General features: G+C 39.6%; 39 protein-coding genes and 1 tRNA gene (2 of these 40 running past the window's edge). 13 read left to right on the top strand and 27 right to left on the bottom strand.

Going from position 1 to position 57671, the window contains the following annotated elements; genetic code table 11:
• From ACTJKC_RS07450 to ACTJKC_RS07465, 4 genes are all read right to left on the bottom strand, one after another.
• On the bottom strand, window positions 1-2061 hold the 5' portion of the coding sequence (locus ACTJKC_RS07450; protein ID WP_440790911.1) for a glycosyltransferase. The gene continues 138 nt to the left of window position 1, outside the view; 2061 of the gene's 2199 nt are visible here — the first part of the coding sequence; the start codon lies at window positions 2059-2061; its stop codon lies off the left edge, out of view.
• A gap of 6 nt (window positions 2062-2067) precedes the next feature.
• Window positions 2068-2958 (bottom strand): glycosyltransferase family 2 protein, encoded by an 891-nt coding sequence (locus tag ACTJKC_RS07455; RefSeq protein ID WP_440790912.1) that lies wholly within the window; start codon window positions 2956-2958, stop codon window positions 2068-2070.
• 439 nt (window positions 2959-3397) lie between these two features.
• Window positions 3398-3907 carry a hypothetical protein gene (locus ACTJKC_RS07460; RefSeq protein WP_440790913.1) on the bottom strand — a complete coding sequence of 170 codons (510 nt, stop codon included), beginning with the start codon at window positions 3905-3907 and terminating at the stop codon, window positions 3398-3400.
• Window positions 3907-4899: a hypothetical protein gene (locus ACTJKC_RS07465; RefSeq protein ID WP_440790914.1), complete on the bottom strand. Its 993-nt coding sequence runs from the start codon at window positions 4897-4899 to the stop codon at window positions 3907-3909. The genes ACTJKC_RS07460 and ACTJKC_RS07465 overlap by 1 nt, the downstream gene beginning before the upstream one ends.
• Before the next feature lie 287 nt (window positions 4900-5186).
• Between ACTJKC_RS07465 and ACTJKC_RS07470 the strand changes: the two genes are divergently transcribed.
• Together ACTJKC_RS07470 and ACTJKC_RS07475 are read left to right on the top strand one after the other, a co-directional pair.
• A complete protein-coding gene (locus ACTJKC_RS07470) occupies window positions 5187-7451 on the top strand; it encodes a peptidase domain-containing ABC transporter (protein WP_440790915.1) in 2265 nt (754 codons plus the stop codon).
• A 94-nt stretch (window positions 7452-7545) separates the two neighbouring features.
• Entirely contained in the window at window positions 7546-8883 is a 1338-nt protein-coding gene (locus ACTJKC_RS07475; RefSeq protein WP_440790916.1) for an HlyD family secretion protein, read from the top strand.
• Between the two features lie 474 nt (window positions 8884-9357).
• Here the strand turns inward: ACTJKC_RS07475 and ACTJKC_RS07480 are convergent.
• The 3 genes from ACTJKC_RS07480 to ACTJKC_RS07490 form a co-directional block, all read right to left on the bottom strand.
• Window positions 9358-9431 (bottom strand) — tRNA-Asp (locus tag ACTJKC_RS07480).
• Window positions 9432-9534: 103 nt separating this feature from the next.
• Window positions 9535-10608 (bottom strand): peptide chain release factor 1, encoded by a 1074-nt coding sequence (gene prfA / locus ACTJKC_RS07485; protein ID WP_090501656.1) that lies wholly within the window; start codon window positions 10606-10608, stop codon window positions 9535-9537.
• Window positions 10609-11393: 785 nt separating this feature from the next.
• A complete protein-coding gene (locus ACTJKC_RS07490; RefSeq protein WP_440790917.1) occupies window positions 11394-12143 on the bottom strand; it encodes a UDP-2,3-diacylglucosamine diphosphatase in 750 nt (249 codons plus the stop codon).
• Between the two features lie 136 nt (window positions 12144-12279).
• Here ACTJKC_RS07490 and ACTJKC_RS07495 point away from each other — a divergent pair, with 136 nt between their 5' ends.
• On the top strand, window positions 12280-14406 hold the full coding sequence (locus tag ACTJKC_RS07495) for a prolyl oligopeptidase family serine peptidase (protein WP_440790918.1): 2127 nt from the start codon (window positions 12280-12282) through the stop codon (window positions 14404-14406).
• A gap of 70 nt (window positions 14407-14476) precedes the next feature.
• On the opposite strand, the gene ACTJKC_RS07500 is transcribed toward ACTJKC_RS07495, so the two are convergent.
• Window positions 14477-15130 carry a hypothetical protein gene (locus ACTJKC_RS07500; RefSeq protein WP_440790919.1) on the bottom strand — a complete coding sequence of 218 codons (654 nt, stop codon included), beginning with the start codon at window positions 15128-15130 and terminating at the stop codon, window positions 14477-14479.
• A 291-nt stretch (window positions 15131-15421) separates the two neighbouring features.
• Between ACTJKC_RS07500 and ACTJKC_RS07505 the strand changes: the two genes are divergently transcribed.
• Together ACTJKC_RS07505 and ACTJKC_RS07510 are read left to right on the top strand one after the other, a co-directional pair.
• On the top strand, window positions 15422-16432 hold the full coding sequence (locus tag ACTJKC_RS07505; RefSeq protein ID WP_113951684.1) for an NAD(P)/FAD-dependent oxidoreductase: 1011 nt from the start codon (window positions 15422-15424) through the stop codon (window positions 16430-16432).
• Between the two features lie 43 nt (window positions 16433-16475).
• Entirely contained in the window at window positions 16476-16802 is a 327-nt protein-coding gene (locus ACTJKC_RS07510; RefSeq protein WP_025141835.1) for a 2Fe-2S iron-sulfur cluster-binding protein, read from the top strand.
• Window positions 16803-17008: 206 nt separating this feature from the next.
• On the opposite strand, the gene ACTJKC_RS07515 is transcribed toward ACTJKC_RS07510, so the two are convergent.
• From ACTJKC_RS07515 to ACTJKC_RS07540, 6 genes are all read right to left on the bottom strand, one after another.
• Entirely contained in the window at window positions 17009-19615 is a 2607-nt protein-coding gene (locus tag ACTJKC_RS07515; RefSeq protein WP_440790920.1) for a glycoside hydrolase family 2 protein, read from the bottom strand.
• A gap of 200 nt (window positions 19616-19815) precedes the next feature.
• Window positions 19816-22071: a GH92 family glycosyl hydrolase gene (locus ACTJKC_RS07520; protein ID WP_440790921.1), complete on the bottom strand. Its 2256-nt coding sequence runs from the start codon at window positions 22069-22071 to the stop codon at window positions 19816-19818.
• Between the two features lie 307 nt (window positions 22072-22378).
• Complete coding sequence (locus ACTJKC_RS07525; RefSeq protein ID WP_440790922.1) at window positions 22379-23704, bottom strand: alpha-L-fucosidase; 1326 nt, start codon at window positions 23702-23704, stop codon at window positions 22379-22381.
• A 29-nt stretch (window positions 23705-23733) separates the two neighbouring features.
• Window positions 23734-25425: a S41 family peptidase gene (locus tag ACTJKC_RS07530; protein WP_344853264.1), complete on the bottom strand. Its 1692-nt coding sequence runs from the start codon at window positions 25423-25425 to the stop codon at window positions 23734-23736.
• Between the two features lie 217 nt (window positions 25426-25642).
• The gene (locus ACTJKC_RS07535; RefSeq protein WP_440790923.1) at window positions 25643-26476 is read right to left on the bottom strand and encodes a phospholipase; all 834 of its coding nucleotides are present in this window, start codon (window positions 26474-26476) and stop codon (window positions 25643-25645) included.
• 53 nt (window positions 26477-26529) lie between these two features.
• Entirely contained in the window at window positions 26530-26745 is a 216-nt protein-coding gene (locus tag ACTJKC_RS07540; protein ID WP_440790924.1) for a hypothetical protein, read from the bottom strand.
• A gap of 247 nt (window positions 26746-26992) precedes the next feature.
• Between ACTJKC_RS07540 and ACTJKC_RS07545 the strand changes: the two genes are divergently transcribed.
• Entirely contained in the window at window positions 26993-27595 is a 603-nt protein-coding gene (locus ACTJKC_RS07545; RefSeq protein WP_440790925.1) for a porin family protein, read from the top strand.
• 83 nt (window positions 27596-27678) lie between these two features.
• On the opposite strand, the gene ACTJKC_RS07550 is transcribed toward ACTJKC_RS07545, so the two are convergent.
• Genes ACTJKC_RS07550 through ACTJKC_RS07560 form a run of 3 tightly spaced genes read right to left on the bottom strand, consistent with a single transcriptional unit; the run spans window position 27679 to window position 33146 of the window.
• Window positions 27679-28473, bottom strand: coding sequence for a DUF4397 domain-containing protein (locus ACTJKC_RS07550; RefSeq protein WP_440790926.1), 795 nt, complete (start codon window positions 28471-28473; stop codon window positions 27679-27681).
• Between the two features lie 24 nt (window positions 28474-28497).
• Window positions 28498-30054: a SusD/RagB family nutrient-binding outer membrane lipoprotein gene (locus tag ACTJKC_RS07555; RefSeq protein WP_440790927.1), complete on the bottom strand. Its 1557-nt coding sequence runs from the start codon at window positions 30052-30054 to the stop codon at window positions 28498-28500.
• An 11-nt stretch (window positions 30055-30065) separates the two neighbouring features.
• Window positions 30066-33146: a SusC/RagA family TonB-linked outer membrane protein gene (locus ACTJKC_RS07560; RefSeq protein WP_440790928.1), complete on the bottom strand. Its 3081-nt coding sequence runs from the start codon at window positions 33144-33146 to the stop codon at window positions 30066-30068.
• Window positions 33147-33379: 233 nt separating this feature from the next.
• Here ACTJKC_RS07560 and ACTJKC_RS07565 point away from each other — a divergent pair, with 233 nt between their 5' ends.
• A complete protein-coding gene (locus ACTJKC_RS07565; RefSeq protein ID WP_440790929.1) occupies window positions 33380-34126 on the top strand; it encodes a DeoR/GlpR family DNA-binding transcription regulator in 747 nt (248 codons plus the stop codon).
• Window positions 34127-34417: 291 nt separating this feature from the next.
• Here the strand turns inward: ACTJKC_RS07565 and ACTJKC_RS07570 are convergent, their stop codons facing one another.
• The 3 genes from ACTJKC_RS07570 to ACTJKC_RS07580 form a co-directional block, all read right to left on the bottom strand.
• Complete coding sequence (locus tag ACTJKC_RS07570) at window positions 34418-35713, bottom strand: RagB/SusD family nutrient uptake outer membrane protein (protein WP_440790930.1); 1296 nt, start codon at window positions 35711-35713, stop codon at window positions 34418-34420.
• 17 nt (window positions 35714-35730) lie between these two features.
• The gene (locus tag ACTJKC_RS07575) at window positions 35731-38868 is read right to left on the bottom strand and encodes a SusC/RagA family TonB-linked outer membrane protein (RefSeq protein WP_440790931.1); all 3138 of its coding nucleotides are present in this window, start codon (window positions 38866-38868) and stop codon (window positions 35731-35733) included.
• Between the two features lie 160 nt (window positions 38869-39028).
• Window positions 39029-40225, bottom strand: a complete 1197-nt coding sequence (locus ACTJKC_RS07580; RefSeq protein WP_440790932.1) for an anhydro-N-acetylmuramic acid kinase — start codon at window positions 40223-40225, stop codon at window positions 39029-39031.
• Window positions 40226-40376: 151 nt separating this feature from the next.
• Between ACTJKC_RS07580 and nagB the strand changes: the two genes are divergently transcribed.
• The 3 genes from nagB (at window position 40377) to ACTJKC_RS07595 (ending at window position 45199) form a co-directional block, all read left to right on the top strand.
• Window positions 40377-42302 (top strand): glucosamine-6-phosphate deaminase, encoded by a 1926-nt coding sequence (nagB, locus tag ACTJKC_RS07585; RefSeq protein WP_344853275.1) that lies wholly within the window; start codon window positions 40377-40379, stop codon window positions 42300-42302.
• Window positions 42303-42969: 667 nt separating this feature from the next.
• The gene (locus ACTJKC_RS07590) at window positions 42970-44130 is read left to right on the top strand and encodes an acyltransferase family protein (RefSeq protein WP_440790933.1); all 1161 of its coding nucleotides are present in this window, start codon (window positions 42970-42972) and stop codon (window positions 44128-44130) included.
• A 37-nt stretch (window positions 44131-44167) separates the two neighbouring features.
• On the top strand, window positions 44168-45199 hold the full coding sequence (locus tag ACTJKC_RS07595) for a LacI family DNA-binding transcriptional regulator (protein WP_440790934.1): 1032 nt from the start codon (window positions 44168-44170) through the stop codon (window positions 45197-45199).
• Between the two features lie 372 nt (window positions 45200-45571).
• Here the strand turns inward: ACTJKC_RS07595 and ACTJKC_RS07600 are convergent, their stop codons facing one another.
• Window positions 45572-47116, bottom strand: coding sequence for a glycoside hydrolase family 10 protein (locus ACTJKC_RS07600; RefSeq protein ID WP_344853278.1), 1545 nt, complete (start codon window positions 47114-47116; stop codon window positions 45572-45574).
• 205 nt (window positions 47117-47321) lie between these two features.
• On the opposite strand from ACTJKC_RS07600, the gene ACTJKC_RS07605 reads away from it, so the two are divergent.
• Window positions 47322-48224: a hypothetical protein gene (locus ACTJKC_RS07605; protein WP_440790935.1), complete on the top strand. Its 903-nt coding sequence runs from the start codon at window positions 47322-47324 to the stop codon at window positions 48222-48224.
• Window positions 48225-48265: 41 nt separating this feature from the next.
• On the opposite strand, the gene ACTJKC_RS07610 is transcribed toward ACTJKC_RS07605, so the two are convergent.
• The 4 genes from ACTJKC_RS07610 to ACTJKC_RS07625 form a co-directional block, all read right to left on the bottom strand.
• Entirely contained in the window at window positions 48266-51937 is a 3672-nt protein-coding gene (locus ACTJKC_RS07610) for an ATP-binding protein (protein WP_440790936.1), read from the bottom strand.
• A gap of 150 nt (window positions 51938-52087) precedes the next feature.
• The gene (fabD, locus tag ACTJKC_RS07615; protein ID WP_344853281.1) at window positions 52088-52969 is read right to left on the bottom strand and encodes an ACP S-malonyltransferase; all 882 of its coding nucleotides are present in this window, start codon (window positions 52967-52969) and stop codon (window positions 52088-52090) included.
• 84 nt (window positions 52970-53053) lie between these two features.
• Complete coding sequence (folE, locus tag ACTJKC_RS07620; protein WP_440790937.1) at window positions 53054-53689, bottom strand: GTP cyclohydrolase I FolE; 636 nt, start codon at window positions 53687-53689, stop codon at window positions 53054-53056.
• Between the two features lie 12 nt (window positions 53690-53701).
• The gene (locus ACTJKC_RS07625) at window positions 53702-54112 is read right to left on the bottom strand and encodes a 6-pyruvoyl trahydropterin synthase family protein (RefSeq protein WP_344853283.1); all 411 of its coding nucleotides are present in this window, start codon (window positions 54110-54112) and stop codon (window positions 53702-53704) included.
• A gap of 102 nt (window positions 54113-54214) precedes the next feature.
• Between ACTJKC_RS07625 and mqnB the strand changes: the two genes are divergently transcribed.
• Window positions 54215-54838, top strand: coding sequence for a futalosine hydrolase (gene mqnB, locus ACTJKC_RS07630; RefSeq protein WP_440790938.1), 624 nt, complete (start codon window positions 54215-54217; stop codon window positions 54836-54838).
• 116 nt (window positions 54839-54954) lie between these two features.
• Window positions 54955-55794, top strand: coding sequence for a menaquinone biosynthesis family protein (locus ACTJKC_RS07635; RefSeq protein WP_440790939.1), 840 nt, complete (start codon window positions 54955-54957; stop codon window positions 55792-55794).
• Window positions 55795-56293: 499 nt separating this feature from the next.
• Here the strand turns inward: ACTJKC_RS07635 and ACTJKC_RS07640 are convergent, their stop codons facing one another.
• Entirely contained in the window at window positions 56294-56989 is a 696-nt protein-coding gene (locus ACTJKC_RS07640) for a response regulator transcription factor (protein WP_344853287.1), read from the bottom strand.
• Window positions 56990-57157: 168 nt separating this feature from the next.
• Window positions 57158-57671, bottom strand: the final stretch of a protein-coding gene (locus ACTJKC_RS07645) for a sensor histidine kinase (RefSeq protein ID WP_440790940.1). Its footprint extends 1316 nt past the window's final position; the window shows 514 of its 1830 coding nt (coding positions 1317-1830); its start codon lies off the right edge, out of view — the gene reads right to left on this strand; it ends in the stop codon at window positions 57158-57160.

Here is a 57671-nt window from a genome sequence, read left to right on the forward strand (position 1 = left end):
ACGCTCTGAGGTATTAAAAAATCTTTTGCCTACGCCAAATCCAATTGCAAAATGTAATAATAATTCTTCTGGTGTATGATCTATTCCAATTTTTTCCAATTCGGCACTGAGTAACTCCATTACCATGTGTTGCATTTCTTTTTGGTGTTGACCTAGTGTATTATTTTGATGTACACGGTAATTGACCAAAGCTGTAGGCAAATTTTTTATTTTAGTTTTTTCCGCAAGTCTGAACCATAGTTCGTAGTCCTCACATCTGTTATACTCTTCATTATAAGGATTTGACTGTGCAAGTTCTTTTCTCATCATCACTGTAGGGTGAGAAATTGGATTATAAAACAACATTGTTAAATGTATTTCGTCGTGTTCTATTGGCATCTCTATTCTTCTGAAGGGAAAACCATTTGGGTCGGTTATATTATGCCAACTTCCTACCAAACCATAGTCTTCATTTGCTTCAAGAAAATCTATCTGTACTTTTAATCTTTCGCAATTCATGACATCATCTGCATCCATTCTTGCAATATATTTACCTTTTGCGATTGCAATGCCTTTATTTAGTGAATAGGCAATGCCTAAGTTGCAATCGTTTTTAAGGTAGACTATCCGAAGATCAGTTTGGTTCTTAACCAATTGTTCTGTAGAATCTACAGAACCGTCATTGATCAAAATAATTTCGAAATCGGCAAACGATTGTTGAACAACACTATCCAGGCATTCTTTTAAATATTTTTCAGCATTGTAACAGGGAATCACAATACTAATCAAGGGTCCGGAAGATTTATTTCCCTCTTCCTTCGTTCGATTTCTCAAGCATTTACCATTAAGCTTTTTATCCTCCCTAAGGACTTCCTTGTAAATCGCAAGGGTTTCGCTGGCCATCCTTTCTGCCGTAAAATAAGTACTAGCATATTGTTTTGCATTTTTAGCCAATAGCTTTGCTTTTTTAGGATTATCCAACAATAAAGAAATTTTTTCAAGTAAATCCTTTTGGCTTACTGAGGCTTTGTCTTTTTCAAAGTCTACTTTTATCCTTAAACCGCAATCCTCATTTACCATTTCCTTTAATCCATCAACATTGCTAACAATTAATGGTAAGCTGTTATGCATCATTTCTATACAGGTATAGCTACACTGCTCTATATAGCTGGGTACAATACCAATATCGGCCATTTGGTAAAAATCAAATAATGTCTTCGTATCCAAGCTGCCCAATAACACGATGTGGTTCGAATAATCTTTTACCAATTTAATAATGCCCTCGTAATCGCCTTGTCCGGCTATAAGCAGACGCAAGTTTTGATACTTTTCAACCAGTTTATTAAAAGCTTTAGCCACATCAAAAATGCCTTTGCGTACGTGCACATTACCAGCATAGACAATCAATTGCTCCTCTTTTTTGAAACCGTACTTTTGCCTTAATTTATTTTTGTTAGATATTGACTTTGAAAAAGCAGCAGGAGTATCCAGACCATTGGATATTATGCTTATTTTTTCTCTCTCGACCTCAAAAAAGAGGGCGAGAGATTCTTTGGCGCAATTTGTTACCGTTATAATATGGTCGATATACTTGTAAGAAGCCATCTCGTAGATCAATCGTTTTTCTGTTATCTTTATTCGCTTTTTTGCTTCAAAAGATTTGTGTAGACTATAAAATAAACCGTAATTTGAGGAATTGTATTCTTTCCATGAAATACAATGCTGTAAAAGAATAATCTTACACGAAAGATACTTTTTTATGATATATGCGAGGTTGCAGAGGTTAATCCAATTGAAATGAAAAACTATTTTTTCGCAGTTCTTGATATCATTGACCAAAAACAATATTGATTTTAAATCTGTTTCATCAGAAAATAACTTTGAAAAGCTGGTTACTGGCAAATAGTAAGTTTTTAACAAATGTTTTTCAATTTTCGCCTCAATGCATTTATCACTGAAAACAACATTATGTAACTGTATATCTTTATTCTCTTTAAAATAGGGAATGATATTCTCCCTATAGGTGGCCACTCCGCTTACGGAATTTCTCAGATCAATATCAACATAAAAAAGATTTATCATATCTTCTTAGTTAAGGCCCGCATTTTGCATAGTGTCTGCTTTAAACTTATCTAGGATTTCTTTCGTGAAATTTTTTCTAATGTACGGTGATGCGAAAATTTTTTCCAGCCATTTTTTTAGATCCCCTGCTTTTTTACATTCTTGTGCCAGCTTTTTGCTTGAACCAAAACAGATTGATGCATGCAACATCAATTCTTCGGGAGTATGCTTTATGCCCTTTTTATTAAGTTCCCTGGAAAGCAGTTTTATAACCGAAATTTTCAGGTCCTTTTGGTTCAGGTTACATGTACCTTTCGCATGAGAGCGTACATGCAAAAAGAAAAAAGGCAAATTGGTCACTTTTTTTACTTCTGCAAATCGTGTCCAAAGTTCGTGATCTTCACAATGCTTAAAATCCTTATCATACAATAACTTTTTAGCTAACTTTGTACGCATCATTACCGCCGGATGGGCAAAATGGTTTGTGAAAACCAATCCTAATTTCAAAAAATCAGGATTGGTATAATTTCTCACCTCAAACATCACTTTTTCACTTTCGTCCATTACCCTGTACCATGAGCCGACCATGCCGAACTCCGGGTTTCTCTCTAGAAAGTCAACCTGCGTTTGTAATCTGTTACCTGTTATCAGATCATCAGCATCCATCCGAGCAATATATTTACCTTTCGCAAGTTGTACCCCTTTGTTAAGTGTTGCAATTACTCCTAAATTCTTTGCATTTTTTAGATAAGTAATCCTTTTGTCTGAAATAGCTTTAACAATTTTTTCCGTATCATCGGTGCTTCCGTCGTCTATAATCAAAAGTTCATAATCTATATAAGATTGAGATAGAACGCTTTTGATACACTTATAAATATATTTTCCACAGTTATAAGTCGGAACGAGAATTGTTATCAAAATAAAGAGAATGAAAATTGTATAACATTATTTGTTAACAAAAGGTTGCAAGTGGTTTGTCTTAGTCATGAGTTGAATATATTGGTAGGCTTATGAATTAAAAACAATAATATTAACGAAATGACTAATACTATGAATTGTAAAATGTATGCTGTTCCATAAGCCGGTGTTATTGCAATATTTTTAATTATGTACTGTAGGGGTAATGAGAGATAGATGATTAATAAAAGTATAAACCATTTAATCCATATTTTACCCTTTCTGGTAAATATCGACAGCATGATAAAGACAATTACAAAAGTCCCAATATTTACTATGTTTTTAGTGTTTAAATTTTGAATATTGCTTAGGAAACTAACTAACCAAATAGCTAGTGATACAAGTATTAGATTAGCAGAAACTTTATAATAATTATGTCTTTCATTTATCATTTTGAGTACTATTTGATACTTGCAAACTTTCTTTCGACCATTATAAAATAATTATAAAGAGCACCTTTTTCAACTATCATAGGTTTTGGTGACAATAAACTCGTAAGATAATACTTGCTATTATCTTGAAATTCTAACTTGAAAAAATATAGATGTTCGCAAAGTTTTAACATAAGAGACAAATAAACTGTTGGTACCGCAGGTTTGTGATACTGTACGTTTTTCAAATCACTAAATTTCTTTTGAATGCTGCCATCTTTTGTTGCTATAATGAATGTGCTGTTTTCATAATCTATTTGAAAACTTTCGTAATTACTAACTTTTTCATATTGATTTAATAAATATATTTGTGGAATATTTAATATCAAAAATATAATAAAGACTCCTAGCATTAATATCAATGTTTTATTTTCATCTAATGTTGGCGCAAAAAGTATTATTATAACTGCCAGTAGAAATGATAAAATGATCCATTTACAGTTTTTTAAAGTCGCAATCAGTGTTCGCTTATAAGTCATTAAGGAGTATTTTTAGCAGCTTCCCATTCATCTCTAACTTCTTGTGGTACAGGCGAAAAGAATGAGTCTGGGTCAGTTGGATGCATTTTATCATGCAGCCATTTAGAAGTAAAGCTCTCGGCTTGTTGACCGGCTTTTCCTATAATCTCTGCAAATTCAACGAAACTAACAATTCCTAGCGCTGCCCAAGCACTGGCTACACCAACGCCAATAACCGATATTTTATATGCAAATTCTGCTGTTGTCATATTGTCAGCATCAGCTACAACTTGGTAAACTTCTAATGCAGCAGTTAAATATCCTCCAACTTTTATCACAGGAGATTCTATTAGCTTTTCGAAATATTCTTGAGCTAATGTTGTTAACTGATCCGGAACGGTTACACCAGCAAAGTTAAGAAAAATGGGATTAAAACCACTTGCATTGTAGCCTGCCGAATTATATCCAGCTGAGTTATACCCAGCTGAGTTATAGCCATCAGAGGTGTATCCAGAAGAATTATAGCCATCAGAGGTGTATCCAGAAGAGTTGTATCCAGAAGAGTTATAACCAGAGGAGTTGTAACCAGAGGAGTTGTAACCGGAGGAATTAAGTAAATGGGCGTAATAACTATCCCAGTCAAAATTTGCAAATGGATTATATGACTGATCATCCCCTCCTACAACCCCACTTGGCGTAGGCGCGTTAGGATTGTGTATACCATACCAAGGTCTGTCGCTATCCAATGATGGTTCATGGTAGATTGTTGAAGTATCAATCATATCCTGATTGGGCTTTGGAGGACCATCTGGTGTTACCTCAACACCAAGCGGTTTAAAAGCTGTCCATGTATCATCGCCCTGCTGCCTATAATAGGTATTTCCCTGTGGATCAATACCATACTCCCAGCCCTTACCATCCCCTCCACCCTTAAATCCTGCTTGTTCTTCTTTTCTGATCAGTTCCATCTCTTTCTCCAACATTTCGAACGCTAATTTAGCTTTAGTTTTCATAACTTTTTAAATTTAGATTTTAGTCTAAGGTATCCCCAAAATATCCATCTTGTATATGAAAAGATAGCACAAACGTTTGCGTTTGTTTTAATACTATCTAAAACGCTATAGTATCTTTGAATCGAGCATTTATATCTTATTATTTAACTAATTAATTAGTTAATCCGTGCCGTAAACCCTCTCATTGTATACACAATACAGACAAACGTTTGCGTTAAAATAGTAATTTATTAACAACCAATTACCCTTCTGCACTACTATATTAGCACACAATAATATCTACTTATATGCTCAATAAATTTCCGCTCGACAGGCAAATGGATATGATGGACTGTGGTCCGGCCTGCCTTAAGATGATTGCCAAACATTATGGTAAATTCTACAGTTTGCAATATATGCGTGATAAATGCGGCATTACCAAAGAAGGCGTTTCGTTTGCAGATCTTAGCCATGCATCAGAGGGTATCGGATTGCGGTCTCTGGCCTTAAGATGTACTATAGCAGATTTAATTGATAAAATTCCCTTACCGGCCATTGTACATTGGGATAATAGCCATTTTGTAGTGGCGTATAAGGTCAAAGCTAAAAGTGCGGAGAATAAAGTGGAAAATCATAGCCCTCATGGTATAATCTACATTGCAGACCCAGCAAAAGGTTATGTTACCTATAGTGCAGAAGAATTCGCAGCTAAAACCATTAAAAAGGATGGTGGCAACCAGGATAAACTGGTGTTGATGGCCATTGAGCCTCAGGCCGATTTTTACGAACGTCAGGCCAACGAAAAGATAGAACGCTTAAAGACCTTCGAGAATTTTTTGGGGTATTTTAAGCCTTATAAAAAAAGTTTTGTCAACCTGTTTTTTGTAATGCTGTTGGTAACTATATTGCAGGGACTGATGCCTTTTATTAGCAAGGCAATTATCGATGTTGGTATCCAGACACATGATCTGGATTTTATCAATATCATTCTCATCGCCAATGTAGCCATCATTATCAGTGTACTGCTCAGCAATATGGTTAGGGACTGGATCTTGCTGCACATCACTTCCAGGATCAACATTGCATTGATTTCTGATTATCTGATCAAGCTGATGCGCCTGCCGATCACTTTTTTCGAGAACAAAAAATCCGGAGATATTCTGCAAAGGGCGCAGGATCATGAGCGCATCAGGTCTTTTTTATTAAACAACTCTATAGGGATGATTTTTTCGGTGCTTACTTTTGTAGTATTCGGTGTGATCCTGTTTATTTACAATCCGATTATTTGTTATATTTTTTTGGCAGGAAGTACGCTATATGTTAGCTGGGTCATGGCCTTTTTAAAACTACGAAAAAAACTGGACTGGGAGTACTTCGATCTGGTGAGCAAAAACCAAAGCTACTGGGTAGAAACCATAGCCAGTATCCAAGATATAAAAATAAACAACTACGAAAAACAGAAACGCTGGAAATGGGAAGGCATACAGGCCAGGCTGTATAAAGTTAACCTAAGGGTGATGAGTGTAACCAATAGCCAAAACCTTGGTGCACAATTTATCGACCAGTTAAAAAACCTCTTTATCACTTTTTATTGCGCAAAAGCAGTTATTGCAGGTGATATTACCTTTGGTGTAATGATTTCGACACAGTTTATTATCGGAATGCTGAATGCGCCCGTGAGCCAGTTTATACAGTTTATTATTGGCTTTCAGTTTGCCCAGCTTAGTTTTCTGAGGCTTAACGAAATACACCAACTGCCTGATGAGCATGACAATGTCGGGCAGAACAATATGGAACTGCCTGAACAAAAAAGTTTAATTGTCAACAATGTAGTCTTTCAATATAGCCCTGCAGGTAAGCCCATTCTACAGGGCATCCGTTTAATAATTCCAGAGGGAAAGGTAACGGCGATAGTTGGCGATAGTGGTAGTGGTAAATCAACCTTATTGAAATTGTTGCTGCGCTTGTACAAACCTACCTATGGCGACATCAGGATTGGCGATATGAATATCAACAACATCAGTTTGCGGCAATGGCGAGATAAATGCGGGGCGGTAATGCAGGATGGCAAAATATTTAACGATACTATTTTAAACAATATTATTCTGGATGATGAAAAGGTAGACTATGAAAGATTGAAGAAAGCCATTCAGACGGCCAATATTTCTCAGGAAATAGAAGCTTTGCCAATGGGATATGAAACCATAATGGGCGAACAGGGCCGTGGATTGAGTGGGGGACAAAAACAACGTGTTCTAATTGCACGCGCATTGTATAAAAATCCAGACTACCTGTTTTTTGACGAGGCAACCAATTCGCTCGATACCATTAATGAGCAAAAGATAACGGCTGCGCTGGACGATGTTTTTAAAGGCAAAACAGTGATTGTTGTAGCCCATCGTCTGAGCACGATCCGTAAAGCCGATCAGATTGTAGTGATGCAAGGTGGCATGGTGGTGGAAATAGGCAATCATGATCTGCTGATGGAAAAAAAAGGCAGATATCATCAATTAGTACAATCGCAGATGGATCTAACAAACACGGTTTTACCAGCAACAGTTTTAGAAAACTAACTTAAAATATTCTTCATCGGCTAACACGATTTCTTTTGGAAATATGAAATCAATTCTGGTTAAGACAAGTTATCCATAACCAAAATAATTAAATATGCAAACGCCCCCAACTAAAAATACAAAACTCGAAATTGCACTTCAATCACAGCGCTCTGAAGAGGTCACAGCCATCATCGAAAGGATGCCAACACGCTTTGGCTTAGCCGTTAGCCTGGTGGTGTTATTCCTTTTTATCTTAATGGCCATTTTTGGCTGGATTGGCCGTTATCCGGATATTTCATCTGGGCAAATTGTGGTGAATGCCAGCAATGCACCGATTAAACTGGTGGCCAATGGCAATGGAAAACTGAAACTTAATGGTGCACTTTCTTTAGATGAGGTAAAAGAGGGGCAGATAATTGCTTATCTTGAAAATTCGACCACCCCTTTTGCTGTTGATTCGATCAGTAGGCTACTTAAAAAGTATAACCCATCATCGGATGATATTAATCTTTTGCGTAACCACTTTCCTAAAAATGTTTCTTTTGGCGAACTGAATATTAAATATTATGGATTCATTAATGCTATCCAACAGTTTTTGAATTATAGGGAGGATAAATTCTATGACAGCCAAAAGGTGAGTTTCAATAACATTTTAGCTGAGCAGCGCAAGGCCATCATCAATACTCAAAACCAGTTGGTTATGGCTAAAAGTTCATTGGGTTATGTTTATAAATTCTATAAAAGAGACTCTTCTTTATTCAAGAAAAAGGTAATCAGCGAATCAGAGCTTGATCAAACTGAAATGAGCTATCTTTCTGCTAAGGATAAAGTTCAGTCATCAACAAATGCTGTTATTATGACACGTCAAGCCATACAGGAAACCCAGAATAAAATACAACAATTGCATATAGCAGATCCCGAAAAAGAAAAAGAACTGCATCTTAACCTCATTTCTTCTTACAATGATCTTATTGACAATATTAAAATATGGGAGCAAAAATATGTTTTTAAGGCCCCATTTAGCGGCAAGCTACAGTACCTTAAATTTTATAACGAAAACCAGTTTGTACAGGCAGGAGATCCGATCTTTACCATTGTGCCCATTAATGATAAGCCATATGGGCAGGTATTGCTTCCCGCCAATGGTGCCGGAAAGGTAAAAATCGGGCAAGAGGTTATTGTTAAATTAGATAATTTTCCATATATGGAGTATGGTTCTGTGGAGGGGCGGGTGAAAACAATCTCTTTAACCACCAATACCGAAAAAACACAAAACGGAAGTATCGAGACATATTTGGTTACAATTGATTTTCCAAAGGGACTACAAACCAATTACGGTGGTAAGCTCGATTTTAAATATGAAAGCAAGGGCATTGCAGAAATTATTACGCATGATAGAAGATTGATAGAAAGATTGTTCGACAATTTAAAATATGCTACTAAGAAATAGAACTTTAACTCTGGATGATAATGGGAATCATTGGCCGCAAAAGCTTTGTTTAAATTTATATTGTCCTTTAGATACCTTTAAATCAAGAAATTCTAAGGGCTTATATTTGAGGCGTATTTAAGCATTATTGAATAATTCACAGACATATCATCTAGACACTAATGAGTCAGATCTTACTATCAATAAATATGACCAAGATATCCAAAGGTCTTTTGAAACCATAAAAAATATTATCCACTACTAAAGACTTTTTCTTAAAATCGATCCACGATGAAAATACCCAAAAACTTTCAAATGCCAGCTTATAAACAACTGTTTAAGCTATAATTGGTGAGCATTGATACCGTTTAATGTGCTCACCGAATTGCTCACCTTTTCCTTGCGAAAAAATGAATAATTTGGTGCCACCAGAAAACGAAAAAGCCTGTAAACATTTAATTTACAGGCTTTTAGTTAAATTTAAAACTATTTTCGCGGAATGGACGGGACTCGAACCCGCGACCTCCTGCGTGACAGGCAGGCATTCTAACCAGCTGAACTACCACTCCTTTTGTTCTCCTTTAAAGTCAGAACCTCTTGTCTCTTTCGAGGTTGCAAATATAGAGACTATATCTTAATTCGCAAACTTTTTTTTAAAAAATATTTAACCCCTTAACCTACAGCGCCTTCCTGCATCTTTTCTGCATTTTCAGCAAACTGAAGTGCATCAATAATCTCCTGAATATCGCCATCCATAATGCTTGGCAGGTTATACATCGTTAATCCGATGCGGTGTTCGGTAACACGCCCCTGAGGGTAGTTATAGGTTCTGATTTTTGCTGAACGGTCGCCGGTTGATACCATTGTTTTACGTTTAGCAGCAATATCACCATTCTTTTTCTGCAATTCGATATCGTAAAGTTTACTACGCAACATCTCCATTGCAATTACGCGGTTACCCAGTTGCGAACGTTCCTGCTGGCAAACCACCACAATACCCGAAGGTTTGTGCGTTAACTGCACCTTGGTTTCTACCTTGTTTACGTTCTGTCCACCGGCACCACCAGAGCGTGAAGTCTGTAGTTCAATATCAGCCGGGTTAATATACAAATCAATCTCTTCTGCTTCAGGCAAAACCGCTACAGACGCTGCCGAGGTATGCACACGTCCCTGAGTTTCGGTATCAGGTACACGTTGCACACGGTGCACACCACTTTCGTATTTTAACTGACCATAAACATCATCACCACTCACTTTTAAGATCACCTCTTTATAACCACCGGCCGTACCCTCGGTTACATCTACAGTTTCCACTTTCCAGCCCTTGGTTTCGAAATAACGGGTGTACATGCGGTATAAATCGCCGGCAAATAAAGCAGCTTCATCACCACCAGTACCACCACGGATCTCAAATACGGCATTTTTAGCATCTTCAGGATCTTTAGGAATCAGCATCAAACGAATATTGCTTTCCATTTCTTCCTGTTGTTTCAACAGCAGATCAAGCTCCTCTTTTGCCATTTCGCGCATTTCAGGATCTTTTTCAGTCGCTAAAATTTCTTTATTGGCATCAATATTACTCATCACATTTTTGTAGATTTTGTACTCATCTACAATTTTGCCCAAGTCTTTATATTCTTTATTTAAAGCCGCAAAACGTTTCATATCCTGGATTACATCCGGATTGCTCAACGATTCTTCCACATCTTCCCAACGCAGCTTTATAGCTTCTAATTTATCTAACATATTTATTCTTGTTGAAATTTCCTGACGATTGGCGTAGGCCCAAAAATTCAGGAAATGCAAAAATAAGGAAAAAAGCTGAATTTGTTTGTTTGGGGAGAATGGTTAATTGGTTAACTGTTTGATTCGTTTAACTGTAAGGTGTAAAAACGATGGTTATTGTATTATTAAAAGGTTTTGGAAATGAATTGGTTCTGTTTCTATTGGCGGCCTGTAGTCCCGCTATCACTTCAAGTCCTCTCCCGATGAAAAATCGGGATCCGGGCTTTTCGTTCTATCGGGTTTAGATACAAACGGCGGTGCATTTTAGGCACCCCTCGCAACCCTAAATAGCAGCAGAAACCGGGGTATTTAAATGGGATTGGAGTTACAGCTCCCGATTTTTTTCGAATCGGGACTACAACGTAAAGCCTGAATAACATTAAACTGCGTTACAGATTCTGCTTTCCAAACAAGAAAGTTCTTTATCTACGGTCTGAAAGTCAATGTCTTATAAAAGGTTTGGAAATGAACGGGTTTTGTTTCTATGGGAGCCTGTAGTCCCGTTATCACTTCAAGTCCTCTCCCGATGAAAAATCGGGATCCGGGCTTTTCGTTCTATCGGGTTCAGATATAAAGGGCGGTGCATTTTAGGCACCTCGCAACCCTAAATAATAGCAGAAACCGGGGTATTTAAACGGGATTGAAGTGGCAGCTCCCGATTTTCCTTCAAAATCGGGACTATAACGAAAAGCCCGGCGAACATTAAACTGATGCTACAGGTGCTGCTTTCCAAAAACAAATAGGGACTATAAATTAGGCTTATAATACTCCAATTTCAACTCCTGCCCATCAAACACTGCGTAAGAATTATAATTGAGCCACTCGCCGATATTTACATACCTGCTCTCGTTGCCCAAATCAATATCGAGCGGCAGGTGCCTGTGCCCGAAAATAAAATAATCAAAATGCGTTTTTTGTAATTGCGCTTTGGCATAAATGGCCAGCCATTCTTTATCCTCGCCTAAAAACACTTCTTTTTCGGTTTGTGCTGCCCTGCTGCCCCTGCTCCAGCCATTGGCTATACCAATACCCAAATTAGGATGCAGCCGGGCAAATAACCACTGGCAAACTTTACTTCTAAAAATCTTTCTTAAAAATTTATACTTATTGTCTCCGGGTCCTAAGCCATCGCCATGGTGCAGGTAAAATTTTTTTCCTCCTCGTTCAATAATCAGTTCATCACTGATAATTTCCATCCCGATTTCAAGGGTAAAGTAATCGCGCACCCACATATCATGGTTGCCCTTAAAAAAGTAGATTTTTATTCCCGCATCGGCCATGGCAGCCAATTTTCCTTGTAAACGGATAAAACCTTTCGGAACCACGGTAGCGTATTCGAACCAGAAATCGAAAATATCGCCCATTAAAAAGAGTTCGCTACAGTTTGGCGTTATAAAATCCAGCCAGCTTACAATCCGCGCTTCACGGGCACGGCTTTCGGCATAATTTGGTGTGCCTAAATGAAAATCGGAAGCGAAATAAATGTTCTTAGCCATGTGCAGTCTCAAAGGTAAAAGAAAAAAGTGGAAAGCTTAGAGAGTAAAGCCGAAAGTCCAAAGCCTAAAGCAATACAATCTGGGAAATCAACCCAAAGGAAAAAAGACATATATTAGTAAATAAATCTGTTTCACTATGAAAAAACAAATTGTATTAAGCTTATTTGCATTAAGCCTTTTCGCCTGTAACCAGGGCAAAAAACCTGCAGAAAAAATAACATTGATGAAATATCCTGAAACTAAAAAAGACGACACTAAAGATAATTACTTTGGTACCACCATCGCCGATCCATACCGCTGGCTGGAAAACGATACCTCTGCCGAAACAAAAGCCTGGGTGAATGCCGAAAATAAAGTAACGCAAAATTACCTGGAGCAGATTCCATACCGCGCCGACATTAAAAAACGTTTAACCGAAATCTGGAATTACCCAAAAGAAAGTGCTCCATTTAAGGTTGGCGAATATTATTTTTTTACTAAAAATGATGGACTGCAAAACCAAAGCATCTGGTTTATTAAAAAAGGATTAGACGGCAAAGAAGAAGTTTTTCTCGATCCGAATACGCTTACAGCTGATGGAACGGCGGCCATTTCAATCCTGGGTTTTTCGCACGATAAGAAATACATTGCTTATTCTGTAGCACAGGCCGGATCAGACTGGAGCAATATTTATGTAATGGAAATTGCCACCAAAATGAAAATGGGTGATGAACTGAAATGGACCAAATTTTCTGGAGCAGCCTGGAAAGGTGATGGTTTTTATTACAGTAAGTTTGATGAGCCTGCAAAAGGAACCGATCTTTCGGCTGCCAATAAGTACCAAAAAGTTTATTATCACAAGTTAGGCGATCTGCAGAAAAATGATCAGCTGATTTTTGAAGATAAAACAAATCCTAACTTATATTTTGGTGCCAGCGTTACCGAAGATGAACGCTTTTTGGTGGTATATGCCAGTGCAGGTACATCGGGAAATGCATTATATTATCAGGATTTAAAAGCACCGGAAAGCAAAATAGCACCGCTCATTAAAGGTTACGAACACAACCACAGCGTTGTAGATAATGTTGGCGATAAATTGCTTGTGAATACCGATTTAGGTGCAGAAAACAAACAGGTTGTTTTGGTTGATCCGAAAAATGCAGACCCGAAAAGCTGGCAGAAAATTATTCCGGAATCAAAATTAGCTTTGGAAAGTATCGGAACCGGCGGCGGATTTTTATGGGCAACCTATTTAAAAGATGCCAGCACTAATATTATTCAATTTGATTTAACAGGCAAGAAAATTGGCGACGTAAAACTTCCTGCCATAGGTACGGTTGGTGGCTTTGGTGGTTATAAGGAGGACAAAGAATTCTTCTACACTTTTACCAATTTCACCACGCCCAACAGCATTTACCGTTATGATGTGGCTAAGGCAGAATCAGTTTTATACAAAAAACCGGAACTGAAGTTCAATACCGACGATTATGAAACCAAACAGGTATTTTATCCTTCTAAAGACGGCACTAAGGTACCAATGTTCATCGTACATAAAAAAGGCATCAAATTAGATGGTAATAACCCCGTTTATCTTTATGCTTATGGTGGTTTTCAGATCAGTTTAACGCCTGCATTCAGTTTATCGCGCATGTTGTTTTTAGAGCGTGGCGGCATTTACGTTCAGCCGAGTTTGCGCGGAGGAAGTGAGTATGGCGAAGCCTGGCATAAAGGTGGTATGTTGGCTAAAAAGCAAAATGTATTCGACGATTTTATTGCCGCAGCCGAATACCTGGTGAAAGAAAAATACACTAATCCATCTAAAATTGCCATTTCGGGTGGTTCAAATGGCGGACTTCTGGTTGGTGCCTGCATGACTCAAAGACCTGATCTTTTTAAAGTGGCTTTACCTGCCGTTGGTGTGCTCGACATGTTGCGTTACCATAAATTTACCGTTGGCTGGGGCTGGGCAGTGGAGTACGGAACGAGCGACAAAAAAGAAGATTTCGATTATCTCATTAAATATTCACCGCTTCATAACATAAAAAGTGGCGTGAACTACCCTGCTACATTAATCACCACAGCCGATCATGACGATCGTGTTGTACCTGCACACTCGTTTAAATTTGCGGCAACGCTACAGGAAAAATATAAGGGCGAAAACCCGGTTTTAATCAGGATTGAAACCAAAGCCGGCCACGGAGCGGGTAAACCTACCACCAAGTTAATTGAAGAGGCGGCGGATGTGTGGAGTTTTGTATTTCAGAATTTGGGGATGAGGTGGTAATCTAATTCTGCCACAGAAGTAAAAACCATGGAAATTCCCCCATGCAGTCTTTTGCTTCTGTGGTAATATATTATCGAGATAGAATTTTTGGGAAGCCGGTGATGAACTCTGTTCCCAAACAGCCTCTCATAATGACAATTTCTATTCTATCTTCTGCCTGCACCCCTTTAAACTTTAGATACAAATAAAAGAAACCCGAAACTTTCATTTTACCTAGGTTATAAAACACAACATAATAGTTTGTAGATCTGCCCACCGTTTTCATCAACTTCTTTATCACCTGTGTTTCTACATAACGCTTATCCTTTAGTGATAAACGATTTATAAATAACAACAATACGTCAGAAAACCAGAATTTAGACACAAATATTAAAACAAGTATCTGAAAAATATAGCCCCAAATAACAGAAACCAAAGTTCCATCCTTTACAAATCCCCGTCCATAAAATAGATAGAGCACTAAAAACGGAATAGTTAAAACATAACTCAAAATAGTGATCTCCCGAGTAAATTTGGTTTCTTTTACTGTAATGTGCAGATCAACGACTAATAGGGATAACAAAGGAATGATTAAGAGCCATTTCCAATGGCTATTTCCTGAATAAAGGCCCCAGATGCAGAAGGGAATAAAGGCAGCTGGCAATTGCCAGCTCCGTCCACAAAACAGAAACATCAATACCCAAATTGCAACTATGGGCAAAGCAATAAAAAAATAATCAAGCATCGTTAATTAAGAATATCAGGAAAGTTATTACTTTTTTGGAATTTTAGCTAGATCTGGTAATTTAATTGTGAGTTTTTCGCATTTTCAAGAGCTCAATTGATAATCCCCCACTAAACCTATAGACCAATTATAATTTGCTTTAAAACATTAAAAACCTTTAACTTTTGTTTTCCGTTAGCTCAAAGCATATAAAATACTGAATATAATAGTATTGCAAAATTATCTAGAATATTTCTAAATAGCAGAATTGATAAGACTTTATTTTGTAACTTTGCGTCAAATTTTTCTTTAATGATCACTACTGATATAGCCGTAATAGGCGCTGGTCCGGTTGGTTTATTTGCCATTTTTGAAGCCGGTTTATTAAAAATGCGTTGTCATTTAATTGATTACCTTCCTCAGGTTGGTGGTCAGCTGTCTGAAATTTACCCTAAAAAACCGATATACGATATTCCTGGTTACCCATCTGTATTGGCGCAGGAGCTTATCGATAATTTAATGGAACAGGCGAAACCCTTCCATCCTACCTTTACTTTAGGCGAACGTATCGAAGGTTTAGAAAAACGCGGTGAAGCCGATTTCGTTTTAACCACCAATATGGGTACCGTTATCGAAGCTAAGGTTGTGGTTATTGCCGGTGGTTTAGGCTGCTTTGAGCCACGTAAACCTGCTGTAGAAAATTTAGAAAACTTTGAAAACGGTAAGGGTGTAAACTACATGATTCTTGATCCGGAGAAATACCGCGACCAGAAAATGGTCATTGCAGGCGGTGGCGATTCGGCTTTAGACTGGACCATTTACCTGGCAGAAGTTTGTTCTGAACTTACTTTGGTTCACAGAAGCGAGAGTTTCCGTGGTGCACCAGATTCTGTTGCAAAAGTAATGGCATTGGCCGAAAGTGGAAAAATCAACCTGATTTTAAACAGCAATCTGCAAGCCGTACATGGAACAGATAAATTGGAGCAGGTAGAAATTGTTCAGAACCGCACCATGGAAAAAACAGTTGTTGAGGCTGATCACTTAATTCCTTTATTCGGTTTGAGCCCTAAATTAGGTCCAATTGAAGACTGGAACTTAAACATCAGCAAAAGTGCTATAGAGGTTAATGTTGATGATTATTCGACCAACATCCCGGGTATTTATGCCATTGGCGATATCAATACCTATACAAACAAGTTAAAATTGATTCTTTGTGGTTTCCACGAGGCGGCATTAATGAGTCACAGTGCTTATTCGTACATGAATCCGGGTGTTAAATACACGATGAAATATACAACTGTAAACGGAGTTTCAGAATTTTAAGCTTTCTCCTATATTTGCTGTTCAAATAATAAGAGAACCAAAAATGGAAAACAACATCAATATATACATGCAGGAGCCGGATGGCTCGGTTACTGAACACGTTGCCCCAACCGACATGGGTTTAAGCCTAATGGAGTTTTTAAAGGCTTCGGAATACGATATTTTAGCCACCTGTGGCGGAATGGCTTTATGTGCCACCTGTTGTGTTGATGTTTTGGAAGGCGAAGAAAAACTTAATGAAATGACAGATGATGAGTATGCCATGCTGGATACTTTACCCGATCTTTTACCAAACTCACGTTTAGCCTGCCAGTTGCAGTTAAACAACAACATGGATGGATTAAAAGTAAAATTACACGGTGTAAGCTAGGTTGTAAATAGTATAAAAGAAAAGGCCGCAAATTAATTTGCGGCCTTTTCTTTTAGAATCAGACGTCATTGCGAGGAGGAACGACGAAGCAATCTTAATGCACTCGCTACTAGCGAGTGCATTAAGATTGCTTCGTTCCTCGCAATGACGGACCCGTTATTTTAGATCTCGTAGGTTTTTAAAACCTGCGAGGTCTGGAAATTTATCTATTGAATATTTACTTTCTGTTTCTCTACATTCCAGCCGTAAACTTCAACAGCTAAATTGCTTTGTTTACCCGTATATTCTACCATTACTGTTTTACTCTCGCCCGGTAAGATGCTAACGTAATTATCATCATAAAAGCTAGGTAATATCCGCTCGTTGGTATTGCCATTTATTAAAGCTACGCGGTTAAAAAATGCAACAGGGTTTCCGGCAGCATTACTTAAAGTTACCGCTACTTTTCCGTTTTTCTGATCAACAGCAGCAACTTTTAAAGGCGTCTTTTTGATATTTTTCAAGCCAGAATATTCGCCGTCTTTTCCGGCCAGCCAGTAGATATTCTCACTTAAAATATTTTGTTTCTGGTCTAAAATCCTTAAAGCTACAAACACACCTTCTTTTTTATCGAGTTTGGTCAAAAACTCGTTCATAGGAAAAAGCCTTCTAACTGATGATGGGCCAACTGAATTAAAGGCCTGCGAATAGAAATAATCTTTGCCATCCATATCATAAGCCTTTGCCTGCACCATTAAATTGTTTCTGGTGGTAAATCCGTTGTTTACAATCGTAACCATGCTATCTAAAGGATTCATCATCACATGCAGCGGCTCACTACCTTTCCTTAAACCATACAAACAGGCATTAGGATCGAGGTAATAATCGTACATCTGTCCACGCATGGCCGTCCATGGGTTTTGGGTTTTCCAGATGATAGAACCGGTATACCAATCCCACATTTTGTTTGAAAAGCCTTCCATTAATGCCCTATACTGGTCGTAATTGGCCAATTGTGCTTTCATGGCAAAATCTTCGGCACTTTTTGGTTTGCCATAAGGATTAAGGTACTGCTCGTACGAAATGTACTTATGATAATCCCATACCGAATCTGGTTTGCCCTTGTATTGCGGTGCAACCAGGTTTTCTTTTGGAATAAAACGCAGCAGCGAAGCATAATCACCTACGCCTACCGAGCCAACTTCCGAATTGTAGGGAAAGGTTCTGGTGCCCCAAAAAGTTTTGATATCCTGTATCCCATAAGGCCCGTCGCCATTGCCACCAATAGAATTGAACGACATTTCATCGCTGTTCGAGAAATCAAAAAGTTTTCTGGTACCGTCCAAACGAGGAAGGATCTCATTTTTTAAGGGTTCCAAAATATCTTCAGGAGGTGTAATTTCGTTTCCACCACACCAGAATGCCAGTGAAGCATGGTTTCTGATCATTTTGATCTGATCTTCAATCGCAGTTAAAGTAAGGTTATGGTCATCAGGGTAATTCCTCCTTGTCCACTGATCTTCTTTTTTCATCGGATCTACCCAACGGCCGTTACAATCGCCACTGAACCAGAAATCCTGGAAAACCAGTAAACCATATTTATCGCAGGCATTATAAAACTCAGGCCTTTCGAGGATCGCTCCACCCCAGATTCTGATCAGGTTGAGGTTCATATCCTTGTGGTAACGGATTTCGGCATCATAGCGGGCATCACTAAAACGCAGCATTGCATCAGAAATGATCCAGTTTCCACCTTTAATAAAAATCTTTTGTCCGTTTACAAAGGCGCCCATACTTTTGGTGTGCTCATTCCAGATGTTATCGATCTGGCGTACACCCACTTTCAACTGCTCCTGATCCAATACCTGGTTGGCTGCCACAAATTCGATTTTTACATCATATAAATTTTGTGCACCGTAGCCGCTTGGCCACCATAATTTTGGATTTTCGAGTAATAAATCAGGCAGTTTAACGGTTGTGGTTTTATTTGCCGCAATGGTTGCTGGCTGTTTAATCAGCTTGCCTGCAATCTGATATTGTAAAATACCTGAAACAGGCTGATTGGTCGGGTTTTCGACTTCAACCGAAACTTTAACCGTAGCCGGATTTTGTTTACCTTCTGGTAAACGTTTGCCCGGCACCAAAGTAATTATCTGAGGATTCTGGATATTGATGCTTTTTGTTTTCTCGATGGTTACTTTATCCCAGATTCCGGTGTTGCGATCGCGGGTGGGCTGTATCCAGTCCCAACCTGCAGTATATTGTGTGGTTAAGCCTTTCGCAATGGTTCCGTCGCCACCCTGACCTCCGTTTGGATTACCCGGAAAATCTGGTGGATAAACCACAACAGCAAGCCTGTTTTTACCGCTGGCAGCTAATAGTTTTGTAATATTATATTGAGCCCGAAGGTGCATGCCCACCTGGGTTTTCGGATTTACTTTTTTCCCGTTCAGGTAAATCTCGGCTTTGTAATTTATTCCCCTAAACAGCAGCCAAACCTGTTCGTTACCTGTGGCATGTTCTTCAAAATCTTTTACAAACCAATAGGTGTAATAATCGTTGCCGGTTTTATATACATCAGGAATTTTTTCATTGTTCATCCCATAAAATGGATCAGGAACTTTTTTATTGTTCAATAAAGTGGTTAAAACCGTTCCAGGTACTGTTGCAGGCATCCAGTTATTGGTAGAAAAACCTGCTTTTGAGATTTCTAAGCCCGAAGCATTGGCATCTTTGATATTGGTACATACCCAGCCCGAGTTTAATTCGTAACGCTGTTGTGCATTTACAATTAAGGCCGAACAGCATAAAAAAAGTAAAAATATTTTCTTCATATATTATTGAATGAGAGAAGGATTGAATTATTGATTGAATGAATGAATGAGTGATTGACCAAATGAGTGAGTGATAGAATGATTGAATGACTAATTTATTGAATGAGTGATAGAATGAATGATTAAATGACTGAATTATTGAATTACTTTTTGTCGTACATCTTACCATTCAATCATTCAATCATTTTTACATTCTATCATTATTTATTGGATACTGGTCTGTCTTCAGGTTTTATACCCCAGGTTTCGGATGGTTTATTGCCCATGTAAATCTGAATATTTCCGCCAGCTACAATGGTTTTGTGGAGGATATATGATTTAGTGTAAGGTTTCCCGTTCAGAACAATTTTTTGGATGTATTTATTCTCTGTACTGTTACCGGTTACTTTAATGTTGAATTTTTTATTCCTGGCCAGGGTAATGGTTGCATCGTTGAGCAAAGGCGTTCCGAAAACGTAAGCGCCGTTTGCCGGATTAACGGGATAAAAACCCATGGCTGTGAAAACGTACCAGGCACTCATCTGGCCTACATCTTCGTTACCACATAAGCCATCGGGTTTTGAAGAATAAAAATCGTGGTCGATTTTACGGATCAGATCGGCTGTTTTCCATGGCTGACCGGCATAAGTATATAAATAAGTAATGTGGTGACCCGGCTCATTTCCCTGCGCATAATTCCCGATCAAACCTGAAATATCAGGAGAACTGTTTTCGCCCAGCTCAGCTTTTACCGAAAATAATGAATCCAGTTTATTTACGAATGGTTTTTCGCCACCAAATAATTTAATCAGCCCTTCCACATCCTGTGGCACCAGCCAGGTATATTGCCATGCATTTCCTTCGGTATAATCATCTTCGCGGTGTTTAGAAGCTACCGGGCTAAAAGGTGTTCTCCAGGTACCATCAGCCAGTTTACCCCTCATAAACTGCACATCTTTATCGAAGTACTCTTTGTATAGCTGTGCTCTTTTGCTGAAATACTGATAATCTTTGGTTTTATTTAATGCTTTGGCGAACATAGCAATGCAATAATCATCAATGGCATATTCTAAAGCCTTGGCAACAGATTCATTCACTTTATCTGCCGGAATATATTTAAGCTGCTGGATATAATCGATACCATCAGTTTTTTGCATGGCTGATTGTTTTACAGCTTCGAAAGCCAGGTTTACATCAAAACCCCTGTACCCTTTCAAATAAGCATCAACAATAACGGGAACGGCATGATAGCCCACCATGGTATTGGTTTCGCTGCCCATTAAATGCCAAACCGGTAATTTTCCCTGTTGTTTATAAATGGCCAGCATGGTATTAACTACATCGCTCACTTTATCCTGATGTAAAATAGTGTACAATGGGTTGGCAGCGCGATAAGTATCCCACAATGAAAAAGTAGTGAGGTTATTAAAGTTTGCTTTTTTATACACTTTTTTGTCTGTTCCGCGGTAATCTTTGTTCACATCATTAAACAATGATGGGGCGATCATGGTGTGGTATAATGCGGTATAAAATACCTTTTTGGTGGTGTTAGATGCGCTGATATTAACTTTCGACAGTTCTTTTTCCCATTTAGCATCGCTATTTTTAACAGTAGCGGCAAAATCCCAGCCTGGCAACTCTGTATTTAAGTTCAAAATCGCATTTTCGGTACTTACCGGAGATAAAGCTACTTTAATCTGCAATTTTTCATTGTTAATGGCATTGAAATTCACCACCGCCTTTAACTTTTTGCCTGATAATTCGTTACCGTTTTTCACCACCGTACTATCATATAATACGAGATTCTTAATGGGCTGAGATAATTTGATTACGAAATAAAGGCGCTGATCGGTAGACCAGCCTTTCGAGTTTCTATGCCCAACGATGGTGGTCGCGTCCAATTGTTTAAATGATGCTGAAACCGGTGCATCCCAGCCAATCCCCTCGATTAAATCGATGATGATATGCGGATTTTCTGCTCCTTTTTTAAAGGTGTATTGGTGAAAACCTACCCTTTCGGTAGCGGTTAACTCTGCTTTAATATCGTATTTATCAAGCAACACGCTATAGTAACCTGCTTTTGCTACTTCATTTTTATGCGAAAATTTAGACAGGTAGCCGTTTTCATCATCGGCAGTTTTACCTTTTTCTAACAACAATTTACCTGTTGCGGGCATGATTGAAATATCGCCCAGATCGCCGATACCTGTACCACTTAAATGGGTGTGTGCAAAACCGGTGATGGTATTACTCACATAATTATAGCCACTGCACCAGTCCCAGCCCTCAAAAATATTGTTTGGCCCGAGTTGTACCGCCCCAAAAGGAACATTGGCACCCACAAAAACGTGCCCGTGTTTTGCCGACCCGATTATGGGATCTACATATTGGGTAAGTTTGGTTTTCTGCTGCGCAAAGGCATTAAATGTAAATAGAGAGGTTAGAAATAGAATCGATGAGGTTTTTCTGAACTGCATGTGTGCTTATAATTTCCTGCTATAGATTTAAAAATCTAAAAGTAAAACGTTTTACGTTTATTTTCTCATAAAAGAAAGAAAGATTGTATAGAAATTAAGTAAAAACAGGGATTTAGCTAGCTATCGGGAGATAATGGATTGTTGAACTTGAGAGATCGTCATTGCGAGAAAGCTTTTTTCAGCCGACGAAGCAATCTTAATGCGCACGCTGTTAGCGATAGTTGTAAGATTGCTTCGTGCCTCGCAATGACGACTCTTTTATTGAAATTCGAAAGTTCCTTCGCTCCACTCAGGATAACAGCGTGAATTACCCAATCTCCAAAACAATTACCTGATCGGGTTCGGTAGTATTTGCTGCTGCAGTAATGGTTAACTTCGATTTTTTGAGCGTAAAGTTTACTGCACTTTTATCTTTTAACAAATATGCTTTTTTAATCGTCTTCAACGGAACGTTTTCTAAATCAAGCGTAGTGGTTTTTCCATCTAAAATGTGGATATAAACTTTCTTGTCGCTTTGGGTAATGCTTCCCCAGGCCTGAGGTTTAATAAATCCGGTTTTTGTACCATAAATACTCTCGCCATATACTTTAAGCCAATCGCCCAAACCCGCCAGGCGGTCCTGAAATTCGGGCTGGATTTTACCACTCGGCATCGGGCCAATGTTCAATAAAAGATTAGAACCTAAACTTGCGGCTTTAACCAACATGTGCACCAGCTCTTTGTTCGATTTGTAATAGGTATCGCTTAAATTATATCCCCATGAATTTGAAATCGTTTCGCAGGTTTCGAGCGGCAATTGTTCTGATGCTTTCTGAAAACTTAGGCCTGATTTATTTTCGCCTGGCAGATCGCGTTCAAACATCTGGAAATCTTCGCCTGCAAATGGGGTTAAGTGGTGGTTGTTCCCGATCATGCACTGCGGCTGCAATTTGTGGATTAAACCATAAATTTCATTGTATTTCCAGTCGATACGCGAGGTTCTGTCTTTTGATCCTTCCGGCTCGGTCTGGTCCCAATGGCCGTCAAACCAAATCCCTCCTATTTCGCCATAATTGGTCAATAATTCGGTGAGCTGGTTTTTCATAAACTGTAAGTAACTGGCGTAATCGCCTTTGCCGGTGCGACCAGAGCTTTGCCCTGTACGACCGGTTTCGTGCGGATAATCTTCCCTGCGCCAGTCTAACAGCGAGTAATACAGGTATAATTGAATGCCTTGCTTGTGGCATTCGTCGGCCATCATTTTTACAATATCCTTTTTGTAAGGCGTATTCATGATGTTGAAATCAGAATATTTGGTATCCCACATGCTAAAACCATCGTGGTGCCTGGTGATGAGCGTAATGTATTTCATACCAGCATTTTTGGCCATGCTTACCCATTGTGCCGCATTAAACTCAACAGGGTTGAAAAAATCTTTAAGATTGGTATAATTATGAACAGTGAGTTTCCGCTCATTCATTACCCATTCGCCACTTCCGGGGATGCTGAAAGGCCCCCAGTGGATAAATAAGCCAAACCGGGCATCGGCAAACCAGGCGCGTTGCTTTAAATTTGATGCAGCGGGTACATAATCCTGCGCTTTTAATTGCATGTTAAACAACAGGACTAAGCCTATTATCACTAATTTTTTCATAAGGTAGGTGGTATATTTGGTTAGGTTTCTTAATCTATCGAGGCTGTGGCTTTTGTGGGTTTACCGATCACTTTGTAATTCCCATCGCCTTTTAAAATGGCCAGAATCTGCGATTGATTGGTAAACAGGTTTTTCGCCGCAGCCAGTTCTTTATCGTATTGGAAACTCTGCTCAATTCTTCCTTTTTCATAGAAATAACGGCTTACGATCTGTGTTTCCAAAACCCTTTTAATTTCGGCTTTATGGCTTACCAGATCCGTCTTTTTAGAAGAGGTGAGTTTATATTTCAGGTTTTCGAGATCAGTTTTTACTTCTGCTGATTTATTTTCTTTTTCGGCCTCTGCACGTAAATCAGACAATAATCTTTCAGTACGGCTCAAATAAGTTAAATCTTTATCGGCAAGGCTGTTGGCAAAAATGGTATAATCGGCATCTGATAACTGGAAAGTTTTAGCCGATGCCAATGCTGGTTTTTCTTTTTTATACAGGTTTGCGTAATTGAAGAAAAGGCTCTTATTAAGCATCGAAATGGTAATCGGGCTTAATTTTTCGGCATTAACCACGATATCAGGGTAAACACCATTGCCGCTGTACACATTCCGGCCTGCTTTGGTCTGGTACATCACCATGGTAGAATCGGCAAAACGCTCGGCCATACCTTCTGCATTTTTATGTGCATAATCGAGTTTTTGGATGCACCTGCCCGATGGGGTATAATATTTTGCAACGGTTACTTTAACCAGACTATTATAAGGCAGGTTGAAAGTTTGCTGAACCAGGCCTTTACCATAACTTCGTTGTCCGATTACGATGGCGCGGTCTAAATCCTGCAGGGAACCGGCAACAATTTCGGACGCTGAAGCCGAATTTCCATTAACCAGCACCACTAAAGGAACCGAAGTAGAAATTGGCGTATTAAGGGTTTTATAGGTAATGGTTTTTTCTACATTTTTGCCTTTTTGCGTAACAACCAATTGGTCTTTATTGATAAAAAGGTTTACAATTTTAACGGCTTCCTGCAGAATACCGCCGCCATTATTTCTTAAATCCAATACCACACCTTTAGGATTTTCTTTTTGAATGGCTAAAAGCGCATCTTTAACCTCCTGACCAGAGTTTTCGAGGAATTTATCGAGTTTGATATACCCAACACCATCGCCAACCATACCTGAGTAAGATACATTTGGCTGTTTGATTTCTTCACGAACGATTTTTTTAGTAATCTCCTTTCCGTCTCTGATTAATGACAAATCAACCGCAGTTCCTTTTGGTCCGCGCAATAACTGGCTTACTTCGGGGCGGTCTTTTCCCTTAACGGCAATACCATTAATGCTTACCACCTGATCGCCGGCTTTAATGTCGCTTTTATTTGCAGGGTAACCTTCGCTTACCTCGTTAATAAACAGTTTACCATCAATAAAAACGGTACCTGCACCAATACCGCCGTATTGGGTACTTACATATTTCAGTTTATAATCTTCAATTTCCGATTCGGGAACATATTCGGTGTAAGGATCTAAGCTATCCAACATGGCATCAATACCTGTTTTCATCAACTTAGGCGCGTTGGTATCATCAACATAATTGATGTTGATTTCTTTATAAAGGGAAGCAAAAATATCAAGGTTTTTAGAAACCAGGAACAAATCTTCTTTGAAAGAAAAAGATAAAACAGCAACACCAAATCCAGCTGCTAAAAGGCCATATTTTAGTTTTTTCATCCCCATATTATTTTAACCCTAATGTGCTCATAAATAAAAGCTGCTTATCAGGATAATTATTTATCATTTTAGTAGAAACGTAAATGTACAAAAACCAATAAACATTAAAAACAGCTTATTTTAGTTACTTACTAATTAAGTATTAATATAATTACCCGGTAAAGCCAGATGCTTTTTTAAGTAAGAAGCAGCGGGCAATCACCATCATAAAAATTCTTTATTTATGCTTGTTAAATAACCAAGCGGGTATTTGCGAAGTAAGCAATAGCGGAATGGTAATAAGATTATGGTCTAACTTGTTGTAGGTTGTAAACAACAAATTGGGATTACCTTTCATTGCATGATACAAAAGCTCGCTTCCTTTGTAAGCATTTTCATCGTCGTGTAAACCATGAATTAACCAAACAGGCTTTTGCTTAACACCGTTTAAATTTAAAAAATCAGGAACAGCTGCAATAGAAACCATTGCCGCAAAGGTTTTCGGCGCAATGTTCATCAGGTTTTGAGCGGTAGATGCGCCCATAGAGTAACCTACTAAATAAATGCGGTTTGTATCAATGCCTGGATATTTATTTTTTACCTCGCGGATCAGGTCCGGCAATAAATAAACATCTTCTGATGGTTTAGAGATCAGGCAATGCAGGATGGAATCCGGATAATAATTGGATGAACGTTTTTGAAATTGTGGAGCGATTACAAATGCGGGGTACTGTTGACGGATGACCGGGCGCAACCAGATTCTGGCCAATGGTTCTAATTGGCTTTCGTTGTCTGTGCCTATTCTGGTTGAGTTATGGAATGTAATAACCAGAGGATATTTTACAGAACTGCTGTAACCTTCAGGCAATAATAACCTATAGTTAAGCGATGCACTTCCTTTAACAAAAGTTTGTTTTAGGTATTGATCTGCGGATAAATCGTTTAATTGTTTTCTCGTATGCGATGCCGTTAAGCTATCCGGAAAAGTATCGCTAAGTAACTGTTGTTGTGCGGATGCGGCAAATGTACTTAACCACAAAAAGGATGCAAATACATAAAGCTTATAATGCATAGCCAAAACAAAAAATATTGTGTTAAGAAAAATACGGGCAGGAATCCGAAATATTAAAGTCTGTTGCCTTTGGTATCGGCCAGTGCTTTTTGAATGGTAAATTCGATGTAGGTACGGTCGCGCTTAACCAGGCGCATTAAATCTTCGATCAACTGATCTTCTTTGCCAGGTGTAAACTCTAAAGACTCGTTCGCTAAATCGCGGTATTTCCTTAAAAACTTAGTTTTTACTTTAAATGCAGTTTCTGAAGTAAGTTGAAAGTTAGCCATGGCATATTTTATTTGATGCAAAAGTAAAAAATATTTGTTCAGGTTAATACCTTTTTATGTGATCTGATAAAAAATTAAACATCATCCGGTAATTTTTGCACGATAATTGTGTTAAAAGCGCGTTATAAAACCAAATCCCAAAACTGCCAGGTGTATTTTGAAAAAGAAACCTTAAGAACAAAAACACACGCGAAATCTACCAGAGCGCTGTTTGCGGTTTAATAACTTAAAAAACAAATTAATCAACATGAAAAAAATCATCTTCTTTATTGTTTTCCTAACCCTGGGTTGGGCAACATCAAAGGCACAAACGTTTAACCTGGGGGTTAAAGCAGGTGTAAATTTAGCCAAGTTAAATGCAGATTTTGCGAGCGAAGAAAACCGTTTAGGTTACCAGATCGGAGCCTGGGCACGTATTGGCGGTGCCAGTTTTTATGTACAGCCTGAGGCTTACATTGGCAGTAAAGGCAATAAATTTATCAGCATCCAGCAGGATAACGGCAATGAAGTATCGGCAGAAGGAAAAGTTAAATTTACTACCCTGGATGTTCCTGTTTTATTTGGAACAAAATTCGGGGCTAAAAACTTAAACTTCCGTGTAATGGCCGGCCCGGTAATTTCATTTATCCTGGATGAAAATTCTACTTTTAGCTCGGCATACCAACAGGCAACAGATTTTAGCAACTACAAAAATCAGGCATTGGGCGCACAGTTTGGTGCAGGTGTGGATGTAGGCAGTATTTCGGTTGATTTACGTTACGAAGCGGGTTTATCAAACATCAGCAAAAGCGAAAAATACAGTCAGAAACCAAACCTTTTTCAATTGAGTTTAGGGTTTAAGATTTTGTAAAATGAAATTACTTTAAAGCAAATTAAATAGCACAAAAAAAGCCATCATAAAATAATGATGGCTTTTTTTACAATTTTTCCTACCTAATAAAAAGTAGTATAAAAGGTAACGGCTATTGGATAGGTGGCATTTCCTGCCACCCCTCGTACATAAATGGTATATGCCCTACCTTTAGTAAGCGTAAATGTAGAACCCGATGTAATTAGTGGCGTAGCTGTACCCGCAATGTTAACAAACAATTTCGGTGAAGGTGCTGTACCAGGGCCTAAATTGGGTATTTCTGTCCACGGAGTAGCTGTACTATAAGCAACGTTTGAAATTATCTTTGTTCCGGTAACTGCATCTTTAATCAGGTCTAAATTTGGGCTGCCATTATATAGGTTTACCATGCGTACATAAATTTTAGAGGTATCTAAGGCAGGCCTGCTATCTTCTACCATTAAAGATGACGGGATTTTCTTGCTGGTGGGAGTGTACTGGCCTGTTGTATAAATGGTATAATATTTTCCGGCCTCCGGCGCTATGGTTGTATTAAAAACTTCTAAATTGGCATCAGGCATTACGGTTGGAATAATTTTAGCCGTTAAATTATGGGAACCCGGACTTGTAACAGCATAACCGAGATCAGGAAACAAGCCATTATAGGCATAACCTGCATTTTCTACACCTAAACTTGATAAAGATGAAGAGAACTTAGTGCCATCCATGTAAAAAGTTAGCGCGGGGCTACCCGGAGTAAGGTTCAGGATTTTAAGGTATGAATATTTGGGGTCTGCAGGGCTTATTTTTTCGTAGGCCGTATTTTCTACAAGATCACCTTTTTTACAAGCGGAAAATAATCCGATACTTACCGCAATAAAATATAATATTTTTTTCATTTTTTCTTTTGATAAATGGTGAAATTACGGTTGAGAGAACCACATTTTATAGGTGTGATAGTCATTTTTGTCTGCTCCTATTTTCTTTAGCGCTTCCACATTCCATAAGTATTCAGAATTATAGCGTGGGCGGTAACGTTGTGCGGGTTTGCCTCCGTTATCTGTAAAGAAACTGGCTGGAAACCTGTACACATTTAAGTAAGGATTATTTCCGGCAGCATCTCCAACATTATAATTATACTTTCTTAAATCGCACCATGTCTCTACAAAACCATAACCATAAAGCGCCAGGTATTTCTGCAACATAATATCTTTTAAAGTTAGCGTTGCCGGCGTTTGCTTTACAGATGTACTGGCCATATAAGCGGCTTTTTCGGCAGGAGTAATTGCTGTTCCCAAAGCACTTACAAAATCAATACTCGAGCTTATGCCATTCAGGTACGCAGTATGAGCTAAGGCGAAATCTCCTTTTCTAAAAGCAGCTTCTGCTTTGATAAATTGCATTTCGCTAAAAGTCATGATCGGGAAACCAGCATTATCTTTAAATAAATACTTACCCTGGTTTGGCCCCGGGTTAGCGCCACCTAATACTCCCCATACGTTTGGAATCTGGTTTTTATTTACTGCAGTTCCAGCATCGGCCGTATAAGGTGCGGCGCCTCTGAAAACACCATCAGCAGATATAGTTACCATATTATTACGGCGGGGATCGATTACTAACGGGCTGTTGGCAGCGGCAAAAATAGTACCATCAAGTAAGGCAACCATGATTGCTGTTTGACGATAAGAACCCATATTAGCCCTTAACGGACCAAAGAAGTTTCCGTTTGCAGCAGTAGTTCCGGTATTGGGAACAATAAAATTATCAGCATTACCGGCTAAAGATTTATCAACGTATTCGATCACTTTCGCAGGGTCATAAATAGCTTTATTAACCAGATTATTTGCATTTCTGGCCAAAACACCGTAATTAAATTTTACCCATTTAGTATTATCGCCGGCATAGATTAAATCGGCAGGACCAAACTTTACAACTGTACCTGTACCATCTGTTCTGGTAAAATTAGTTATAGATTGATTGGCTAACCTTACAACTTCGGCATAAACTTCCGGTTGTGTATCGTAATCATAAACATAGCGGTTAACATCAAAAGCTTGTTTTAATATAATATCGCCATGATAGTCGGTGGTAGTTTGCCAGCTCCAGGCTTTCAATGCCTGCGCCATTCCAACGTAATTCCATTCCTGCTTAGCCTCAGAATCCTGAATAATCAGATTTAAGTTTGCGCCTAAGCCAAAATAATTGGTTCTCCATATTTCGCCCATGGCATCACTACCGGCAATCCAGCCATGCTGTTCTCCCACATTTACCGCTCCGCCAAAATACTGGATAAGTCCGCCCAAATACCTCGAATCGAATTGAACCCCACGCTCCATCTGGGCAAACAGCGGAGGAGTTAATGTTTTGCTCGAAACCTCTTGCGGAGTAGCCGGATCGGTATTTACATCCAGATATTTTTTACACCCCGAAGCTGTGGTTAACGCAGCAAAAACTGATAACAATAAATATATCTTTTTCATCTCTTTAATCTTTAAAAACCAATTTTCACACCTAAATTATAACCTCTTGGCAAGCCCACAGAACCAAAGTCGATACCTGTTCCTCCTAAACCACCAGATGCAGCACTTAATCCGTTAACTGACGGATCTACGCCTTTGTAATTTGTGATCAATAACAAATCGGTTCCGGTTGCAAAAACACTGGCACTTTTAATTACCCTGCTTTTTTCAAAAATGGCCTTCGGCAGGTTATAACTCAGCGTAATATCCTTCAACCTGATCCAATTGATATCCTTTTCCAGAAAATCGGCGGTATTGTAAAAGGTTGAATAATAAGTAGTGGTGATGTAAGGGATAACCACCACATTGTTCTTGGTTGGGTTGGCAGAATTCTCCAGTCCGTCGCGCATTACGCCCTGAATGATACGTGGCACTTCGCGGTCGGTACTTAATTTAGATAAACCTCTGGCATAAAGGTATAATTCTGTTGCATTGTAAATATCGCCGCCTTTACGCAGATCGAGCAAGAAAGAAAGGTTAAAGTTTTTATAGGTAAAACTATTGGTTAAACCTATCATGATGTCGGGTGCACGATCGCCCATTTGCGTAAAATTGGCATCTTTTATCGGCATTCCGTTTGCCGGGTTAATCAATAGCTGGCCGTCTTTATTTCTTAAATAATCGATACCAGCAAAGGCTGAAATTGAAGTTCCGACAGCATATTGAGCCCTAACATTATCAAAAAGCCAGCTATCTGATACATAAAACACATCCTGATTTGCAGGTAAGGATAAGATTTTACCTCTTGATCTTGATGCATTTGCTGAGATATCCCAGCTAAAGTTCTGCGTTCTCACCGGCGTACCTTTTACCAATAATTCAAACCCATGAACCCTGATTTTTCCACTGTTGATATACTGTAATACCGCACCTGATGCATAACTTAAACGAGGGGCAGTAATTTGTTTATCAGAAAGGTTGTGGTAATAAGAGAAATCGAAAGATAAACGGTTATTGAAAAAACCAAGTTCCATACCAATTTCTTTGGCTGTTGTAAATTCGGCCTCCAGATTCGGGTTACCCATATTTACATCCAATGCATAACCTCCGCCTGTTGTTTGCTGGGCAATGAGTTTATTATTTGTAACATAAGCTACCCTGGCATCTTTACCAGACTGGCCCCATGATCCTCTTAATTTACCGTACGATAACCAGCCTAAATCTTTTACAGCCTGTAAATTAGAAAACACAAAACTTAATGATGTTGCTGGGTAAAAGAAGGTATTATTTTTTTGTGGCAGTGTTGAAGATAAATCCTGACGGCCAGATAAGGTTAAGTAGAGATAGTTATCATACCCCAGCTCCGCGTTAGCAAAGAAACCAACTTTACGTTTCAGCTCATCTGTATAGGCAACTCTTTGTGTGGTAGGATCAATATTATTCATACTGAAAAAATTGGCCTGATAAAAACGTGTACCAAACTGAGCATTTACCTGATAAGAATCGTCTTTTATCTCTGTACCCACCCTGATAACAGGTTTAAATTTGCCAAAATCCTTTCTTGCAGTGGCTACAAAATTAGCTGTAACCAATCTTTCATTAGCATTGTAGGTATTTAAGCCACCACCAGCATTAGTGGTTTGCGCCTTGTTGGCCTCGTACGACTGAACATCATAGGCCGAAAGCCCGGTTTGAGAAAATATATCTGCACCAGCCGTTCCCTGCATGCTTAACCAGTTTGTTGGTGCATAAGTAAATCCGATGTTACCCAGCACACGGTTCATTTTATCGTAATTAGGGTTTCTTTCTACCCCCCAGTAAGGGTTATCAAGTTCGCCGCTTAAACTTCCGGTAATGGTTCTTCTTTCACCAAGCGGAGTTAAATAATTTCGCATATCATCTGTTAAGGGCCATGATAATGCGCTCAACATCGGGCTGCTTACTCCTTTATAGGTTTTATCAGTTCTTGACGAAATCAGGTTTAATGATGCATTCATGCTTATCTTATCACTAATTTTAGAATTCGCATTTATTTTACCATTAATTGTATTGTAGGCTGTACCCGGTATAATACCTTTCTGATCAGTATAACTTACTGTTGTTCTAACAGAAAGTTTATCGCTTCCACCTTCAATGGTTGCGTTGTGTTTTTGTGTAAAACCGGTTTTATAAAAATTGCCGATGTTATCGTACATCGTTTTATTTGCCGGATATTTTGCCCCAAAGAAAGTACGGGTTCTTTGTTCTTCATCAAAAACTCCGCCTGCCCCGCCACCATAAGTGGTTTGCACTTCCGGATAACGGTAAGTATTTTCTATCCTAAAAGAGTTACTGTAAGATACGCGTGCAGTACCCGCTTTTGCTTTTTTTGTGGTAATTACTACGGCACCAGATGCACCATCTGTTCCATATAAAGCTGAAGCCTCAGGTCCTTTCAGAATAGTAAGTGATTCTATCTCCTCCGGATTAATATCCATAGCCCTGTTGCCATAATCATTCTGGCGGTTAAAAGTGCCCTGCCCTACTAAATTATATTCGCTAAAAGTACGGTTGGAAATGGGTAACCCATCTACTACAAAAAGTGGCTGGTTATCGCCATCAAGAGAAATACCGCCACGGATAATCATCGTTGCTGAGGCACCCGGAGTACCCATTGTAGGAGTAATGGTAGCTCCGGCAACTCTACCCTGAAGGGCGTTCAGGAAGTTATCACGCTGTGTATCTGCAATATCAGATCCTTTTAATGTTTGTGCCGAATATCCCATTGCATCTTTCGATCTTTTTATACCAAAGGCCGTAACAACAACTTCATTCAGGTTGCCGGCATCTGTCGAAAGATTGATATTAATGGCGGTATTTGCACCCACTGCTTTCTCCTGTGTTTTAAAGCCAATGTAAGAGAAAACAAGTATATCAGCCTTTTGGGCTTTGATGGAATAATTTCCATCGGCATTGGTTTGTGCAACTATCGTGCTTCCTTTTACACGGATAGAAACACCAGGTATAGGCCCATCAGAAGATGTAACCTTACCGGTAATGGTTATTTGCTGCGCAATGGCATGAGCCAGCAACAAAAACGTACCAATAAAAATTAGTAGTAGTTTTTTTTTCATAAACTGCCAGTTTTGGAGGGGTGAAATGATTTGTTTAGTTGTTCAGTTAGTTATACAAAAACACGCACAATAACGCATTTTTATGCTAATATCATAAATTATTTGGAATAAAAAAGTATTTAACAAACTATTTACCAAGCAATAATAAAATTATATCGCAAAAACACGCAAAATCACGCAATATTTAAAAATCTAAAAATCTTTTATACTTTCGTTTAACCAAACATCTACCTATGTTAAAAAAAGAACGCCATGATTTTATTATGCGGCAGATCAACCTACACAACCGTGTATTAACCTCTGATCTGGTGCAATTGCTTAATGTGTCAGAAGATACGATCAGAAGGGATTTACAGGAACTTGTTGATGAAAACCTGCTTTACAAGGTGCATGGAGGTGCTTTATCCAAATCGTACCACAGCTCTTTTGATGACAGTACGGTTTATGCCAGGGACAGTAAAATCGCGATCGGTAGAAAGGCCGTCCAGCTGATAAAAGATGGCATGGTGGTTTTAACAGGCGGTGGAACCACAATTTTGGAATTTGTTAAACTGCTTCCGCAGGGAATTACGGCTACATTTTTTACCATTAGTCCGCTGGTAGCAGTAGAATTGGCCAAATACAATAATATTGAAGTAATTTTGATCGGTGGATTATTCTCTAAAAATTCGCAGGTTACTTACGGCGGTCAGGTAATTACACAATTATCAGAAATTAAGGCCGATTTGTGTTTGATGGGTACCAGCGCCATCCACCCTGATGAGGGTTTAACCGATACTTATTGGGAAATTAACCAGCTTAAAAAAGCGATGCTGGCCTGTGCAAAAAGAACAGCGGTACTCTGCATCTCCGAAAAACTCGATATTGCGTTAAGGTTGAGGGTTTGCCCGATAGAAAGCATCAGCTACCTGATTACGGAGCTGGATGTAGAAAATGAATCGCTTTCGCGCTACCGCGAAAAAGAGCTGAATATTTTATAGCAAAAAGGCTGTATTATCAATATAGAATGATCATCCTGAGGAATAATTAGTGCATAAGTCAATATTTTGACAGAAAGCCACTGCCTCTAACTTCCCTAAGCTATCGTCATTTTGAGCGGAGTGCAACGCAGTCGAGAACCACGGAAATGCTCAGCGAAGTAAATCTATCTCGAGGTAGATCTCTCTGCTTGGCTAGAACCTGTCAAAACACCATCTAAGGTGTTTTGACAGGGTTCAACGCGACAATTTTTAAAGAGACTAATTTGATCATACAACCTTTTTACCGACCTCCTAAAAAGTTGGATCGGCAGGGGTATTGGTATTGTTATCGCGCTCCTGGAATGGATAAGGAAAAAAATTCCGTTTACGATCTGCCAGCGGCTGATTAAACCTTCTCATGTCTTCAATTTTTAAGCCTGAGGCATACAGTTCAATTGAACGGTGTTTATAAATCAGATCCAATAATTGTTGTTGGGTATAAGGGCCAACCAATGGCGGCAATGCTGCGGCCACTCCAAAAAGATCTGAGGTTTTGGTTACCACCTTGTTTAACTCAATTAACGAATTGGTGAGGTCCGGCTGGCGGGCAAGTGCTTCGGCTTTGATTAAAATGATCTCGCCCGGTAAGTAAATCGGGAAAGGACTTGCAGTTGCTGCAGAAAAACCATTCATGCGTAAAGTTGCCGGAGATCCTGCCATAAGGGTATAAAAAGGAATTCTTTTATCCGCAGCATCAGGAACATTTGCGCCTGTTAGACCTAAGTTTGCATTTAATGGCTGAAAAACATTATTGGAAGAAATAATGCTGAACAGGATATTCGGCGAAGTAGCATCAAATTTAAAAAATGAAGCTTTTGTTAAATCCACTGCATTGGCTTCTGTTAAGGCAAGCGTATAATTACCAGAAAATAGTGCATAACGTGCTTTTAAGGCATGTATGGTATTTACAATATTTACATCTGTGGGTGCATTACTTAAAAAGCTGGCCGAAATTGGATTGGCAGCAATAACTGTTAGGGCATTATCCAAAACGGCGATTGCTTTGTTAAAACCCGCAGCACGGGTAATGTAGGCTACGTTTTTACCTGTACCATCAGGAATTTTTTCCCAATATTGCGCCATATTGCCAATAGCCAGTGCTTTAAATATGCTCGAATAAGCAATTAAACCTGCGGCGTAGCCCTTATCACCCAAATTATTGGCGTTGGTAATTACCAGATCGGCATCGTACACAATTTTATTTGCACTGGCCCAAAGGTTAAACAGAATGGTATTGGTTCCATCCACTGCACTGCCACCGGTACTTAACTGCAATTCGGGAATATTTCCTGAATTGAGCAACCTCAACTCGTTGGTTACAAAACCATTTGCAGCTATAGAACTGAACATTACGCCCGTTCTGCTTAAAGTATATACCCGTTGCAAACCAATGGCCACAGCAGTTAAGCCCTGTTGCGAACCTAAAGCTACATCCGTTTTTGCCCTCGATGGATCCTGATATTCTTTCGTGCAAGAGGCTAAGCACAATGCTAACGAAAGCGTTAAACAGGTTATTTTTGTCGAAATATTATTTTTTAAAATTTTCATAAAAATTTCTTTAACGATTATAATTTAACTGACAGACCTAAACTAAAAGTGCGCGGAATTGGCACCGAACCAAAATCGATATTTCGCAATATGGTCGATTGTCCGCCAGAATTTAACTCCGGATCATACCCTTTGTAATTATCCCACGAAATCAGGTTTCTGCCGCTCACCGTTACAGTAAGGTCTCTTAAGAATTTCAGTTTCCCCACATTATAGCTTAATGAAATCTCCCTTAACTTTACAAAAGAGCCATCATCAATCCGCCACTCTTCAATGGCATAAACACCGGCAACATAACCTCTTGGCAATAAGCCCATTTGTTCCTGCTCGGCTACCTTACCGTTTCCAACACCCTGGCGGGTTCTCCAGTCGGCATTCCACACATCTCCTCCCTGTACAGCATCGAACTGCACATGTAAATTCAGCTTTTTATAGGTAAAATCATTCACAAACGACATGTTATAATCAGGGTTCGGATTCCCGATTACTTTACGTAAAGTGGTCCCTGTAGGCATGCCGTTGGCATCACGCTGAGGGGTAAATGTGGTAGCGGAATTTTGAATCCCTTTTTCAATCTGCGGAATACCAGCGGCATTGGTTAACAGACTGCCATCCGGATTACGTGCAAAAAAAGTTCCGTAGAAAACACCGATTGCTTCACCATTTATAATCGCCACAGGAGCACCGGGATTTGTACTGAATAACCTTAAACCGCCTACATCAAGCGCTGTATTCCTGTTTCTGTTAAATACAACCGATGTATTCCATTTAAAATCTTTAGCCGAAACAGGCGTTCCGTTCAGTACCAGCTCAATACCCTTGTTCCTCAAAGAGCCTATGTTATCCAGCAAGCTTGAAAACCCTGTTGAAGGTGCCTGTACGCTGGCAATTAACAAATCGCTCACTTTTTTATTATACCAGTTAAACTGTAAGCCTAACCTGTTTTTAAAGAAAGACAGGTCGGTTCCCAATTCCAGTTCGCGCTGACGTTCGGGCTTAACATTTTCGTTTGCGAGGGTTGCGCTGGAGAAAAGTGAAGCCCGGCCTAAAAACGATTGAGTAGAATATGCATTAATCCGGTCATAAGCACCAATACCGGTTAAGTTGCCCGATTCGCCATAAGCGGCCCTGATTTTAAAAGCATCCCACCAATCGGAAACACCAAAGCTTTTCCAGTAATCGGCCGAGGAAAGCACATAACTTAAACTTCCTTTTAAATATTCCTGTGTGCGGTTGGCCGATCCGAAAACAGATGACTGATCTATCCTTAGCGCACCGGTAACAAATAAATGATCTTTATATTTAAAGTTTTGCTGAACATAACCGCCACTTACTGAAAGCTCTGTACGGCCATCAATACTGGGCAATTGGGTTGCCGCGGCATTTACCGTTTCGATTAATGGTGCCAAACCCCTACCGTTTACCAGCTGATACCTGGTTTTTTCATACTGGAAGGAATAACCCACCTGTGTTGTTGATGAAATCAGATTGGATAATTTGGCCTGGTAAGTGGCATTAAACTCATTGTTAAACTGAAAAGCATTGTTTGTTGCCGCACTTGCATAGCCATTTAATGTACCATCTAAAGCAGCGCCTCCACCATAAAAATCTGGATTTACGTTATATGCAAAAGGTGGAATATAAGTTGAGCCGCTCTGACCCGAATTATCAACACCCAATGTAAAATCCAACGTCAGATTTTTTACCGGGTACAATTTTAAATTGGCATTGGCAATAATGCGGTTGGTTTCCTGGCGCTGTTTAATATCTTCGATTACCGAAACGGGATTTACCCTGCCCCGTTCGCCCACTGCAAGTAAATTGCCGTTTGCATCTCTTGCAAAAATATCATGGAAGTTACCAATAATGGTGACCGAGTTCATGGGTGAGAAAAATGAATTTCCATCGGGTTTCTCGTTGGCAGAACTGCGGATATAATTTAAACCTGCACTCAGTTTTGCCCATTCGGTGATTTTCTGATCGATGTTTGCCCTGAAATTATAACGGGTAAAATCGGTATTTTTAATAATTCCCTGGTTGCTGAAATATGCCGCCGAAGTATAATACTTTGTGTTCTCATTCCCTCCTGAAACAGATATAGTATTATCGGTACCCGTAGCCGACTGGAAGATATAGTCCTGATAATTGTAACGGGTTACCGGCGTGGTATTGGTGAGCAGAACAGCCGGATCGCCAACTGTCTGGATCACATCCTGCGTAAAGGAATTAACCGAACCTCCAAACTTTACCGGCGATTGGTTTACCTCAATTTGTTTGCGTAAATGGCTTAGCGTTAAACTGGTGCTAAAATTAACCTGTGCTGCTCCGCTTACCCCTTTTTTGGTAAAAATCTGGATCACCCCCGAATTTGCCCGCGAACCGTAAATGGCCGCAGCAGCAGCTCCGTTTAAAACTTCTATACGCTCAATGTCTGCCGGGTTAATATCAACCATCCTGTTCTGACCGATACTGCCTACAAAGTTTCCGCCATCGTAATTGCTTGATGTGTTGGTAACCCTGGTGGTCGAATTGTTTACAATTACCCCATCAATAATGTAAAGTGGTTCGGATGATGAATTAACAGAGCTAATTCCCCTCAAACGGACAGATAAGCCGCCGGCAGGATCACCTGAATTCTGACTGATCTGCGCACCCGCAGTTTTTCCCTGTAGTGATGAAAGTACGTTTCCGCTGGGTGCCTTATTAAGGTCATCTCCTTTAACGGTACTTACATAACTTCCCAGTTCTTTTCTGGTGGTTCCCTGCGATGTTCCGGTTACAATTACCTCGTCCAAACCAACAGCATCGGCACCTAAGGCAGCATTTAACTGAACCTGATCGTTGCCGCCAAGGTCGACCGACTGAATTTTACTCTTATAGCCCACATAAGAAAACTGGACCTGGTATTTACCGGGAGCTAAATCTACCGCAAAAGTATAGCCACCGTTGGCATTGGTACTGGTTGCCAAATTTGTATTGAGGATTTTAACCACAACGCCCGGGATGGCTTCGTTATTTGAGGCATCGGTCACTTTACCATTAATGGTATAGCGCTTGTTCTGTGCCTGAGCCATCTCTGTAAACAGAAGCAGCAGAAATGGGATCAACAAAATTGCAAAAAATCCTGTTGACCATTTTAGGTAACTTTTTTCCATAAAATTTGGTTTGTGTTAGAAGATTAGTGTTAAAACAAATTTAACAAAATACCGCACAAAGAATGTTGAAAGGTTAGGATGTTGAAAAGTTTGAAGTTATAAGGTTGGAATATGGGAATGTTTGAAGGTTGAAATGTTAATGGACGCTATGGACTCCACTTTACTCCGGGAGGCTAATTTTCCCCATACAAACCGAAGGTACCCCTTTCCTGTCGCCAAAGTTGATCGGTTTACCGCAAAGGGTTTCGTTTGCCAGCACAGCAAATAAAACGGCTTCCTTAGCATCAGGATTGATATTTAAATCATCTGTGGTTAAAAAATTACAGGACGGCAATATTGCCTGAAGCTGTTTTACCAGCAATGGATTATGCATTCCGCCGCCGCTCATAAACACCTGTGCGCGAGCATTTTCTCCAAAACAGCGTTTTATCGCATTGGCGATGGTTTCGGCAGAAAAGTGGCATAACGTAGCCATTACATCCTCTTTACTAATGTCGATTGTGGAAGATATTTCCTGAGCTTTTGTTACATATTCGAGGTTAAAAAGTTCCGGCCCGGTGGTTTTAGGAAAATCCAGGTCAAAAAAACCACAATCGAGCAAAGCAGACAAAAGCTGATTATTTACCTCACCACTCAGGGCTACAGCCGCATTTTTATCGTAAAACCGGTTAAAATGTTTTTGCATGTACTGATCCATCAGCGTATTCCCCGGACCAACATCTGTAGAAAAAACCGCACCGGCATCCATACTTCCCGGCAGGTACGTAAAATTAGCGATCCCGCCAATATTGAGCATTACGCGGTCTTCTCCGGCTTTCGAAAACATCAGGTAATCACCATAAACTGCTAAAGGTGCACCTTCGCCGCCTGCAGCCAAATGTTTCTGCCTGAAATCAGAAAGGGTAATAATCCCGGTTTTTATGGCAATGTGGTCGCCATCTCCAATCTGCAGCGTACCATTTGGATAATCGGCCTGTTGATGCAAAGATTTTGGCGCATGGAAAATCGTTTGTCCGTGGCTCGCTATAAAATCAACCTCTTCCTTTTCTACCCCCCATTCTTCCAAAGCTTCGTTAATCAGTGTTGCATGTGTATTGGCAATATGTTCATTCATGAGGCACACCAATTGCAGGTCGACTTCTTTTTTAGAAAAAACAGCTTTAATTTTCGCCCTGAAATCATCAGTATAATCGCCGGTTTTAAATTTCAGCAAACGGATATCCGAATCTGGTCCACTTCCTTTAACTGAACAGAGTGCTATATCCAGCCCATCCATAGAAGTTCCGCTCATTAAGCCGATAATAAAACGTTCTGTTTTTGCTGCTTTGCTGTACAACTTTTGAATCTGTGCGTTCATATTGATTTTATCTTAAAAAGATCAAACGTTTGTCTGCCCCCTAAATCGAATTTTATATAAATACTTCCAATAAAAGTAAATATCCTTTGTTACAAATCGGGCATAACTGCCTATATTTACTGCTCCGTACATTAAAATCCATATAAAAAAAATGGCTAGATTAAATCTACTGGAGGAGACACGTTTCGAGAAGTTACCCGTAAGCGTGTTCGAAAATCCAAAAATTGCTTCCGTTAATGTAGCACACCGCATTGCGGCACTCATTAAATCAAAACAAGCAAACAACGCACCTGCAGTACTGGGCTTAGCAACAGGTGTTACCCCAATTGCAGTTTATGCCGAACTGGTTAGACTGCACAAAGAAGAGGGTTTAAGTTTTAAAAACGTAATTACTTTTAATTTGGATGAATACTATCCAATGGCGCCAACTGCCGTACAGAGTTACGTTACCTTTATGAACGAAAACCTTTTCGATCATATCGATATCGACAGGAATAATGTTCACATTCCGGACGGTACATTAGCACTGGAGGATATTCCGGCATTTTGTTTGGAATATGAAAAGAAAATCGGTGATCTTGGCGGATTGGATATCCAGATTTTGGGTATTGGCCGTACTGGTCACATCGGGTTTAACGAGCCGGGCTCTGCACCGAACTCCGGTACCCGTTTAGTTACTTTAGATGACCTTACCCGCCGTGATGCTGCACGCGATTTCGGTGGAAAAAGCTTTGTACCAACCAAAGCCATTACCATGGGTATCGGTACCATTTTTAAAGCAAGGGAAATTATTTTAATGGCATGGAGCCGTAAAAAAGCTTCGATTATTAAAAAAGCGGTAGAAGGCGAAATTTCTGGCGATGTACCGGCAACCTACCTGCAGCTTTCTGAAAATGTAGAGTTTATCCTCGATGCACCAGCGGCTTCTGAACTAACCCGTTTTGATACGCCATGGCTGGTTAAAGATTGCGTTTGGACCGATGCTTTGATCCGTAAAGCGGTGATTTGGTTAGCCAACACCCTTAAAAAACCGATCTTAAAATTAACGGAAGACGATTATAACAATAATGGTATGGCACAACTGGCTACCGAAAAAGGGCCGGTTTACAACATCAACATTCATATTTTTAATAAACTACAGCACACCATTACCGGTTGGCCGGGCGGTAAACCAAATGCTGATGATTCTCAACGTCCAGAAAGAGCTGAACCGGCTAAAAAACGGGTAATTATCTTCTCGCCACATCCTGATGATGATGTAATTTCAATGGGCGGTACTTTTATCCGTTTGGTTGATCAGAAACATGATGTACACGTAGCTTACCAAACTTCTGGAAATACTGCTGTTTGGGACGACGATGCACTGCGTTTTGTTGAATTCAACGTAGATTTTACCGAGAAAATGGGTATGGATAATACGCATTTAAAGGATCTTTATAACAAGATGAGGACTTTTATTGAGCAGAAAAAACCAAACCAGGTAGATACTCCTGAAATTCAGACGGTTAAAGGATTAATCAGAAAAGGTGAAGCCATTGCTGGCGCACGTTACTGCGGTTTAGAGGATGATCATATTCATTTTCAGGCCCTTCCATTTTACGAAAGCGGTAAGGTGCAGAAAAACCCGGTAACTGATGCCGATATCGAGCTTACAATAGAATTACTACAAAAAGTTAAACCACACCAGGTTTACGCCGCAGGCGATTTTGAGGATCCACATGGTACGCACATTGTTTGTTTCAACATTATACTTGCCGCACTAAAACGCTTACGCAAAACCGAAGCCTGGGCACAGGATTGCTGGTTATGGATGTACCGCGGCGCCTGGTATGAGTTTGAAACGCATGAAATCGAAATGGCTGTTCCAATTTCTCCAAAAGAACTTGAGCGCAAAAAATATGCGATTTTTAAACACCAGAGTCAAAAAGACAGGGCCGTTTTCCCTGGTGATGATGCAAGGGAGTTCTGGCAACGTGCTGAAGACCGCAACCGCGATACCGCAAAAGCTTACGATGAACTTGGCCTTGCAGAGTACGAAGCAATGGAAGCTTTTGTACGCTGGAAGTTTGAAGATTAATTTAAAATGAACATCAATCCTGCTTTGTTAACGCAAAGCAGGATTTTTTTTGCCATACACCTACGCTGTCATGCTGAGCGTAGCGAAGCATCTTTAAAAAATTCTTTAATGAAAATGACCGTCATCTCGACTGAAGCGCAGCGGAATGCCTGCCCGTACAGGCGGGGAGAGATCTATCTAGTGAGATTTCCCTATTGGTAGTGTCTCACCAACCAACATAAAGCAAATTCCAATTATCCATTTTTTTAGGAAAGCAGTGTCTGTAGTACTTCGCTCCCGATAGTCCTGCCCTTTGCTTAATCCCGATAAAAAACCGATAAAACAATTAATCTTAAACCGGGATAACGCTGTCGGTCAGGTTTATTGAACATAGGGTAGCTCAATGCCGGTCCCGGTTTATCCAAGCGAATTTGCGTCATCTCGACTGAAGCGCAGCGGAATGCCTGCCCGTACAGGCGGGGAGAGATCTACCTAGAGATAGATTTAGCTTCGCTGAGCACTTACGTGGTTCTCGACTGCGTTGCACTCCGCTCGAAATGACGATACTGCTGAAATAAAACCTTAAAAGACAGCTTGCCCTCCCTCTTCACCCTCCTAAACTTCTCATTTATTTCTCTTTCTAAAAACAATACTCTAAATTAGTTAGCTCAATCCAAACCAACTGATCATGACCGAACCTAAACAACGATTGCTATCTCTTGATTTTTTCAGGGGACTAACAGTAGCTGCAATGATTTTAGTGAATAATCCGGGCAGTTGGGGCCACATTTACGCACCTTTAGAACATGCAGAATGGAACGGCTGCACCCCTACAGACCTGATTTTCCCATTCTTTTTATGGATTGTGGGCGTATCAATCACTTTTGCCATGAGCAGTAGCAAAGCAGATCCGGCTACACATCAAAAAACAATCATTAAAGCCATTAAACGAGGTGTAATACTTTATCTGCTCGGTTTTTTCCTGGCCATTTTCGGGAAAATCATCAGCGCCATTATCGATGATAAATCCATTTGGGAAGCCTTCCAAACCGTGAGGTTATTAGGAGTTTTGCAAAGAATAGGCATTGTTTTTATCATCAGTAGTATCATTTTTATTAAAGCATCGACCAAAACCATTTTCAGAACTTTCATCGTAATACTCGCTGTTTATTGGGCATTGATGACTTTTATCCCCGTTCCGGGCGTGGGTTATCCCAACCTGGAAAAAGAAACCAATTTAGCCGCCTGGATCGATCGTGGCATCTTAACCGAAGCGCATACCTGGGCATCTTCAAAAACATGGGATCCGGAAGGTATTTTAAGTACCTTACCCGCAATCGGCACCTGCCTTTTTGGTATTATGGTTGGTGTTTGGATGCGCAGAAAAGATGTAGATAATCCCACTAAAGTAGCCTGGCTTTTTACTACCGGCATTACAGCGGTTGTTTTAGGCCTGTTGTGGGATTTACAGTTCCCGATCAATAAAGCGCTGTGGACAAGCTCATATGTACTTTACGCCGGTGGACTGGCTTCTATCGGATTAGCGCTTTGTTACTGGATTATTGACGTTCAGGGTTATAAAAAATTTACCACTCCCTTCGTGGTTTATGGTGTAAATGCCATCACGGTATTTTTTCTTGCGGGGTTAGCCCCCAGAGTGCTCAACCTCATTCAGCTTACCAAACCCGATGGCACTAAAACGGGCTTACTGGTAAGGTTTTACGAAACCTGCTATACCCCGTTTTTTAGTCCGATAAATGCTTCACTGGTTTGGGCCATTACCTACGTACTCGGGTTTTATGTTTTGCTATATTTCATGTATAAAAAGAACATTATTATTAAGGTTTAGTAATTTCGCCCATTGTTTTGATGATTTACCTGACCAATTGAAAAAGAAAACCACTATATACGATATCGCCAATGCGCTTAACATTACGGTATCAACCGTTTCGAGGGCATTAAGCGGCTTCCCTGCCATCAGCGATACCACAAGAAAGGCTGTAGTAGACATGGCCAAAAAGCTGAACTACAGTCCAAATAAACTTGCTTCGGCCTTAAAATCAGGTAAAACCTATATTATCGGGGTAATTGTACCCAGTGTGGAGGCTCATTTTTTCGCTTCAATTATTCATTGCATAGAAGATGGCCTGAAAGACAGTGGGTACAGGGTCATTATTTATCAATCGAACGAAACTGTAGAAAACGAAATTAACGGGGTAAAAACATTGCTCGAAGCGCAGGTAGACGGCATTATGGCCTCTTTATCTTTAGAAACAAAAGACGTTTCCCATTTCGCCGAAATTATTGAACAAAATAAACCGCTTATCCTTTTCGACCGGGTAAATACCGGTTTAAATGTACCTACCATCACACTTGATGATTTTAAGGCAGGGTATATGGCCACTAAACATTTAATCGATAAGGGCTATAAAAAAATTGCATTCGTAACTACTGCCCATCAGGTTAAAATTTTTACCGATCGTTTAGAAGGATACAAGGCAGCACTTGCAGACCAAAAACTACCCGTTATAACAGATCATATAATTTTGGGCGGCTTGTCCATAAAAGACGGCCATTTTGGTGCAGGCGAATTAGTGCGCAACCATAAACCTGATGCCATTATTGCAGGCGACGATTTTACAGCCCTGGGGTTAATTCAAAAACTTAAGGAAATTGGTGTAACTCCACCTGAAATTGGGGTGATCGGCTTTGCGAACGAGGCTTTTTCTGCCTACATCACACCCAGTTTATCAACCATTGATCAGCATGCTTCGCAAATGGGTAAGGAATGCGCCACTATGTTCCTTAAAATGATCGGACAGAAAAATCCTTACGCAAAAATTGAGCATGTTATACTTAACCCCAGCATTATTGAAAGGGAATCGACTGATCCTTCGACTACGCTCAGGGCGACATAATAGTGCTCTTATAAGTTCAGTTATAACCGTCACCCTGAACATTTCAGGGTCTATCCAGCAGAAAGATGCTGAAATAAGTTCTGCCTGACAGCTTCAATAACGTGCCGTCATCCGGAATGAACCTAAACTTTGACAATCTGATAGGCAAAATGCCAAAAGATTGTCAAAGTAAATGTTTCAGTTATAGCCGTCACCCTGAATTCATTTCAGGGTCCTACATACTAAAAAAGCTCTCGAATCAACAAAGCCAAAAAAAGTCGTCATTGCTGGAGGAACGACGAAGCAATCTTACAACGATCGCTATAATCCATATTTTAAAGATTGCTTCGTCGGCTGAAAAAGCCTTCTCGCAATGACGTAAATCCGTGACTTCTATTCCTTTGCCAAAGGCACTTCTACGCCAACAGGTCCGCCAGGTTCACTTTCATTTTTTAAACGATCAAGCGCAGTTACCAGGTAGCTATACCGTTTCCCGCTTTCTACACTGGTATCAATAAATGAAAGGTAATCTTCGAAACTTATTTTAATGATATTTTTAGGGTCGAGCACCGAAATCTTTTCGCCTTCGCTAAAACGGTAAATTACAAAACCTGAAGCCGTTTCTCCATCTTTAGCTTTTAATGGAAGTTGCCATTTTAAATGCACGCCATCTTTTAGTGCATCAGCAGTTAAGGCCATCGGTTCATTTGGCGGTACTTCATCCAGCCATGGCATTTGTGGTGGCAAAGCCGGATATTTATAAAAATCGTTCTTTAACGAATCACCAACTGCTTTTGCAACGGTACTTAACGATTTGGAACTAAAAAATACGCTCCCCTGAATCCTGTTGTTTTCCCTTAGGTACCTGATCTGGTTCGGGATTTCGTTCAGATTCTTCCAGGCGGCTTCTGCCCTCGAATTAACTAAGTAAGCCCCCTGGCCAATGTACACATGCCTGCCATAGGTATTATTGCTCCACCAATCAACCAACACACCATAAGGCGCTACCCTTCTGGTAAACGTAAAATAAATCTGCGGATTGATATAATCTACCCATCCTTCTCTTACCCATTTCCGGCTATCGGCAAAAAGCTCCGCATAATTGGATAATCCACTCGTAGCAGAACCTTCGGGATCTTCATACTTATTTTTCCAGATACCAAACGGACTAATCCCGAATTTTACCCATTTTTTATAATGATGAATACTATCATCCAGTTGTTTAATCAACAGGTCTACGTTATTCCTGCGCCAATCTTTAATGTCTGAGAAATTATTAGGGTATTTATAAAAAGTATTGCCATCGTTAATGGTCTGTCCTTCTACCTTATAAGGATAAAAATAATCATCAAAATGGATGCCATCTACATCATATCCTTTCACTACATCCAAAATTACCTGCACAATATACTCCCTCACTTCCGGAATACCCGGATCGAACTGCTTTTTGCCTCCATAGGTAAAAAACCAGTCAGGATGTTTGCGGTAAGCATGGTCTTCGCTCAATACGGCAGAGCTGCTCATGCTTGCCCGGTAGGGGTTAAACCAGGCATGCAGTTCCATCCCCCTGAAATGGGCTTCTTTAATGGCAAAAGCCAGCGGATCATAGCCTGGTGCCGGCGCTAAACCCTGCTTTCCCATTAGCCACTGGCTCCAGGGCTCGCGCGATTTTGCATAAAAAGCGTCAGCCGCAGGCCTTACCTGCAAAATAATGGCATTCATGCCCTGGCTTTTATGCCGTTCTAAAATCCCGATCAGTTCTTGTTTTTGCTGATCAATGTTTAAACCCGGTCTGGATGGCCAGTCGATATTGGTAACAGTAGCCACCCATACACCTCTAAACTCCCTTTTTGGTGCAATTTTTGATAAAGGTTGTGCATTTAATATATAAGGTATTACAGTTAAAGATAAAAGTGCGTATAGGAAGTTTTTAAGCATTATTTCTGTCTTATTTTTTATTCAGGTTGTGTGTTTGTGTTAATTTGAATACAAATGAACATTAGCAAGTAAACGATTTTTTTTAAAAACTCTTATAAGTTTATTAAAAATTTTAATTTGCACCCTGCTAACTTAATTGTGTACCCCCATCTACCTATGGAAGAACAAAAGTATATTAATTTAAAGAAGATACAGCGTTATTAGAATGGAACCACAAAAGATTAATAAGGGTGACAGAAACAAAATTTACTTCCTCGTTATCGTTATAGCGGCTTTAATCGGCACAAATGCTTACCTGTTTTTTAAAGACCGAAAGCAGAGCGAAAGATCTGTAAGCATCAGTGCAGAAAAGGATAAGCTGCGACTCGAAGTAGAAAAGATTGAGGTTGAGCTAGATAAGGTAAATGCTTTAAACCTCGACCTGAACGATAAGCTTGTTGATGAACAGAAACTGGCGCGTGTTAAAATTGAAGAACTTAAGGCCGCATTAGAAAAAGGCCAGCTTACACAAGTTGAACTCGACAAAGCCAATGCACAGATTAATGAGCTGAAAACATTTGTAAGAAAATACAACGAGCAAATTATCCAGCTGCAAAAAGACAATATCTTTCTAAAAAATAGTAGAGATAGTTTACAAAACACCCTGAGGAACATCAGCAATAAGGCATCGAACCTGGAAAACGAAAACTCCAGCCTCAATGCAAAGGTTAAAACCGCAGCAGCATTAAAACTTCAAAATGCCGGGATTATTGCTTTCAGAACAAAATCGAGCGGCAAAAAAGTTGAAGTAACCAAATCGTCTACCGCCGAAAAACTGAGTGTCCGCTTTACCATCATCCCCAACCAGCTTGCAGAAAAAGGCCATCACAACATCTACTTAAGGGTATTTGATCCTGCAGGGAATTTACTGGCCGATGAAGGCAACCGTTTTGAAGCCGATGGGCAGGACATGCAGTACAGCCATTCTATCTTTATCAATTACAATAACGATGACAGCACCTATGTTATCGATTGGGCAAACCCAAAGCCTTTTATCAAAGGCATCTATACCGTAATTTTATATGCTGATGGTAATACCATGGGCAAGGCTCAGGTAGAGCTGAGGTAAAATTAAACGATCTTAATTAAACTGTAACCACAAATTTATTTTTAGGCCAAAGGGAAACTTAAATAGAAAGTAGTTCCAAAGCCATTTATTGAGGTAAATTTAACCGTTCCACCTGCATTTTCTACGGCCTGTTTTACAAAGGCAAGGCCTAAGCCGGTTCCGGATGTTTTTGTTGTAAAGTTGGGCACAAAGATCTTATCGTGCAGCGATGGCGGAATCCCCTTCCCATTATCTTTAATTTCGATGTAGGCATTCTGAGGATCCACATAAACGACAATGGTGATGCAGCATAACGACTCCTCATCAATGGCTTCTATAGCGTTTTTAAGCAGGTTATTGAAAGTTCTTAATAACTGATCGTGATCGGCCATAATTTCGATATCCCCGGTACTTTTGTTGATGATATCAATCGTAACATTCTCCGTGCTTTTAAAAACTTCCCTCGCCCGCTCAATAACGGGAAGCAATGCAAGACGCTCCAGATTAGTATCGGGCATTTTAGCAAAATTGGAGAACTCAGAAGCAATTTTCGATAAACTATCAATCTGCTCGATAAACGATTTGCTGAATTTGTTAAATTTCAGTTCGAAGTTCGGATCTTTCTCTCTCCATGATTTTTCCAATAACTGAACCCCAAGTTTTAAAGGCGTTAAAGGATTTTTAATTTCATGGGCAACCTGCTTGGCCATTTCGCGCCAGGCACTTTCCCGTTCCGATCGTGCCAGTTTTAGCGCACTGGCCTCTAAAGCCGAAATCATATTATTGTACTCTTTAATCAAAGAGCCGATTTCATCGTGCCTGCGCCATACAATCGGTGCATTTTTTTGCCCTATTTTAGTTTTGCTGATGCTCTCCTGAATAAAGGTTAACGGACTGGTAATCTGATTGGCTAAAAACACGGCCAGCACACCAATTGCCACAAAAACAAGTGCATAAATATTAATCAGGTTACTTACAAAAAGGGCAATCTTATCGGTATATTCTTCTTCATTTGAGTAGTTTGGCAGGCCGATATAGGCGATTGTTTTATTCTGGGCATTCCTGATGGGCGCATAAGCGGCAGCATAGGTTAAATTGCCGATTCTTTCTTTAGGGTTTATATACTCTGACCGGTGAAGGCTATTTAAGGATACGTAGGCCAGCGGGGGCATTTTCTTACCTATAATTTTATAATTATAAAGTTTAGGGTAAGTGGTCATCATCAGGTTTCCGCTTAAATCATATAAATTCAGGTCGGCATTGTTAATATCTGCAAAATTGTTAAAATCAGCCAATGCGTTTTCATCATTCGAGATAATTCCGTTGCTGAATACCTGTTTTTCAAAATTCTGCTGCACCTTTCTGATTTTATCTTTCAGTATTGCATCTTGCTGTCCCCGGTATTCAAGATTCATGTAATAATAGGTTACCCAGCCAACAATTACCAGTGTAGCCACCACAGAGAGCACAATAGAAACCTGAATCCTTGTTTTGTATAAGATTTTATTGGCATTAATCATCAATGAACGGTTGATGCTAAACCAACCCACCTTATCGTCATCGAGGTTTTTGATCAGCCAGATTAAGCCGTACAGTACTAAAGAGAAGATGATAAATACCAGAAAAAAGAAAGATAACGCGGCTAAACGTTCTACATAATCAACCTTCGCCTTACTGATAATAACCATTTTACTGCCAGAAGGCTTATAAATCATGTGGCTGTAATGCAGTTTATCGTCGTTATCAATTACAAAATCGTCCTTTTTGCCTTTAAATACACTGCCATCAAGCGGATAGGTATAGTTTCCTGATTGGTTTAGCAGCTTATTGTTGCTGTAAAAAGCAATGGAATAACCTTTAAAATCTTCATCTTTTGCCAGTTTCTGATCGCCTAATAGATCGGGCAGGCGGTTATTATAATTGTAGGGTTTAGACCGCAATTCGATAATGAGTGTACCGAGCAGATTACCCTGGTCTACCACTGAAATAATTCCAAAATAATCCTGATAACCAAAAGTATTGTTAACCTGATAGAAAAAGTTAGATCCGTCTATTTTTACCGAACCTGCTTCTACGAGGTTTTTATATTTATTGATCGGTGGACTATCTGAATTCCCCATAATCATCCCTGATCTATCGTAAGGATAAATCTGGTAGTCGTATCTGCTTAAATAACCATCCAGATAATCTTTCAGGTGGTTTTTAAGGACCGCATAGTTTGCTGTTTTATTTTGTTTAAAATATCTCGACAGAAAATCATCTTTAACAATTTCATTCCCTAAGGTACCCAGGGCAATAATGGCATTTAAATCTTCTGATGATTGTATTTTACGCGCCAATGGTTCGCGCAGGCTACGCTCTTTAATATCTTTATACCTTGTGTACTTAATAGAAGTATTAAAGGCCAGGCAGAAAAAAACAATGGCAAACAAACCGATAGAAAAGTGCTTTTCTTTGAGGTACACGGCCCTTGCAACGATAAATAATACCATTGCAAAAACAATAAAGAATGCATTAAAATCTACAAAAAGCTTATAGGTAAAAACAGCCGCAAAACCAATCAGGAAGATAATAATTCTTTCTTTGTTGGTTACATTGAGCTGACGGCTTACCGTGGCCGAAATTACTGTAATGAGGTAAATCTGAAACCAGGCGAGGCACAAAATTACAATTCCCACCCAACTGGTTCCGCTCAGTTTCAGGATGTTTACAATGTCGAAATTAATCTTGGAGTTGAAAATCAGTCCGAAAAAAATGTCGTCGGTATCCCACACAATCTGACCGATAAGCACCATTAAGGCCGCCTGAATAATTAAGCCTACAAACTTATTGCGCTTAATCCACTCTGGAAATTTATATTGCTCCTTATGGTTGTACATAAAAAGCAGCAACCAGGTGAGCACGATAACATTCAACAGAAAATCGCCCAATGAGGGCATCAGAAAACTATCTGCGTATATTTTTGGATCAAAAAGATCAAGGGTAAACCGGTGATTAAACCATCCATAATATAAATCGGATAAGCGGAAGGCCAGAAAGAAAAAGAGCAGAAGGAATGTTCCCCAGGCAATATGCCCACGGCGGGCAATGAGCGAGCTGAGGGAATTAAAAAACATACAAATACAGAGTATCCCTGCTATAAACAACCACAATTGAGTACCGGAATAGTAAGTTTCTGCGTATCCTTGTTTAACCTTAAGCCCGAATAAAAATTTATTGTCAAGGCTTTTTATTACATATACATCCTTATCGGTAAATGAAGCAAAGGTTAATAATTTAGTGGCTGATAAAATCGGGTCGATATCATTTTTAAAGTACTGTGTTTCCTTAAAAGGATATTGTGATTGAATGGAAATCAGGAAAATAAGACTAAAATTGCCCTGAGTGCTTTTAATCACCTCGTACCAGCCATTGGCAAAAAATAATACCGAACTACCCTCTTTAATGGTATTAGGATCTATATCAGAAACCTTAATGGTGCTCCAGTACTTAAGCTCACTATTTTCGAAGGTTAAAAGATTAACGCCGTTAATGTCGCGATAACGATTGATGAAATCGATCCCGTTTTTAGGATTGAGATGAAACTGCTTCGCTTTAGCTACTTCTTTTTTATTGTTTAAAAAAGCCTGTACCAACCGTTCTTTAGCCAAAAGGTTCTGCTGAATCTGTTCAGCATCGTGCTCCAGCAATTCGTCTTTAGTAGTAAAACGGCTCAACGAAACAGACGTTACCATAAGGCAACAGCCCAAAACGAGCAATAGAAACCTAATTTTTACACCAAAGCTCATTTTCATCTCCTGATAAAGATATTAAATATTGATAAAAAGCAACGCCATAAACTTTAGGCTTATGGCGCTGGCATTGTTATATTTTATTGCATTAAATTAAGCTATAGCAGCGCTGCTGGTTTGCACTTCGCGGCTTACTTTTTTAACCAGGCCCTGTAATACATTGCCCGGCCCCACTTCAACAAATTCAGTTGCACCATCTGCAAGCATATTGCCTACAGTTTGTGTCCAACGTACCGCACCCGTTAATTGTTTTATTAAATTTGCTTTAATCTCAGCCGGATCGGTGTAAGGCTTTGCATCAACATTCTGATAAACCGGGCAAATTGGGGCAGAAATATTGGTTGCCTCAATAGCGGCCTGTAATTCGATTTTAGCAGGCTCCATCAAAGGCGAGTGGAATGCACCACCTACATTTAATTTTAAAGCCCTTTTTGCACCAGCTTCGGTTAATTTGGCACAAGCCAGGTCAATACCTTCAATGCTTCCTGAAATTACCAGTTGCCCCGGGCAGTTGTAATTGGCCGGTACTACTACTGCATCAATTTCGGCACATATTTTTTCTACAACATCATCAGCCAAACCTAAAATAGCCGCCATTGTTGATGGCTCTGCCTCGCAGGCTTTCTGCATAGCATTAGCACGGGCAATAACCAACCTTAATCCATCTTCAAAGCTTAAGGCATTTGCCGCCACCAGGGCAGAAAATTCGCCTAAAGAGTGACCAGCCACCATATCAGGTTTAAAATCATCACCTAAAACCTTTGCTAAAATAACCGAATGCAAAAAGATAGCAGGCTGGGTTACATTGGTTTGTTTAAGTTCTTCATCTGTTCCTCCGAACATGATATCGCTGATGCGGAAACCGATAATTTCGTTTGCCTGTTCAAATAATGCTGCGGCTTTGGGGTTTTCGTAAAGATCTTTACCCATGCCTACAAACTGTGCTCCCTGTCCGGGAAAAATATATGCTTTCATATCCCTTAATCCCCTAAAGGGGAAATTAAATATTTAGTTAAATTGTTATTGTTAAATCCACACCCCCTCAAGGGGGCCAGGCGGCTAGTCTAAACTCGCTGTAATTAACCTTAAAAACTCGGCTCTTGTTTTATCATTGCTTAAAAAAGTTCCGGTAAAGGCCGATGTTGTGGTCACCGAGTTTTGTTTCTGTACACCGCGCATAGACATGCATAAGTGCCTGCACTCCATTACCACGGCTACACCCATTGGGTTAAGCGTATTCTGAATACAATCCCTGATTTCGTTGGTTAAACGCTCCTGCACCTGTAAACGGCGGGCAAAAGCATCAACAACACGAGGGATTTTACTTAAACCAACAATGTGTCCGTTAGGAATATATGCAATATGCGCCTTACCAAAAAACGGCAGCATGTGGTGTTCGCACATCGAATATACTTCGATGTCTTTTACCACCACCATCTGGCTGTAATCTTCCTGAAACATGGCCGATTTAAGGATTTCATCCGGTTTTATATCATACCCATGCGTTAAATACTGCAAAGCTTTGGCTACGCGCTCAGGGGTTTTCAATAAACCTTCGCGTTCAGGGTTTTCGCCCAGTTGCCCTAATATATCTTTATAATGTGTTGCTACAGCTTCAATTTTTTCTTCGTTGTAACGGTCTACTTTTACGTAACCGCTCACTGGTTCGTCGTTAAATGCGTCGTTATTGCTCATTAATTCAGGTTTTTAACCAAAGTATTCAACAAAATTATTTTCGGTTTCGTAGATTTTTACGCAATGTAAAATGGCTCCGCTTTCTGCAATCGGGGCTTCCAGCTGTTTCCAGATTTCGATGGCCAGGTTTTCGGTAGATGCCAGTTTACCTTTCATAAAATCAACATCAAGGTTTAAGTTTTTATGATCAACTTTATCTACCACATAATCGTTCATCACATCTTTAAGCCATTTTAAGTCCACAAGAAAGCCTGTTTCCGGATTAACCTCGCCTTTTACTGTAACATACAGCCAATAGTTATGGCCATGCCAGTTGGGATTGGCACATTTACCATAAACTTCATTATTTTTATCATCATCCCAATCGGTACGCGCCAGTTTGTGCGCCGCATTAAATGATGCTTTTCTCGTTATGTAAATCATTACTATTAAATAAAATGCAAATATACGGATAAAGGTTTAAGCTTAAAGACTAAAGACCAAAGCTTAAAGAAAATCTAAAATATAATCTACTAACTTTACCACATGAAAACTTTAGTTGTTGCCGCTACAAAAGCCGAACTCACCTTTTTTTACCAGCATTTTAACCTGCCGGAGGGCGATTTTATAGAAAGTAAAAATTTCGACCTGCTAATTACCGGCGTTGGCATGGTAGCAACGGCCTTTGCACTGGGGAAACACCTTTCGCATAAATATGATCTGGTGGTTAATTTTGGGATTGCCGGTGCTTTCGACCGGAATATCGCACTGGGCACGGTACTCAACATTACTGAAGATACTTTTGCAGAGCTTGGGGCAGAAAATGGCGACGAATTTCTGACAATAACCGATTTAGGTTTCGGTGAGAACCATTATACGGCTAAAACCCAACGCAAAGTAGGTTTACCACGGGCAAAAGGCATAACCATGAATTGCGTAACGGGAAGCGAAAAAAGCATTCAAAACCTGATAGAAAGGTTAAATCCAACTACCGAAAGCATGGAAGGCGCTGCTGTTTTTTATGCCGCGAAACAATTGAATATAGATTGTTTGCAGATTAGAAGTGTGTCCAATTATGTAGAACCCAGAAATAAAGACAACTGGAAAATAGGCCTGGCCATTAAAAACCTGAACGATTGGGCCATAGCTTTTATTGGAGAAATGAACTGATTATGACCGATTACTGTGGCACAGTAGTTAATTTTGATTGATGAACCTGGCACAATTAAAATAATTATGTTAATTGTCAAAGGCTCCATCTAACACTGAAAACAAAAAATAAATAGATGAAACTTACACTTGGATTTTCACCCTGCCCTAACGATACTTTTATTTTTGACGCGCTGATTCATCATAAAATTGATACTGAAGGATTAGAATTTGAAGTTTTTTACGATGATGTAGAAACCCTGAATCAAAAGGCGATGAAGGGCGAACTGGATATTACTAAATTAAGTTTTCATGCTTTTGCCTATGTAGCTAACCAATATGCATTGTTAGATGCCGGTAGCGCGCTTGGTTTTGGCGTTGGCCCGTTGCTGATTAGTAAAAACCATTTTGACGAATCCAGACTCCAAACCCCCAACTCCGAACTCAAAATTGGTATCCCGGGAAAATATACTACTGCAAATTTTTTACTGGGCATTGCCTACCCACATTTGCAGAACAAACAGGAACTGGTTTTCTCGGAAATTGAATCTGCTTTATTAAACGATCAGATTGATTTGGGCTTGATTATCCACGAGAACAGGTTTACTTATCAGGATAAGGGATTAAATAAAATTGTTGATCTGGGCGATTACTGGGAGAAATTAACCGGCTGTGCCATTCCGTTAGGAGGAATTGTAATTAACCGCAATTTAGACCGCGAAGTACAGTTAAAAGTAAACCGTTTAATCCGCCAATCGGTTGAGTTTGCTTTTGCACATCCAAAATCGGGTATCGATTTTATCCGTCAGCATGCACAGGCCATGGAAGAAAGCGTGATGTACAAACACATTGAGCTTTATGTAAACAAATACAGCATTAACCTTGGTGAAGAAGGCCGCAAAGCGGTTGATACTTTATTCAAACTTGCACAGGAAAGGAATATTATTCCGGCGATTCAGGAGAATCTTTATATTTGAAGTGGTTGAAATGTTTGAAGGTTAATAGGGTTGAAAAGTTGGAAAGTTAAAGGTTGGAAAGTTGGTTTGATGCACGGAACATTGCAACGTTAAAACATTCCAACCTTAAAACATATTTCAATCATCCCGTCATAAATAGATTTCTCGACTGCGTTGCACTCCGCTCGAAATGACGTTAAAAGGGTTGAAAAGCTGGAAGGTTGGTTTGATGCCCGGAACATTGCAACGTTAAAACATTCTAACCTTAAAACATATTTCAATCGTCCCGTCATAAATAGATTTCTCGACTGCGTTGCACTCCGCTCGAAATGACGTTAAAAGGGTTGAAAAGCTGGAAGGTTGGTTTGGTGCCCGGAACATTCCAACCTTAAAACATTCCAACCTTAAAACATTCCAACCTTAAAAAAATATTTCAATCGTCCCGTCATAAATAGATTTCCCGACTGCGTTGCACTCCGCTCGAAATGACGATAGCGCGGAACACTCCTGCCTTAAAACCTTAGCCCACCAACAACTTATATCCCTTCCCGTGTACATTGATAATTTCCACTGCCGGATCGGCACGCAGGTATTTACGCAGTTTACTTAAAAACACGTCCATACTTCTTCCGTTAAAGTAATTATCATCATGCCAGATGCTTAACAAAGCTTCTTCGCGGGTTAAAACCGTATTCTTTTTTAAACACAGCAAACGCAATAATTCTGCCTCTTTTGTAGAAAGTTTTTGTTGCTGCTCGTCGCTGGTAATAATCTGGGTAGTATAGTCGAAATGATATTTACCGATAGAAAACTGTGTTTCTGCAGCTTCGTCATCATTACCGGTTTTGCTGGCAACACGCTTAAACATCGCATTAATGCGCAACAAAAGTTCCTCTATACGAAAAGGTTTGGTAATGTAATCGTCACCACCTAAATCGTAAGCAGCAGATTTATCTTCGAGCATGGTTTTAGCCGTTGCAAAAATGATCGGAACCTGTGTATTTACCTTTCTAATGTCTTTACCAAGGGTAAAACCGTCTTTTTTCGGCATCATTACGTCTAAAATACAAAGATCGAAGTTCTGCTTATTAAACGTTTTTAATCCGTCTTCACCATCGGTACATAACACCACATCAAACTTGCCTTTAAGCTGCAAATAGTCTTGTAATAATAAACCTAAATTTGGGTCGTCTTCTACCAGAAGTATTTTTTTCATTTTCTTAATTTTATTCACATATGTAGCATTACCTACAGTGAAAGTTTGATTCTGAGTATGCATAACGGTTTAATTTATATTGTAGATTAAATTAATACACTACTATATTAGGCAAATTAAACCTGTTGTATTTAAATGTGTCGATAAAGCAAGCTTTTGTGCCGACGGTTATCCGGTATATAAAGGTAAAGATATTTCGAACGTGGTTCCCCTATCTTTTTCGCTACTTACCTTAACTGTTCCATTCAGTTTTTTAATAATATCCTGAACGTAGTTTAAGCCCAGGCCAAAACCTTTAACATCATGCAGGTTACCCGTAGGCACCCTGTAAAACTGATCAAAAATCCGCTTAGATTGCTCCTTCGTCATCCCGATGCCTTTATCTGCAATTTCGATGATGATATTTTTATGGGTATTACGCGTAGTAATGGTAATTTCGGGTGTTTCGGTACTGTATTTATTGGCGTTATCAATAAGGTTATAAATTACGTTCGACAGGTGCAGCTCGTCACCAAAAACCACTGCATTTTCGGCATCGGTATTAACATGGATCACCGCATTTCTTTTTTGTAATTGTAACTCCATACTATCCAGCACAATCACAATCAGATCATTTACATCTACCTCGGTATTCTCAAGTTTAAGCTCCCCTTTTTCTAAACGTGCAATACTTAACACGCGC

It is taken from the genome of Pedobacter sp. 22226 (genome assembly GCF_052045455.1).
Lineage (GTDB): Bacteria > Bacteroidota > Bacteroidia > Sphingobacteriales > Sphingobacteriaceae > Pedobacter > Pedobacter jeongneungensis.

What these genes read in the sequence shown, in the direction of transcription:
- ACTJKC_RS07565 (WP_440790929.1), top strand. Translation starts at nt 33,380, where the DNA reads ATGTTAAAAAAAGAACGCCATGATTTTATTATGCGGCAGATCAACCTA.
- ACTJKC_RS07510 (WP_025141835.1), top strand. Translation starts at nt 16,476, where the DNA reads ATGGAAAACAACATCAATATATACATGCAGGAGCCGGATGGCTCGGTT.
- ACTJKC_RS07525 (WP_440790922.1), bottom strand. Translation starts at nt 23,704, where the DNA reads ATGAAAAAATTAGTGATAATAGGCTTAGTCCTGTTGTTTAACATGCAA.
- ACTJKC_RS07625 (WP_344853283.1), bottom strand. Translation starts at nt 54,112, where the DNA reads ATGATTTACATAACGAGAAAAGCATCATTTAATGCGGCGCACAAACTG.
- ACTJKC_RS07535 (WP_440790923.1), bottom strand. Translation starts at nt 26,476, where the DNA reads ATGCATTATAAGCTTTATGTATTTGCATCCTTTTTGTGGTTAAGTACA.
- ACTJKC_RS07470 (WP_440790915.1), top strand. Translation starts at nt 5,187, where the DNA reads ATGCTCAATAAATTTCCGCTCGACAGGCAAATGGATATGATGGACTGT.
- prfA (WP_090501656.1), bottom strand. Translation starts at nt 10,608, where the DNA reads ATGTTAGATAAATTAGAAGCTATAAAGCTGCGTTGGGAAGATGTGGAA.
- ACTJKC_RS07590 (WP_440790933.1), top strand. Translation starts at nt 42,970, where the DNA reads ATGACCGAACCTAAACAACGATTGCTATCTCTTGATTTTTTCAGGGGA.
- ACTJKC_RS07555 (WP_440790927.1), bottom strand. Translation starts at nt 30,054, where the DNA reads ATGAAAAAGATATATTTATTGTTATCAGTTTTTGCTGCGTTAACCACA.
- ACTJKC_RS07605 (WP_440790935.1), top strand. Translation starts at nt 47,322, where the DNA reads ATGGAACCACAAAAGATTAATAAGGGTGACAGAAACAAAATTTACTTC.
- ACTJKC_RS07550 (WP_440790926.1), bottom strand. Translation starts at nt 28,473, where the DNA reads ATGAAAAAAATATTATATTTTATTGCGGTAAGTATCGGATTATTTTCC.
- ACTJKC_RS07530 (WP_344853264.1), bottom strand. Translation starts at nt 25,425, where the DNA reads ATGAAAAAACTAAAATATGGCCTTTTAGCAGCTGGATTTGGTGTTGCT.
- ACTJKC_RS07540 (WP_440790924.1), bottom strand. Translation starts at nt 26,745, where the DNA reads ATGGCTAACTTTCAACTTACTTCAGAAACTGCATTTAAAGTAAAAACT.
- mqnB (WP_440790938.1), top strand. Translation starts at nt 54,215, where the DNA reads ATGAAAACTTTAGTTGTTGCCGCTACAAAAGCCGAACTCACCTTTTTT.
- ACTJKC_RS07635 (WP_440790939.1), top strand. Translation starts at nt 54,955, where the DNA reads ATGAAACTTACACTTGGATTTTCACCCTGCCCTAACGATACTTTTATT.
- ACTJKC_RS07505 (WP_113951684.1), top strand. Translation starts at nt 15,422, where the DNA reads ATGATCACTACTGATATAGCCGTAATAGGCGCTGGTCCGGTTGGTTTA.
- ACTJKC_RS07520 (WP_440790921.1), bottom strand. Translation starts at nt 22,071, where the DNA reads ATGCAGTTCAGAAAAACCTCATCGATTCTATTTCTAACCTCTCTATTT.
- ACTJKC_RS07465 (WP_440790914.1), bottom strand. Translation starts at nt 4,899, where the DNA reads ATGAAAACTAAAGCTAAATTAGCGTTCGAAATGTTGGAGAAAGAGATG.
- fabD (WP_344853281.1), bottom strand. Translation starts at nt 52,969, where the DNA reads ATGAAAGCATATATTTTTCCCGGACAGGGAGCACAGTTTGTAGGCATG.
- ACTJKC_RS07580 (WP_440790932.1), bottom strand. Translation starts at nt 40,225, where the DNA reads ATGAACGCACAGATTCAAAAGTTGTACAGCAAAGCAGCAAAAACAGAA.
- ACTJKC_RS07570 (WP_440790930.1), bottom strand. Translation starts at nt 35,713, where the DNA reads ATGAAAATTTTAAAAAATAATATTTCGACAAAAATAACCTGTTTAACG.
- ACTJKC_RS07495 (WP_440790918.1), top strand. Translation starts at nt 12,280, where the DNA reads ATGAAAAAACAAATTGTATTAAGCTTATTTGCATTAAGCCTTTTCGCC.
- ACTJKC_RS07490 (WP_440790917.1), bottom strand. Translation starts at nt 12,143, where the DNA reads ATGGCTAAGAACATTTATTTCGCTTCCGATTTTCATTTAGGCACACCA.
- ACTJKC_RS07460 (WP_440790913.1), bottom strand. Translation starts at nt 3,907, where the DNA reads ATGACTTATAAGCGAACACTGATTGCGACTTTAAAAAACTGTAAATGG.
- ACTJKC_RS07575 (WP_440790931.1), bottom strand. Translation starts at nt 38,868, where the DNA reads ATGGAAAAAAGTTACCTAAAATGGTCAACAGGATTTTTTGCAATTTTG.
- ACTJKC_RS07475 (WP_440790916.1), top strand. Translation starts at nt 7,546, where the DNA reads ATGCAAACGCCCCCAACTAAAAATACAAAACTCGAAATTGCACTTCAA.
- ACTJKC_RS07545 (WP_440790925.1), top strand. Translation starts at nt 26,993, where the DNA reads ATGAAAAAAATCATCTTCTTTATTGTTTTCCTAACCCTGGGTTGGGCA.
- ACTJKC_RS07515 (WP_440790920.1), bottom strand. Translation starts at nt 19,615, where the DNA reads ATGAAGAAAATATTTTTACTTTTTTTATGCTGTTCGGCCTTAATTGTA.
- nagB (WP_344853275.1), top strand. Translation starts at nt 40,377, where the DNA reads ATGGCTAGATTAAATCTACTGGAGGAGACACGTTTCGAGAAGTTACCC.
- ACTJKC_RS07600 (WP_344853278.1), bottom strand. Translation starts at nt 47,116, where the DNA reads ATGCTTAAAAACTTCCTATACGCACTTTTATCTTTAACTGTAATACCT.
- ACTJKC_RS07560 (WP_440790928.1), bottom strand. Translation starts at nt 33,146, where the DNA reads ATGAAAAAAAAACTACTACTAATTTTTATTGGTACGTTTTTGTTGCTG.
- ACTJKC_RS07640 (WP_344853287.1), bottom strand. Translation starts at nt 56,989, where the DNA reads ATGAAAAAAATACTTCTGGTAGAAGACGACCCAAATTTAGGTTTATTA.
- ACTJKC_RS07610 (WP_440790936.1), bottom strand. Translation starts at nt 51,937, where the DNA reads ATGGTAACGTCTGTTTCGTTGAGCCGTTTTACTACTAAAGACGAATTG.
- ACTJKC_RS07500 (WP_440790919.1), bottom strand. Translation starts at nt 15,130, where the DNA reads ATGCTTGATTATTTTTTTATTGCTTTGCCCATAGTTGCAATTTGGGTA.
- folE (WP_440790937.1), bottom strand. Translation starts at nt 53,689, where the DNA reads ATGAGCAATAACGACGCATTTAACGACGAACCAGTGAGCGGTTACGTA.